The organism is Mesorhizobium sp. WSM4311, assembly GCF_002295115.1.
Classification (GTDB): Bacteria; Pseudomonadota; Alphaproteobacteria; order Rhizobiales; family Rhizobiaceae; genus Mesorhizobium.
In genome coordinates, this window is sequence record NZ_NSFV01000006.1 from 296313 (window position 1) to 352691 (window position 56379).

At 63.4% G+C, this 56379-nt stretch carries 55 protein-coding genes (1 of these 55 cut by a window edge); 28 read left to right on the plus strand and 27 right to left on the minus strand.

Annotation, left to right across the window (positions count from 1 at the left end; all coding sequences use genetic code 11):
* The first annotated feature begins 68 nt into the window (after positions 1–68).
* A complete protein-coding gene (locus CK226_RS18430; protein WP_095792732.1) occupies positions 69–1604 on the plus strand; it encodes a sigma-54 dependent transcriptional regulator in 1536 nt (511 codons plus the stop codon).
* 459 nt (positions 1605–2063) lie between these two features.
* Positions 2064–3911, plus strand: a complete 1848-nt coding sequence (locus CK226_RS18435; RefSeq protein ID WP_095772616.1) for a DUF882 domain-containing protein — start codon at positions 2064–2066, stop codon at positions 3909–3911.
* Between the two features lie 92 nt (positions 3912–4003).
* Here the strand turns inward: CK226_RS18435 and CK226_RS34940 are convergent, their stop codons facing one another.
* Positions 4004–4174, minus strand: coding sequence for a hypothetical protein (locus CK226_RS34940; RefSeq protein WP_179301076.1), 171 nt, complete (start codon positions 4172–4174; stop codon positions 4004–4006).
* 192 nt (positions 4175–4366) lie between these two features.
* The gene (locus tag CK226_RS18445; RefSeq protein ID WP_095792670.1) at positions 4367–5260 is read right to left on the minus strand and encodes an AraC family transcriptional regulator; all 894 of its coding nucleotides are present in this window, start codon (positions 5258–5260) and stop codon (positions 4367–4369) included.
* Positions 5261–5389: 129 nt separating this feature from the next.
* On the opposite strand from CK226_RS18445, the gene CK226_RS18450 reads away from it, so the two are divergent.
* Complete coding sequence (locus CK226_RS18450; protein ID WP_095772618.1) at positions 5390–6139, plus strand: SDR family NAD(P)-dependent oxidoreductase; 750 nt, start codon at positions 5390–5392, stop codon at positions 6137–6139.
* An 11-nt stretch (positions 6140–6150) separates the two neighbouring features.
* On the opposite strand, the gene CK226_RS18455 is transcribed toward CK226_RS18450, so the two are convergent.
* A complete protein-coding gene (locus CK226_RS18455; protein WP_095792734.1) occupies positions 6151–6789 on the minus strand; it encodes a 2-dehydro-3-deoxy-phosphogluconate aldolase in 639 nt (212 codons plus the stop codon).
* Positions 6790–6980: 191 nt separating this feature from the next.
* Here CK226_RS18455 and CK226_RS18460 point away from each other — a divergent pair, with 191 nt between their 5' ends.
* From CK226_RS18460 to CK226_RS18470, 3 genes are all read left to right on the plus strand, one after another.
* Positions 6981–7910 (plus strand): rhodanese-related sulfurtransferase, encoded by a 930-nt coding sequence (locus tag CK226_RS18460; protein ID WP_095786979.1) that lies wholly within the window; start codon positions 6981–6983, stop codon positions 7908–7910.
* 116 nt (positions 7911–8026) lie between these two features.
* A complete protein-coding gene (locus tag CK226_RS18465) occupies positions 8027–8767 on the plus strand; it encodes a tellurite resistance TerB family protein (RefSeq protein WP_095786978.1) in 741 nt (246 codons plus the stop codon).
* Between the two features lie 299 nt (positions 8768–9066).
* Positions 9067–9822 carry an SDR family oxidoreductase gene (locus CK226_RS18470; RefSeq protein ID WP_010911332.1) on the plus strand — a complete coding sequence of 252 codons (756 nt, stop codon included), beginning with the start codon at positions 9067–9069 and terminating at the stop codon, positions 9820–9822.
* A gap of 33 nt (positions 9823–9855) precedes the next feature.
* Here CK226_RS18470 and CK226_RS18475 read toward each other — a convergent pair whose 3' ends face one another.
* Together CK226_RS18475 and CK226_RS18480 are read right to left on the minus strand one after the other, a co-directional pair.
* Entirely contained in the window at positions 9856–10230 is a 375-nt protein-coding gene (locus CK226_RS18475) for a YciI family protein (protein ID WP_019861024.1), read from the minus strand.
* 153 nt (positions 10231–10383) lie between these two features.
* The gene (locus CK226_RS18480) at positions 10384–11568 is read right to left on the minus strand and encodes a pyridoxal phosphate-dependent aminotransferase (protein ID WP_095792671.1); all 1185 of its coding nucleotides are present in this window, start codon (positions 11566–11568) and stop codon (positions 10384–10386) included.
* Between the two features lie 83 nt (positions 11569–11651).
* Between CK226_RS18480 and CK226_RS18485 the strand changes: the two genes are divergently transcribed.
* From CK226_RS18485 to denD, 4 genes are all read left to right on the plus strand, one after another.
* Positions 11652–12338 (plus strand): GNAT family protein, encoded by a 687-nt coding sequence (locus CK226_RS18485; protein ID WP_095792735.1) that lies wholly within the window; start codon positions 11652–11654, stop codon positions 12336–12338.
* 32 nt (positions 12339–12370) lie between these two features.
* Positions 12371–13348 (plus strand): cation diffusion facilitator family transporter, encoded by a 978-nt coding sequence (locus CK226_RS18490; RefSeq protein ID WP_095792672.1) that lies wholly within the window; start codon positions 12371–12373, stop codon positions 13346–13348.
* Between the two features lie 82 nt (positions 13349–13430).
* A complete protein-coding gene (locus tag CK226_RS18495) occupies positions 13431–13643 on the plus strand; it encodes a hypothetical protein (protein WP_081295203.1) in 213 nt (70 codons plus the stop codon).
* A 12-nt stretch (positions 13644–13655) separates the two neighbouring features.
* Positions 13656–14630, plus strand: a complete 975-nt coding sequence (denD, locus tag CK226_RS18500; protein WP_095792673.1) for a D-erythronate dehydrogenase — start codon at positions 13656–13658, stop codon at positions 14628–14630.
* A gap of 41 nt (positions 14631–14671) precedes the next feature.
* Here denD and CK226_RS18505 read toward each other — a convergent pair whose 3' ends face one another.
* The 4 genes from CK226_RS18505 to CK226_RS18520 form a co-directional block, all read right to left on the minus strand.
* Complete coding sequence (locus CK226_RS18505; protein ID WP_095792674.1) at positions 14672–15871, minus strand: nickel/cobalt transporter; 1200 nt, start codon at positions 15869–15871, stop codon at positions 14672–14674.
* Positions 15868–16536, minus strand: coding sequence for a DUF1007 family protein (locus tag CK226_RS18510; protein ID WP_095792675.1), 669 nt, complete (start codon positions 16534–16536; stop codon positions 15868–15870). Before CK226_RS18510 ends, CK226_RS18505 begins: the two co-directional genes overlap by 4 nt.
* Positions 16537–16736: 200 nt before the next feature.
* Positions 16737–17636 carry a LysR family transcriptional regulator gene (locus CK226_RS18515; RefSeq protein WP_095772626.1) on the minus strand — a complete coding sequence of 300 codons (900 nt, stop codon included), beginning with the start codon at positions 17634–17636 and terminating at the stop codon, positions 16737–16739.
* Between the two features lie 3 nt (positions 17637–17639).
* On the minus strand, positions 17640–18740 hold the full coding sequence (locus tag CK226_RS18520; protein WP_095792676.1) for an amidase family protein: 1101 nt from the start codon (positions 18738–18740) through the stop codon (positions 17640–17642).
* 541 nt (positions 18741–19281) lie between these two features.
* Between CK226_RS18520 and odc2 the strand changes: the two genes are divergently transcribed.
* Both odc2 and CK226_RS18530 read left to right on the plus strand, forming a co-directional pair.
* Complete coding sequence (gene odc2, locus CK226_RS18525; RefSeq protein WP_095772628.1) at positions 19282–20415, plus strand: ornithine/lysine decarboxylase; 1134 nt, start codon at positions 19282–19284, stop codon at positions 20413–20415.
* Between the two features lie 152 nt (positions 20416–20567).
* Positions 20568–21137: an N-acetyltransferase gene (locus tag CK226_RS18530; protein ID WP_095792677.1), complete on the plus strand. Its 570-nt coding sequence runs from the start codon at positions 20568–20570 to the stop codon at positions 21135–21137.
* Between the two features lie 87 nt (positions 21138–21224).
* Here the strand turns inward: CK226_RS18530 and CK226_RS18535 are convergent, their stop codons facing one another.
* The 4 genes from CK226_RS18535 to CK226_RS18550 form a co-directional block, all read right to left on the minus strand.
* Complete coding sequence (locus CK226_RS18535; protein ID WP_019861010.1) at positions 21225–21509, minus strand: SCP2 sterol-binding domain-containing protein; 285 nt, start codon at positions 21507–21509, stop codon at positions 21225–21227.
* Positions 21510–21691: 182 nt separating this feature from the next.
* On the minus strand, positions 21692–22228 hold the full coding sequence (locus CK226_RS18540) for a hypothetical protein (protein ID WP_095772630.1): 537 nt from the start codon (positions 22226–22228) through the stop codon (positions 21692–21694).
* Positions 22229–22255: 27 nt separating this feature from the next.
* A complete protein-coding gene (locus tag CK226_RS18545) occupies positions 22256–22681 on the minus strand; it encodes a hypothetical protein (protein ID WP_095786967.1) in 426 nt (141 codons plus the stop codon).
* Between the two features lie 13 nt (positions 22682–22694).
* Positions 22695–23324 carry a rod-binding protein gene (locus CK226_RS18550; protein ID WP_179295803.1) on the minus strand — a complete coding sequence of 210 codons (630 nt, stop codon included), beginning with the start codon at positions 23322–23324 and terminating at the stop codon, positions 22695–22697.
* Between the two features lie 316 nt (positions 23325–23640).
* Between CK226_RS18550 and CK226_RS18555 the strand changes: the two genes are divergently transcribed.
* A complete protein-coding gene (locus CK226_RS18555) occupies positions 23641–24681 on the plus strand; it encodes an aminopeptidase (RefSeq protein WP_095792678.1) in 1041 nt (346 codons plus the stop codon).
* A gap of 18 nt (positions 24682–24699) precedes the next feature.
* Here CK226_RS18555 and CK226_RS18560 read toward each other — a convergent pair whose 3' ends face one another.
* Entirely contained in the window at positions 24700–25215 is a 516-nt protein-coding gene (locus tag CK226_RS18560) for a GNAT family N-acetyltransferase (protein WP_095792736.1), read from the minus strand.
* Between the two features lie 125 nt (positions 25216–25340).
* Positions 25341–25724 (minus strand): VOC family protein, encoded by a 384-nt coding sequence (locus tag CK226_RS18565; protein ID WP_095786965.1) that lies wholly within the window; start codon positions 25722–25724, stop codon positions 25341–25343.
* A gap of 258 nt (positions 25725–25982) precedes the next feature.
* On the opposite strand from CK226_RS18565, the gene CK226_RS18570 reads away from it, so the two are divergent.
* Positions 25983–27722 carry a peroxidase family protein gene (locus CK226_RS18570; RefSeq protein ID WP_095792679.1) on the plus strand — a complete coding sequence of 580 codons (1740 nt, stop codon included), beginning with the start codon at positions 25983–25985 and terminating at the stop codon, positions 27720–27722.
* A 2-nt stretch (positions 27723–27724) separates the two neighbouring features.
* On the plus strand, positions 27725–28126 hold the full coding sequence (locus CK226_RS18575) for a hypothetical protein (protein ID WP_095772636.1): 402 nt from the start codon (positions 27725–27727) through the stop codon (positions 28124–28126).
* Here CK226_RS18575 and CK226_RS18580 read toward each other — a convergent pair.
* Together CK226_RS18580 and CK226_RS18585 are read right to left on the minus strand one after the other, a co-directional pair.
* Positions 28088–30154, minus strand: a complete 2067-nt coding sequence (locus tag CK226_RS18580; RefSeq protein WP_095792680.1) for a BTAD domain-containing putative transcriptional regulator — start codon at positions 30152–30154, stop codon at positions 28088–28090. The two genes, CK226_RS18575 and CK226_RS18580, sit on opposite strands and share 39 nt — an antisense overlap.
* Before the next feature lie 23 nt (positions 30155–30177).
* A complete protein-coding gene (locus CK226_RS18585; RefSeq protein WP_245437777.1) occupies positions 30178–31536 on the minus strand; it encodes a YcaO-like family protein in 1359 nt (452 codons plus the stop codon).
* A gap of 455 nt (positions 31537–31991) precedes the next feature.
* Between CK226_RS18585 and CK226_RS18590 the strand changes: the two genes are divergently transcribed.
* The 3 genes from CK226_RS18590 (at position 31992) to CK226_RS18600 (ending at position 38241) form a co-directional block, all read left to right on the plus strand.
* The gene (locus tag CK226_RS18590; protein ID WP_179301077.1) at positions 31992–33545 is read left to right on the plus strand and encodes a heme peroxidase family protein; all 1554 of its coding nucleotides are present in this window, start codon (positions 31992–31994) and stop codon (positions 33543–33545) included.
* 205 nt (positions 33546–33750) lie between these two features.
* Positions 33751–35145 carry a peptidoglycan-binding protein gene (locus CK226_RS18595; protein ID WP_095792683.1) on the plus strand — a complete coding sequence of 465 codons (1395 nt, stop codon included), beginning with the start codon at positions 33751–33753 and terminating at the stop codon, positions 35143–35145.
* Between the two features lie 180 nt (positions 35146–35325).
* Complete coding sequence (locus CK226_RS18600) at positions 35326–38241, plus strand: patatin-like phospholipase family protein (protein WP_095772739.1); 2916 nt, start codon at positions 35326–35328, stop codon at positions 38239–38241.
* Between the two features lie 81 nt (positions 38242–38322).
* Here the strand turns inward: CK226_RS18600 and CK226_RS18605 are convergent, their stop codons facing one another.
* From CK226_RS18605 to flhA, 3 genes are read right to left on the minus strand one after another with little or no spacing between them, the layout of a single operon-like run.
* Positions 38323–38706 carry a hypothetical protein gene (locus CK226_RS18605; RefSeq protein WP_095792684.1) on the minus strand — a complete coding sequence of 128 codons (384 nt, stop codon included), beginning with the start codon at positions 38704–38706 and terminating at the stop codon, positions 38323–38325.
* A gap of 1 nt (position 38707) precedes the next feature.
* A complete protein-coding gene (gene fliR / locus CK226_RS18610) occupies positions 38708–39460 on the minus strand; it encodes a flagellar biosynthetic protein FliR (protein ID WP_095786958.1) in 753 nt (250 codons plus the stop codon).
* Entirely contained in the window at positions 39457–41544 is a 2088-nt protein-coding gene (gene flhA, locus CK226_RS18615; RefSeq protein WP_095772642.1) for a flagellar biosynthesis protein FlhA, read from the minus strand. Before flhA ends, fliR begins: the two co-directional genes overlap by 4 nt.
* 116 nt (positions 41545–41660) lie before the next feature.
* Here flhA and CK226_RS18620 point away from each other — a divergent pair, with 116 nt between their 5' ends.
* A complete protein-coding gene (locus tag CK226_RS18620; protein ID WP_095786956.1) occupies positions 41661–41960 on the plus strand; it encodes a putative quinol monooxygenase in 300 nt (99 codons plus the stop codon).
* Between the two features lie 25 nt (positions 41961–41985).
* Here CK226_RS18620 and CK226_RS18625 read toward each other — a convergent pair whose 3' ends face one another.
* A complete protein-coding gene (locus CK226_RS18625; RefSeq protein WP_095792685.1) occupies positions 41986–42465 on the minus strand; it encodes a MarR family transcriptional regulator in 480 nt (159 codons plus the stop codon).
* A gap of 62 nt (positions 42466–42527) precedes the next feature.
* Between CK226_RS18625 and CK226_RS18630 the strand changes: the two genes are divergently transcribed.
* From CK226_RS18630 to CK226_RS18670, 9 genes are all read left to right on the plus strand, one after another.
* Positions 42528–43256: an NAD(P)H-binding protein gene (locus tag CK226_RS18630; RefSeq protein WP_095792686.1), complete on the plus strand. Its 729-nt coding sequence runs from the start codon at positions 42528–42530 to the stop codon at positions 43254–43256.
* 655 nt (positions 43257–43911) lie between these two features.
* On the plus strand, positions 43912–45693 hold the full coding sequence (locus CK226_RS18635; RefSeq protein ID WP_095772646.1) for a chloride channel protein: 1782 nt from the start codon (positions 43912–43914) through the stop codon (positions 45691–45693).
* Between the two features lie 165 nt (positions 45694–45858).
* Complete coding sequence (locus tag CK226_RS18640) at positions 45859–46518, plus strand: XRE family transcriptional regulator (protein ID WP_142875558.1); 660 nt, start codon at positions 45859–45861, stop codon at positions 46516–46518.
* 39 nt (positions 46519–46557) lie between these two features.
* Positions 46558–47634 carry a PotD/PotF family extracellular solute-binding protein gene (locus CK226_RS18645; RefSeq protein WP_095792737.1) on the plus strand — a complete coding sequence of 359 codons (1077 nt, stop codon included), beginning with the start codon at positions 46558–46560 and terminating at the stop codon, positions 47632–47634.
* Positions 47635–47656: 22 nt separating this feature from the next.
* Positions 47657–48523: an ABC transporter permease gene (locus CK226_RS18650; RefSeq protein WP_095786954.1), complete on the plus strand. Its 867-nt coding sequence runs from the start codon at positions 47657–47659 to the stop codon at positions 48521–48523.
* Entirely contained in the window at positions 48523–49320 is a 798-nt protein-coding gene (locus CK226_RS18655) for an ABC transporter permease (RefSeq protein WP_095792687.1), read from the plus strand. The genes CK226_RS18650 and CK226_RS18655 overlap by 1 nt, the downstream gene beginning before the upstream one ends.
* Positions 49317–50432 (plus strand): ABC transporter ATP-binding protein, encoded by a 1116-nt coding sequence (locus CK226_RS18660; RefSeq protein WP_095792688.1) that lies wholly within the window; start codon positions 49317–49319, stop codon positions 50430–50432. Before CK226_RS18655 ends, CK226_RS18660 begins: the two co-directional genes overlap by 4 nt.
* Before the next feature lie 24 nt (positions 50433–50456).
* Positions 50457–51842 carry an FAD-binding oxidoreductase gene (locus CK226_RS18665; RefSeq protein ID WP_095772650.1) on the plus strand — a complete coding sequence of 462 codons (1386 nt, stop codon included), beginning with the start codon at positions 50457–50459 and terminating at the stop codon, positions 51840–51842.
* A gap of 3 nt (positions 51843–51845) precedes the next feature.
* Positions 51846–52214 (plus strand): cupin domain-containing protein, encoded by a 369-nt coding sequence (locus tag CK226_RS18670; RefSeq protein ID WP_095792689.1) that lies wholly within the window; start codon positions 51846–51848, stop codon positions 52212–52214.
* Between the two features lie 24 nt (positions 52215–52238).
* On the opposite strand, the gene CK226_RS18675 is transcribed toward CK226_RS18670, so the two are convergent.
* From CK226_RS18675 to CK226_RS18700, 6 genes are all read right to left on the minus strand, one after another.
* The gene (locus tag CK226_RS18675; protein ID WP_095786951.1) at positions 52239–53882 is read right to left on the minus strand and encodes an MFS transporter; all 1644 of its coding nucleotides are present in this window, start codon (positions 53880–53882) and stop codon (positions 52239–52241) included.
* A gap of 259 nt (positions 53883–54141) precedes the next feature.
* Positions 54142–54408 carry a flagellar biosynthesis protein FliQ gene (gene fliQ, locus CK226_RS18680; protein ID WP_010911298.1) on the minus strand — a complete coding sequence of 89 codons (267 nt, stop codon included), beginning with the start codon at positions 54406–54408 and terminating at the stop codon, positions 54142–54144.
* Between the two features lie 13 nt (positions 54409–54421).
* A complete protein-coding gene (gene flgD / locus CK226_RS18685) occupies positions 54422–54829 on the minus strand; it encodes a flagellar hook assembly protein FlgD (RefSeq protein WP_095772653.1) in 408 nt (135 codons plus the stop codon).
* Positions 54829–55272 carry a flagellar biosynthesis repressor FlbT gene (gene flbT / locus CK226_RS18690; RefSeq protein WP_095786950.1) on the minus strand — a complete coding sequence of 148 codons (444 nt, stop codon included), beginning with the start codon at positions 55270–55272 and terminating at the stop codon, positions 54829–54831. The genes flgD and flbT overlap by 1 nt, the downstream gene beginning before the upstream one ends.
* A complete protein-coding gene (gene flaF / locus CK226_RS18695; protein WP_019860973.1) occupies positions 55269–55616 on the minus strand; it encodes a flagellar biosynthesis regulator FlaF in 348 nt (115 codons plus the stop codon). Before flaF ends, flbT begins: the two co-directional genes overlap by 4 nt.
* 29 nt (positions 55617–55645) lie before the next feature.
* On the minus strand, positions 55646–56379 hold the 3' portion of the coding sequence (locus CK226_RS18700; protein WP_095792690.1) for a flagellar hook-associated family protein. The gene runs 310 nt beyond the window's last position; only the last 734 of its 1044 coding nucleotides appear in the window; its start codon lies beyond the right edge, outside the window; it ends in the stop codon at positions 55646–55648.

Here is a 56379-nt window from a genome sequence, read left to right on the forward strand (position 1 = left end):
AACCTTATTTAGAACCCTGTGCCAAGATGATCCATGGGGATTTCGGGCGCGGGCAGTTCAAGACAGTCATGACAGGTTCCATACTCATAGTCGATGACGATCCCGTGCAGCGCCGGCTGCTCGAGGCGGCGGTGACGCGGTTCGGCCACACGGCAATCGTCGTCGACGGCGGCGAAGCCGGCCTCGCCGTGCTCGACGGGCTTGGCGACCGCGACATCGTGGTGGTGATCCTGGACCTGGTCATGCCCGGTCTCGACGGCATCGGCGTGCTGAAAGCGATGCGCGAACGCGACATCTCCGTCCCGGTCATCGTGCAGACCGCCCAGGGCGGCATCGAAACCGTGGTGTCGGCGATGCGCCACGGCGCCTTCGATTTCGTCGTCAAGCCGGCGTCGCCCGACAGGCTTCAGGCCTCGATCGCCAATGCGCTCAAGGTCGAGGCGGTCGAGGGCGAGGTCAAGCGCACGTCGCGCAAGCGCGGCGGATTGCTGACGTTCAGGGACATGATCACCCACAGCCCGGCCATGGACAGGGTGATACGCCTCGGCCAGAAAGCGGCCGGATCCAACATCCCGATCCTGATCGAAGGCGAATCCGGCGTTGGCAAGGAACTGGTGGCGCGCGCCATTCAGGGCAGCGGCGACCGCCGCTCGAAACCCTTCGTCACCGTCAATTGCGGCGCCATTCCCGACAATCTGGTCGAATCGATCCTGTTCGGCCACGAGAAGGGCTCCTTCACCGGCGCCACCGACAAGCACACCGGCAAGTTCGTCGAAGCGCATTCGGGCACGCTGTTCCTCGACGAGATCGGCGACCTGCCGCTCGATGTGCAGGTCAAGCTGTTGCGCGCCGTGCAGGAGGGCGAGGTCGATCCGGTCGGCGGGCGTTCGACCGTCAAGGTCGACATCAGGCTGATCTCGGCGACGCATCGCAACCTCCTGCAGCAGGTCAAGGACGGCAAGTTCCGCGAGGACCTGTTCTACCGGCTCAACGTCTACCCGATCTTCGTGCCGCCGCTGCGCGACCGCCGAGACGACATTCCGCATCTGGTCGCGCATTTCATGGAGAAGGTGGCGCCCGCCGACCCGCGCCATCGCCTGCAAGGCATTTCGCCGGCAGCGCTTGCCGTGCTGGAGGCCTATGACTGGCCCGGCAACATAAGGCAGCTCGAAAACGCCGTCTTCCGCGCCTCGGTGCTGTGTGAAGGCGACGTGCTCGATGTCGATGATTTTCCGCAGATCCGCGCGCAGGTGGAAGGCACCGTCAATCTCGAAACGGACGACGTGGCACCTCGCCTGCCATCGCCTCCGGAGCTCCGCGATGAGGGGGGCCTGGTCGGCGATGCTGCTCCCGCCGCCGAGCCGGATCGGCCGGCCCTGCTTCAGCCCAGATTCGGCACGCTGCGGGCGCTCGACGAACGCGGCAATGTGCGCGCGCTGGCCGATGTCGAACTGGAGATGATCAAGCTCGCCATCGACCATTACAACGGCCAGATGAGTGAAGTCGCGCGCCGCCTCGGCATCGGACGCTCGACGCTCTACCGCAAACTCAAGGAATATGGCATCGACCCGGAGACGGGCCGTGTCGACCGCCTCGCTTCCTAGGTGCGTTGATATTCAGGTGAGGCCGGCCTGACCTGAATCTCTCCACGCCTTGGGCGCGCTCGATCCCTTCCAAAACCAGGATCACGTTCCCGATGCAAGGCCGGGACCAGCTTGCAATGGCAGGATTGCGCCTCTATCGGGGTTTCGGCTGGAATATGGCATGCCTGTGGACAGCTCTGTTCACGCATTAACGCTAACGGTAACAGATCGTGTTCGGCCAAAGCCGGATTCCTGATCTAAACCAGCGGTTTACCAAGAAACCTTGTGAACGATTTTTGACGGGATATCGCCATGGTGTTACCGCATTTCGGCTTCAATAAGCGATGATTAACCATTAGGATCGATATTCGGATGTGAAAACGACACATCCGTTTGGGCAAATCCGGGGACAAACGGCAGCCTGCAAGGCCTTTTGATTTGAACAGAATCGAACGACTCACAAACGGGCGTCATGATCATTTGAGCGTCTGGCCGAGATGGCTGGCAGCGGTGATTGTCGCTTTTGGTTTTGTTGCCGCGGCGGCCACCGGTGCCAGCGCCGAAACACGTTCGCTGAAGCTTTATCACCTGCACACGCACGAAAAGGCCGAGATCGTCTACAAGCGCAACGGCCGCTACGTTCCCGAGGGCCTGCGCAAGATCAACATCATCCTGCGCGACTGGCGCCGCAATGAGCCGACCAAGATGGATCCGCGCTTGCTGGACCTGGTCTGGGAGGCCTATCGCGAAAGCGGGGCCACCGACTATATCCAGGTGGTGTGCGGCTACCGTTCGCCGGCGACCAACTCGATGCTGCGCAGCCGCAGCCGCGGTGTCGCCGAGAAGAGCCAGCATATGCTCGGCAAGGCGATGGATTTCTACATTCCCGGCGTGCCGCTGAAGAAGCTGCGCAACATAGGCCTGAAGATGCAGGGTGGTGGCGTCGGCTTCTATCCGACCTCCGGTTCGCCGTTCGTCCATATGGATGTCGGCAATGTGCGCCACTGGCCCGGCATCAGCCGCCAGGAACTGGTCAGCCTGTTCCCCAACGGCAAGACGCTGCATGTGCCGAGCGACGGCCGGCCGCTGCCTGGCTATGAGCAGGCGATGGCCGCCTACAAGGCACGCAAGGGTGCTGGTACGCCCAATGTCGAGCTTGCGAGCGCAGGCGGCAGCGGCAAGAAATCCGGCGGCTTCCTTTCCGCTTTCTTCGGCGGCGGCGGCGACGACGAAGCCGACGACAGCGCGGATGTCGAGACCGCTTCGGCCGCTCCCGCGCCCAAGCCCAGAAGCCTGAAGCCGGCGGCGACCGCCAAGAGCGGCAACCTGCCGGGCATCGCCATCGTGGCGCCCGAGAATGCGCAGCGCGCCAACGTTCCGCAGATTGCCGACGAACAGGCACCGGCACCGGACCCGGAAAAGGATACGCCGGAGACGATCATCGCCGCCTTGCCGGCCAAGGAGATTCCGCTGCCCGATTTCGCGCCGAGGCCAAAGGCCGATGTCGGGGCGCAGCCCGAGAACGTTCCGTTCGCCATGGCGGACGCGACGACGACCACCGAACAGGCCGTGGCGACCGCGCAGGCGCCGGCGAACATGCCGTTCGGCAAGGCTGACCCCGCGGCGCTCGCTGCGGCTGCCGCCGCCGATCCGGCGCAGGTTGCCGTCAACAACATCCCCGTGCCGACATGGCGGCCCGAACGCACGCTGCCGGCGGATCTCGCGCCGCCGCCCAGCAAGGATGTGCTGATGGCGCTGGCGGATACGGCCGAACAGGAGAAGACCGCGACTGATGCGTTCTCGGTGCTGCCCTCGGCACGGCCCGAGCCGGCCAAGCCGGACGCCGTCAAGGCCGTGCTCGACGAGGCCAACGCCCAGGTCGGCAATGCCGACCAATATCAGGTTGCGTCGCTCTCCGAAGAGCCGCGCTCGGCCTTCAACGATCCGTCTTACGTCGATGTCGCATCGCCGCGCCAGGCCGTTGCCGCCCGTCCGGCCGGTTCCGATCCGGCCGCAGCGATCGGCGCCGGCGTGAAGACAACCCGCAAAGAAGCCAGGGCCACCGCCCGCGACCAGAAGCCGGGCCCCAGGGCCATGGTGGTCGCCGCGGCGCCCCAGGCCGCCCGCTGGGCGCTGACCAGCGGCGACAACGTCGCCACCGTTTCGAGCGCGACGACGGCGCCGGGCTACGCCTACAATATCGTGCATACGCCGCCGAGCGAGGTCTATACGGCCGGCTTCCAGACCGACGCCCAGGCGCCGGACCCCAGCCGCTTCACCGGCAATGCCGTCAAGTTCCTGTCGGTCGCCCGCTTCCAGACGAAGTAGCGGCTGGCCAGATACAGCAAAAGCCGCGCTGGGCAATCAGCGCGGCTTTTTGCTTTCAGGATACGGCGGATGCGATGTCGCGATGCCGGGGATCACACATCGCTGAACTTCTCGTGAAGCCGGAAATGCACCCTCATTTCCGGGTTGGCGTGGGTGCGTTCCAACCTGCGGATATTCATGAAGAAGGTTCTACTGGCGTCAGTTCTGGCATTGGTTGCAGCATCTGCCGCGATCGCTCCATCGCAAGCCGAAACCGTGATCATCAAGAATGGCAAGCATCACTGCAGGACCAGGCTGGTCACGCATTGGGTGTACCATCACAGGGTGACCGAGAAGGTCAGGGTCTGCCACTGATCCGGAACAGATAGGATCCGGGAGAATTGGCCCGGTCGGCGGGAGTCGGCCGGGCCTTTTTCGTGCCAGCTGATGCAGCGCGTACGTCCTGATTGCGAGCCTTAGTCGATTTCCAGCGTGGCTGCCTCGCCCCTGGCCAGAAGCCGTGCGGCGTCACGCGCCGGCGGCAATCCGAAATGGCGCGCATATTCCCGGCTGAACTGGGATGTGCTTTCATAGCCGACGGCAAAGGCGACACGCGCGGCGCTGCCTGGCTCCGCGATCAGCAGATGACGCGCCTCCAGCAGCCGGACCTGCTTCTGGTACTGGATCGGGCTCATGGCGGTTGCCGCCTTGAAGTGGCGGTGAAACGAAGCGTTGCTCATATGTGCGAGCGCCGCCAGCTCCGTCACATCGATAGGCTCGTTGTAGTGCGATCGTATCCAGGCGGTGGCGCGGCGGATCTGCGACAGGCGGCCGTCAGCGCGCGCGAGCTGGCGCAGTTTCGCGCCTTGCGGGCCCTGCAGCAGGCGGAACGCGATCTCGCGTTCGAGCATGGGCGCGAGCACCGGAATTTCGGCCGGACGGTCGAGCAGCCGCAGCATGCGGCGCCAGGCATCGAGCAGTTCGTCATCCACCCGGTTGGTCACGAAGTTGTCGCCGTCGACCGCCGGCTTGTGGTCGATAAGCAGGCTGGCGATCAATCCGACATCGAGGGCGAAGGCGATGGCCATGTAAGGAAAGGCGCTGCTCGCCTCGATCAGCTGGCTGGTGGCGGGAGTCTCCACCGCATAGACGAAATAGCTGCCGGCGCCGTAGCGGAGCGTGCGGTCGCCGATCAGCACTGTCTTGGCGCCTTGCAGAACGAACAGCGCCGTCGGCTGACAAAGCTCGGGCAGCGGCGCGGTTGGAACCTCGCTGCGGCCGATCGTGACCCGCGGGATGGCCGTCCTTGTGCGCCGCCCATGCGCATGGCGGCCGGCGATCGCGATCAGTTCCTGCAAGGCGTCTTTCATGTCGTCAGCATTGCCGATCCATGCAGGCTGCGCAACCAGTTGAGAGGATTAGGCAAGAGGACGCGAGTATCCGGCGCGCCAAATCGGCCGGCGCACGTCATCTCTGGGTTTCAAAGAAGGGATGTGGACATGACGACGAAAACGAATGCGCTGATCACCGGGGCCAACAAGGGCATCGGCCTCGAAACCGCTCGTCGGCTGGCAGCCATGGGGTTCAAGGTCTGGCTCGGCGCCCGCGATGCCGAGCGCGGGGAGGCCGCGGCAAGGGCGTTGCGCAATGAAGGGCTCGACGTCGAATGGCTCGCTCTCGACGTCGCCAGCGACGACAGCGTGGCGGCGGCGGCCAGGATCTTGACGGCGCAGGTCTCCAGTCTCGACGTGCTGGTCAACAACGCCGGCATTGCCCCAGGCTATGTTGACGCGCTCGGAGATGACGGCCGCTACGAACGGCCGCCAAGCCGAGAGAACGTTGAGGATATGAAGGCCGCCTTTGACGTCAACGTCTTCGGACCCGTTCGCGTCACCCAGACCTTGCTGCCGCTGCTCCTGGCAGCGCCCGCCGCCCGTATCGTCATGGTCAGCAGCTATCTCGGCTCGATCGCGCGCGCCGCCGGCAACAGCCCGTCGCCCAATGTCATGGGCTATGGCAGCTCGAAGACAGCGCTCAATGCCGTCACCGTGGCCTTCGCCCGGGAGCTGTCGCCGCGCGGCATCATGATCAACGCCGCCGCTCCCGGCTACACCGCGACGGACCTCAATGCGCACAGAGGCGGCCGTACGGTGCAGCAGGCCGCCGGGGTCATCGTGCAGCTGGCGACGCTGGAGGCCGGCGGACCGACCGGCGGCTATTTCGACGAGAACGGTCCGTTGCCCTGGTGAGCCGGGACCGACTATTTCCTGAGCTGGCTGGCAGCGCGTGCGAGCGCTTCGATCTCGTCCCACTTGCCGGCCTTGACCATGTCGTCGGGCGCGACCCAGGAGCCGCCGACACAGATGACGTTGGGCAGGCTGAGGTAGTCGGCGGCGTTCTTGCCGGTGATGCCGCCGGTCGGGCAGAATTTGACATCGGCCAGAGGCGAGGCGAAAGCCTTCAGCGAGGCGATGCCGCCGGACTGTTCGGCTGGGAAGAATTTCAGGAAGCGCAGGCCCGCCTCGCGCGCGGCCATGATCTCGCCGGGCGTGATGGCACCGGGCAGCAGCGGAACCTCGCTGTCGGCGGCGGCTGCCAGAAGCTCGCGCGTGATGCCGGGGCTGACGATGAAGCGCGAGCCGGCGCTGGCGGCCTCGTCGAACTGCCTGCTGTCCAGAATGGTGCCGGCGCCGACAATGGCTTCCTCGACTTCGGCCGCCACCCGTCGGATCGCTTCCAGCGCATCGGCGGTCCGCAGTGTGATCTCGATCGCCGGCAGGCCGCCGCGTGCCAGGGCACGGGCCAACGGCACCGCATTGGCGACATCATTGATCTTCAGCACCGGGATGACCGGCTGGCCGTCGAGGAGCGACAGGAGTTTTTCGGTCTTGCTGGGCATCTGTCTCTCCATTGCCAAGGGGTGATTTCAACCGATTAGCAGACGGGTGTTTGCCTGTCCACGAAACCGGTCGCGTCGCGATATCACGCGCCACCGGACAGCTTACCGGCTCTTTCCCGACAGGGCCATGACAGGCGCCGAAGCCGGTTTCGCCTTGAATCGGCTTTTACGAGCGTCTAGTTGCTCTGGCAATGACACTGTCCGCTCCATCCCAGCCTGTCCGCGTCGCCGCGCTCTACCGGTTTGCCCGGCTCGACGCCTTCGAGAGGCTGCGCGCGCCGCTCGCGGCCTTCTGCTGCGGACGCGGCATCAAGGGCACGCTGCTTCTGGCGCATGAGGGCATCAACGGCACCGTCGCCGGCAGCGAAGCAGCGATCGCCGAGCTCATCGACCATATCGAGGCCATCGACGGGCTTGCAGGGCTCGAGATCAAATACAGCGCGGCCACGGACATGCCTTTCCATCGCATGAAGGTGCGGCTGAAGCGCGAGATCGTCACCATGGGCGTCGAGGACATCGACCCGGCGACAAGCGCCGGAACCTATGTCGCGCCCGCCGACTGGAACGCGCTGATTTCCGAGCCCGACACGATCGTGATCGACACGCGCAATGCCTACGAGGTTTCTATCGGCACCTTCCAGGGCGCGGTCGATCCGGCCACCGCGAGCTTTCGCGAATTCCCGGCCTGGGTGGAAGCGCACCGGGCGGAACTCGAGGGCCGCAAGGTGGCGATGTTCTGCACCGGCGGCATTCGCTGCGAAAAAGCGACCGCCTACGTGAAATCGCTCGGCTTCGAGGATGTGTTCCATCTCAAGGGCGGCATCCTCAAATACCTCGAGGAGGTTCCGGCCGAGCAGAGCCTGTGGCAAGGCGAGTGCTTCGTCTTCGACGAGCGGGTTTCGGTGTCGCACGGTCTCGCCGAGGGTGACGCAGAACTCTGCCGTGCCTGCCGCCATCCGCTGACGGCAAGTGAGTTGGCATCGCCCAGATATGCCGCAGGCATTTCTTGCCCGCATTGCTTCGACGCTCGTACCGACGAGGACCGTCAGCGCTACGCCGAGCGCCAGCGGCAGGTCGAGCTTGCGCAGGCGCGGGGCAAGGGGCCGCATATCGGGTCCTGATCCGGGAGAGCGAGCCCGGCAAGCGGCGGCCTGTCATTGCAATGTCAGGTTTCGGGACCTACGTCTTCGGCGTTCGAAACCTGCCCGTTCGGCCGGGCACATGCTGGAGGCACTGAATGTTCGATCCCAAGAAGCTTCTCGACGATCTGCTCGGTTCGCAAATTCCCGGCACCAGCGGCACCGTCCGCGACAAGGCGGGCCAGGCTGTGCAGATGGCCAAGGACAACCCGCTGGCAGCGGGTGCGCTGGCCGCCGTGCTGCTTGGAACAGGGGCCGGCCGCGAGGTGACAGGTGCGGCGGTGAAGCTCGGCGGCCTGGCCGCGATCGGCGGCCTCGCCTACAAGGCCTACCAGAACTACAAGGCCGGCAACGCGCCGGAGCAGGCGCCCGCCGCCGGCGAACCGGAATTGCTGCCGCCGCCCAAGGACACCGCCTTCCATCCGTCACAGGCGCCGCAGGGCGAGGATGAATTCACGCTGACCCTGGTGCGGGCGATGATCTCGGCGGCCAAGGCCGACGGTCATGTCGACGACGAGGAGCGCAAGAAGATCGCCGGCAAGCTCAGTCTTTCGGGGATCGGCTCCGATGCCGAGAAATTCCTGATGGCGGAGCTGGAAAGCCCGCTCGACCTCGACGCGCTGGTGGCGCAGGCCAAGACCGACGCGCAGAAGCTCGAACTCTACACGGCGTCGCGTCTCACCATCGATCCCGACACGCGCGCCGAGCGCGGCTATCTCGACCTGCTCGCCGGTCGGCTCGGCCTGCCGGACGCGCTGGTCGACCATGTCGAGGCGACGGTTTCGGCAGTCAAGGTTCCCGCAACAACGGCCGGGACTTCGCCCAATCCACGCTGGTAGGGTCAGATCGGGACAGGCCGTCTTTCCGGCGTTAACCTTTCGTTAACTCAGGAAGCGCATGATTCTACACAGTCGGATCGGCTTTTCCTCCTCCCAAGCCCGGTTCAGATCAGGGCGGTCGCCAATGACCGCCCTTTTTGTCGGCCCACGCCGGGGCCTGCTCCGCAAAACGAGCGCCATTTTTCAAGGCATGTTCGTGCGGTCCGCTTGCCATCGCTGCCGTCATTTGCGATGCCTTCTGCTGAGCCAAATCCTGAAAATCAGTCGGGCACGCTCGGCGCTGCCGGAGGACATCAGCCATGACCGAAGAAAGAACCGCCATCGTCACCGGCGCCGGCACGGGCATCGGCAAGAGCGTCGCCACGGCGCTGCTCAAGGCCGGCTGGAACACGGTGTTCTGTGGCCGCCGCAAGGCGGTGCTGGATGCCGCGATCGTCGAGGCCGGCCGGACCGAGGCCAAGGCACTGGCGGTCGCCTGCGACATCAGCAAGGCCGGCGAGGTCGACGATCTGTTCGAGACGGTGGCGGAAGCCTTTGGCCGCGTCGACCTGCTCTTCAACAATGCCGGCATGGGTTACAAGTCGACGCCGATCGACGAGATCCCGGTCGAAGTGTGGAACGATATTGTCGGCGTCAATCTCACCGGTTCGTTCCTGTGCGCCCGCGCCGCCTTCGGTGCTATGCGCAAGCAGCGGCCGATGGGCGGGCGCATCATCAACAATGGTTCGGTGTCGGCCTATGCGCCGCGCCCGGGCTCGGTGCCCTATACGGCGACCAAGCATGCCATCACCGGGCTGACCAAGACGCTGGCGCTCGACGGCCGTCCCTACGACATCGCCTGCGGCCAGATCGACATCGGCAATGCGCTGACCGACATGGCGCAGCCGATGACCGTCGGCGTGCCGCAGGCCAATGGCTCGATCGCCGCTGAAGCGGTGATGGATGTCCAGCACGTCGCCGATGCCGTCGTCCACATGGCCAGCCTGCCGCTCGAGGCGAACGTGCTGTTCATGACCGTGATGGCAACCAAGATGCCGTTCGTCGGGCGTGGGTGAGCAGCGGACGCTGGCAGGGCCTCCGCCGCCGACTCATTTGCCCGCCAGCGGTGCGCCGGGCTTGAAAAGCAGAATGGGCCTGATCTCGTAAACGGCGGTCGGATTGACACGGCGAAGGTCGCGGGCGATCGCGATGGCCTCGTCCCGCGTGGCGCAGTCGACGACATAGAGGCCAAGCAATTGTTCCTTGGTCTCGGCGAAAGGGCCGTCGATGACCACGCCGTCGCCTGGGCCGCGCAGGGTGAAGGCATCCTGCGTCGCCCCCAGACGCGCGGACGGTCCAAGTGTGCCTTCCTCACGAAGCCTTGTGTTGATCTTCAGCAGCTCGGCCATCAGTGCCGCATCTTCCTGCGGCGTCAGCGCCTTGATCGCATCTTCCACGTGATAGGCAAGGATTGCATAGAACATCCGAGGAACCTCACTCCGATCCTGATCGTTGGACGGTAACCGTTCCCGACATGCACGCACAGTCTTGGCCGCGAGCCTGCCGACGGATCATGACACCGACATGCCGGCCGGCCGCAGACCATCCGGGAAAGGAGCTCCGGCCTACCTCGAAGCTCACTTGGCCAGGAACGCCCCGATCCGTTCCAGCGCGCGCAAGATGTTCTCCTCGGAGTTGGCGTAGGAGAGCCTGACATAGCCTTCGCCGAGAATGCCGAAATCAGGGCCGCCGATCAGCGCCACGCCGGCGTCGTCGAGCAGCGCGGAGGCGAGCTTCTTTGCCTTCCAACCGGTCTTCGAGACGTTGGGGAAGGCATAGAACGCGCCCTTGGGCGTGATGCAGGAAATGTTGGGCAAGGCGTTCAGCCCCTCGACCACGACCTTCCTTCGGCGGTCGAAGGCGCGCATCATCGTGTCGACGTCGTCCTGCGGGCCATCGATGGCCGCGATGCCGGCGAACTGGCTCGGCGCGTTGACGCAGGACCAGCAATTGACCGCCAGCTTGCGCACCTTGTCGTAGAGATGGGCGCCCTTGTCGCCATTCGGCCAGATCGACCAGCCCATGCGCCAGCCGGTCATCGCCCAGGTCTTGGACCAGCCATTGAGCACGATCAGCCGGTCGCGGATTTCGGGGAAGCCGAGCAGCGAGCAGTGTGTCTCGCCGTCATAGGTCATGACGTCGTAGATCTCGTCGGAGAGGATGGCGACATCGGGATGCTTCTCCAGTCCCTTGACCAGCTTCTCGATCTCGGCGCGCGGCGTGACGCCGCCGGTCGGGTTGGCCGGCGAGTTGAGGATCAAGAGCCTGGTCTTGGAGGTGATCAGTGCCAGCGTTTCCTCGGCCGAAAAGGCAAAGCCGTTTTCCTCGCGCATCGGCACGGGAACGGGTGCGGCACCGGTGAATTCGATCATCGAGCGGTAGATGGGAAAGCCGGGGTCGGGATAGAGGATCTCGACGCCGGGTTCGCCGAACATCAGGATGGCGGCGAACATGGTCGGCTTGCCGCCGGGCAGGATCATCACCGTCTCGGGCGAGACCTCGACGCCGGTGGTGGTCAGCGTGCGCCGCACCACCGCCTCGCGCGTCGCCAGAAGCCCGTTGGCGGGCGTGTAGCCGTGGTGGCCGTCGCGCAGCGCCTTGATCGCGGCCTCGACGATGTGCTGCGGCGTCTTGAAGTCGGGCTGGCCGATGCCGAGATTGACGATGTCGCGACCCTGTTGAGCCAATGCGGTCGCCCGCGCCAGCACCGCGAAGGCATTTTCCTCGCCGAGACGGTCGAAGGCCGAAATCGTGTGGAGCATTTTTCCCGTCCGTGTGGTTCTTACTGTGGGGTTGCGTTTTTGTGAGCTTCGGCCCGCAAAAGTCAAACGGATTGGAGTCTTCGGTGTCGGAAAATCTCAAAGATTGGCAACCGCGTCCGCGACCCGAGCGCAAGGCGATCGACGGCTGCTATGTCAGGCTCGAACCGCTGAGCGCCGCAAAGCACGGTGACGGGCTCTATGAGGCATCTTCCGTGTCCGATGTCGACGGCCGCTTCGCCTGGCTGCCCGACTATCCGCCGGAAACCCGCCCCGCCTTCCAACCCTGGCTGGACAAGGTCGAGGCGAGCGAAGACCCGCTGTTCTTCGCCGTCATCGACAAGGCGACCGGCAAGGTCGCGGGCCGCCAGACATTGATGCGCATCGATCCGGCTTACGGCGTCATCGAGATCGGCAACATCTATTGGGGGCCGCTGATCTCGCGCAAGCCGGGCGCGACGGAAGCGCAGTTCCTGTTCATGAAATACATCTTCGACGAACTCGGCTATCGCCGCTACGAATGGAAATGCAACAATCGCAACGAACCCTCGAAGCGGGCCGCGGAACGGTTCGGCTTCAAGTTCGAAGGCATTTTCCGCCAGCATCTCATCGTCAAGGGTGAAAACCGCGATACTGCATGGTATTCGATTATCGACAAGGAATGGCCGGCCCTGCGCAAAGCCTATTTAGCGTGGCTCGACCCGGCCAATTTCGACGGCGCCGGCCAGCAGAAGCGACGGCTTGAGGATTGTCGCGCGGAATTCGGCGCTTAAGTCCGGCTTGGGGCGCATGACAGGAGCTGCCATTGGCGAATTCCCACGACCATAGCGGCCATGATCGCGGCGTCGCCGTCCATGTGCATGGCACGACCGACAAGAAGCGTGTGCTGATCGCCGCCTGCCTGACGGCGGGCTTCATGGTGGCCGAGGCGCTTGGCGGTCTCTTCACCGGTTCGCTGGCGCTGCTGGCGGATGCCGGCCACATGCTTGCCGACGCCATCGCGCTCGGCCTTGCCTGGTATGCCTTCCATCTTGCCGGGCGGCCGGCGACCGTCCGCCTCACCTATGGCTTCGGCCGGGTCAAGACGCTGGTCGCCTACACCAACGGCATCGCCATCTTCGTCATCGCGCTGTGGATCGTCTACGAGGCCTGGCAGCGCCTGCTCACACCGGCGCCGGTGCTGGGCGGACCGATGCTGGTGGTGGCGATCCTCGGCCTGCTGGTCAATATCGGCTCCTTCCTGGTGCTGCATGGCGGCGACCACGAAAGTCTCAACATGCGCGGCGCCATCCTGCATGTGCTGGGCGACCTGCTCGGTTCGGCGGCGGCAATCGTGGCGGCGCTGGTTATCCTGGCGACCGGCTGGACGCCGATCGACCCGATCCTGTCCGTGCTGGTCTCGCTGCTGATCCTGTCGACGGCTTGGTCGCTGATGCGCGCCGCCGCCCACGTGCTGCTCGAAGGCGTGCCGCCAACCCTCGACCGCGATCTTATCGCAAGGGACCTGGAAACCACGATCCAGGGCGTGCGCGAAGTACACCATATGCATGTCTGGTCGATCGATGGATCGAGCAACATGGCGACGCTGCACGCCTGCCTCGATGAGGGCGTCGATGCGCACAAGGCGGTCAGCGCCGTCAAGAAGCGGCTTGCCAGCGAGCACGGCATCAGCCATGCCACCGTGGAACCGGAATTCGGCCAATGCGCCGACGAGGCCGACGACCACGATCATGAGCATGAGCATGAGCATGATGCGACCGCGCATCACAGCCACCATCACTAGGTCCGGTCGGTAACCGGCCCTGCCTCAGGAGTTCCACAGCTTTGAAAGCCAGTCCTACGAATGCTTGCTGTCCCGGTGCGGCATGATGGATCGCGACACCAGGAATGCCGCCATCGCCGCGCTGTGGATCATGCTCCTTTTCGGTATCGCGGCGTTCTACCTGCCGACCGTGATGCTGGCACTGGGCAGCCTTTCGACCGTGCTCGCCGGCATATTCGGCATTGTCTTCGTGCTGGCGTTTTTCCTCGTGTTCTGGCTGCGCGCGCGCAGCCAGCGCAAAAATCAGGGCAAGTAAGGGAATTTTGACATGCGCATTCTGATCACTGGCGCCGCGGGCATGGTCGGCCGCAAACTCATCGCCCGGCTGGCCAAGGACGGCACGCTGCGCGGCAAGACGATCACCGCGCTCGATCTGCACGACATCGTGCCGCCGCAGGCCCCGGCCATAGAGGGCGTCAGCATCGGCACCCACACCGGCGACCTCGCGGAGGCGGGCGCCGCCGAAAGCCTGGTTGCGTCGCGCCCCGATGTCGTCTTCCATCTCGCCGGCATCGTGTCGGGCGAGGCGGAAGCGAATTTCGAACTTGGCTACCGCGTCAATCTCGACGGCACGCGGGCGCTGTTCGACGCCATCCGGCTGGCGGGTTTTGCGCCGCGCGTGGTCTTCACCTCGTCGATCGCCGTCTTCGGCGCACCGTTCCCGGATGTCATTCCCGATGACTTCCATCCGACGCCGCTGACCTCCTACGGCACGCAGAAGCAGATGAGCGAGGCATTGCTCGCCGACTATACCAGGCGCGGCTTCTTCGACGGCATCGGCATCCGCCTGCCCACCATCTGCGTGCGGCCCGGCAAGCCGAACAAGGCGGCCTCCGGTTTCTTCTCCGGCATCATCCGCGAGCCCTTGAGTGGGCAAGAGGCGATCCTGCCGGTGCCGCGCTCGGTCGTGCACACCCATGCCAGCCCGCGCTCGGCGGTGAATTTCCTGATCCATGCGGCAGAGATCGATGGCGCTGCCGTCGGGCCGCGCCGCAACCTGACGATGCCCGGTGTCGCCGTCACCGTCGGCGAGCAGATCGAGGCGCTGGAGCGCATCGCCGGGCCGAAGACGGCAGGCCTGATCCGCGAGGTACCCGACGAGGCGATCTGGGCGATCGTCAAGGGCTGGCCGACCCGCTTCGAGGCGAAGCGGTCACGGGAGCTCGGCTTCAGCGCCGAGAAGAGTTTTGACGAGATCATCCAAGCCCATATCGAGGATGAACTGGGCGGGAAGATTGGTTAGGAATTTGCCGGCCCATCCCATTTCAATGGGATAGGACAGACCTAGACGCTGCCCGTCAGGCTCGCCGACAGCAGCAGCAATCCGAACAGGAAGACGAAGGCAGCGCCGCCGATCTCGACGATCGAATGGATGCGGTTGCCCATGCGGCCGTCGCCGGCGAAATACACCGCCCAGTTCTTGGCGGTCACGGCAAGCGTCGCCAGCGCCGAGACGGTGATGGCGGTTCCGATCGACATCGCCAGCACCGACAGCAGGCCGCCGAGCCAGAGCCCGTTGAGCAGCGCGAAGCTCAGCACGATCAGCGCGCCGGAGCAGGGGCGGATGCCGACGGCGGCCACCGCCGTCCAGGCCGTGCGCCAGTCGAAGCGGTCGCCCGACAGGAGCGCCGGATCGGGTGCATGCGAGTGGCCGCAGGTTTCGCAGACCTCGCCCGCGGCGTGATCGTGATGCGCATGGTCATGATGATGCGCATGATCGTGCGCGCCATGGTCGTGATGGTGGTCATGCGCGGCGTGGCCGTGATGGTCGTGCGAATGGTCATGGTCGTGGTCGTCATGCCCGTGCTGGGCGTGCGCCGAATGGGCATGCGCCGAATGGCTGTGCGCGGCATGCGAATGGCCGGCGTGGGAATGACCCGCGTGCGCCGCCGACAGGCTGTAGGCGGGCGCCCTGCCGAACAGGCGCAGGATGGACGGGCCGAGCTTGCGCCACAGCAGCCAGGCGCCGAACAGGGTGACGAAGACAAAGCTCATGATCTCCATGAACCAGGCCGCGTCGGTCATCGAGATCGCGGTGCCGCGCAGGACGAAATAGGCGACCGCCATCACGGCGACCGCCGTCAGGCCCTGGAGCAGCGCCGAGACGAAGGACAACAGGATGCCGCGCCGCAGCGCCACTTCATTGGCCACCATGTAGGACGAGATGACCGCCTTGCCGTGGCCGGGGCCGGCGGCATGGAAAATGCCATAGGCGAAGGACAAGCCGACGAGCAGCCAGAGCTTGCTGTTGTCCTGGCGCATCGCCTTCATGGCCGTTGCCAGCGCGCGGTAGAATTCCTGTTGCCGCAGGTTGATCCACATCAGTATGTGGGCGAACGGACCGGTGGTGGGGGCCATGCCGTCATTGACGCCGATGCCGAGCGAGGACTGGGCATGCGCGGCGTTGGCGAAATGCATCGCGGCAAAGGTGAGGGCCAACAGGCCGAATGCCAAACGCAGGGACGGTTTCGTCACTGGCTTCATCCTTCTGGCTGACAGGTCAGTTCGAGCTTGGTGGCGAAGATCTTACTCATGTCGGTGCCTGTCGGATCGTTGAAGAAGGCATCCGTCAGGGTCTTCTGGTTTTCCTTGATCGCTTCGTCCGGATCCGGCCGCACGACCTTGCTGGTGCAGTTCGGCGGCAGGCCTTCGACCGTGATGTTGGAATCCTCGGTGAAGTCGATCGCCGTGTAGAAGGTCGGGTCGTAGACGCCGATATCGATCTTGCCGTTGAGCTTGATCGGCGCCTTCGGCTCGGACTCGAACAGGATGATCAACTGGTCGTTGTCGAAATTGGCCATCAGGTGCGGCGGTGGCGTCATTGCCACGTCCTTGCCGTCCTGCGTGACGAGCTGGAAATAGTTGAATTCGGCGAGCGAGGCATGAACGGTGTCGGCGACCTCCTTCAGCTCCTTGTCGTCAAGCTTCAGGTCGGAGTTCTTGTCGAACTCCATCATCACCGTACTCGAAAACAGGTCGTCGAAGCGCCAGAGATGACGCAGCGCTTTCACACTTTGGTGATCCGGGGACAAGATGACATCCAGGCGTGCCTCGGCGAAGACGTGCGGATGCACGTAAGCCGGCTCCGTCGAGGCAAAGGTCGCCGCCAGGGCCGAACCCAGTATGATTGCGTGCCGTTTGAGCTGCATTCCCGGTCGCGATTCCCTTGGCCTTGGAGAGGAACCGAAAGTTACCAGAAAGGGGGCGAAAGTGGGACCGCCGGTGCGTGTCACCCAAAAGTGCGTGGCGGTTTTGGGATTTATGACACGCACAAACCCAAAGCGTGTCAGCCAAAAGTGCGTGGCGGCTTTGGAACTACGACACGCACGCAACAGAAGCCCTGGACAGGTCAAGCGACCTCACGCGTCTTGAACCACTGCACCAGGAAGTCGACGAAAACACGGACCTTGGCCGGCAGATAGCGGCGGTGCGGGTAGACGGCGAAGATGCCGCCGCCGGACAGGATGCGGTCGTCGAGCACCGTCACCAGCCGGCCGCTGGCAAGATCGGGTCCGGCGATGAAATCCGGCAGGACGCAAAATCCGAGTCCCGACACGGCGGCGGCGCGCGCCGCCATCGGGCTGTTGACCTCGATCGGACCTGACACGGCGACGCTCAGCTGATCGTTGTTGTCGCCCTTGAACGGCCAGTTGTTCAGCCCGCGGCCATTGGTGTCGACGATGCAGGGCATGTGGCCGAGATCCTGCGGCCGCGTCGGCATGCCATGCTTGGCGATCAGTTCGGGAGAAGCGCAGAGTTTTATCGAAAACGGCGCCAGGCGTCTCGCGATCAGCGACGAATTCTCCAGGCGTGAGATGCGCACGGCGAGATCGAAACCTTCCTCGACGAGGTCGACGAAGCGGTCGTCGAGCTGAATGTCGAGCACGATGTCGGGGTGCTGCTTGGCGAAGTCGATCAGCGATTGGCCGATCGGCGCGTCGGCAAAGGTGCGCGGTGCCGACACCTTGATCCTGCCGCGCACGTCGCCGGAAGATTCGCGCACGGCGTCCGCCAGGCTGTCGACCTCGCGCACGATCTCCGAGGCGCGCCGGTAATAGGTATGGCCGGCCTCGGTCATCGAGAACTGGCGCGTCGTGCGGTTCAGCAGCAGCGCGCCGAGTTCGTCTTCCAGCTCGCGCACATATTTCGACAGCAGCGCCTTGGAGCGGCCGATCTTGCGCGCCGCCGCCGAAAAGCCCTCGGCCTCGACGACGTCGATGAAGGCGCGCATGCGGGTCAGTGTGTCCATGGTTCAGGCCTTTTGTGCTGCGTCGAGAAGTTTTCGGCCGAGCCGTATCAGGGCAATGTCGCTGCCGGAAGGGCCAAGCAGCGAAAGGCCGAACGGTGCGCCGGCGACCGAGCCGATGGGCAAGGTGATCTGTGGAAAGCCGGAAAGCCCGGCGAGGCACAGAAGATGCAGGGCGCGCTCGCGATAGGCCTGGAACTGCTCCGGCGTCGAGTCGACATAGGGCGCCGGACCCGGCACGGTCGGCAGCACAAGGAAGCCGTCCTTGCCGAGCAGGGCGCTGAGTTCACCGCGGAAGGTCAGCCGGCGCACGTTTTCGGCCTGCGCCGTGCGGTCATCGACGGCGCGGCCGAAGCCGAAACGCTCCTCGACGCCGGGACCAAGGTCGCGTTCGCCGCTGGTGATCCATTCGCCATGCACCCCCCACGCTTCCCTGGCCTGCAGCCGACGAAAGCACCAGTAGAGTTCATCAGGGGAAGAGCTGAAGCGCGTGGTGGAGGTCGCCGGCGTACCGAAAACCGCACCCGCCAGTGCCTTCATCCTGGCATATTCGGCAAGGGCGGGGCCAGCGACCATCTCGTCGGCGAACCAGCCGAACGTGTCGAAGCTCGGCGCCAGCTTCATGGTGCCATCGAGCGCGATGCGGCCATGCGTGGTGCGCAATCCGATCAGGCCGCAAAAACTCGCCGGCGCGCGGATCGAGCCGCCGGTGTCGGAGCCGGTGGCGATGTCGGCCAGCCCGCCAGCCACAGCCGATGCCGATCCGGACGACGAGCCGCCGGTGACGCGGTCGGGCGCCGCCGGGTTCACCGGAAACGGAAAATGCGCGTTCTGGCCGAACAGCGCAAAGGCCAGTTCGTCGGTCTGCGTCTTGCCGACGAAGCGCGCGCCAGCATCCAGAATCGTCTGCACGGCCGGTGCCGTGCTTGTGGCGGCAATGCCTTCGGCGAATTTCCTGGAATTGCCGCAGCCGGTACGGTAGCCGGCGACGTCGTAGATGTCCTTGACAGCCAGCCGCAGGCCGGCGAGCGGGCCGAGGTTGGCATGGGCCACCGGTATCTGGCGAAGATCGAGGAAGGCGTTGTAGGGGCCGTGCGTGCCTGTCATCGTTCGATATCCGGATACGGTTGCACCTACATTGTTCGATGCCGGAAATTTTACAACCTGCGATACGATTTTTATTGATTGTGAAATCCTTCGCCCCTATATCGCGCTTGCCCAAAGTCGCACGTGCCTGTGGGTGTCCGCCGATCCTCGAATGGTGAGGGAAATCGGTAAGGTAACTGGAGCCAACCCCTCCAGTCGGTTTAGCGGCCAACCGCCTGACCGAGGACACCTTGAAGCAACGACGGTGCGGGCCTTTCTGGTTCTCTGCCGGTTGTCCAAAGACCGGGGTTACTGAAGAGGCACACCTTCATTGCCTGCAGTGCGGAACGGGGTTCTCCCAATCCAAGCCAAGGCAGACAAAGCGGACCGAAGCCGGGCAAGGCCGAGGTTCATCGCCGCGAGACGGCGTTTCATGGTTCCGGGGTCTCCACCGGCTGGTTCCATGGATTTTCCGTCCCGCCTTTGTCCACCGCGTGTTCGCGAGGCCGACAGCCCGCGTCCGCACCCTTGTGCGCGCCGAAAGGCGTGTTTGGAGAACCCGATGGCTACCCAGCGCATCCTCGATTTCCTCGCCACCCGACGTCCGTCCGGCCCTTGCCTCGTCGTCGACCTCGATGTCGTGCGTGACAATTTCCGCGCCTTCGAGAAGGCGCTGCCCGATTCCAAGATCTACTATGCGGTGAAAGCAAACCCGGCGCCGGAAATCCTGCGCCTCCTTGCTGCGATGGGCTCGTCCTTCGACACCGCTTCCGTTGCCGAAGTCGAGATGGCGATGGACGCGGGTGCGCCCGCGGACCGCATCTCCTTCGGCAACACCATCAAGAAGGAGCGTGACATCGCACGCGCCTACCAGCTCGGCATCAGGCTGTTCGCGGTCGACTGCGTCGAGGAGGTCGAGAAGATCGCTCGTGTCGCTTCCGGCGCGCGCGTGTTCTGCCGCGTGCTGACCGACGGCGAAGGCGCCGAATGGCCGCTGTCGCGCAAGTTCGGCTGCGTGCCCGCCATGGCCGTCGACGTGCTGCGCCATGCCAAGGCGCTCGGCCTCGACGCCTATGGCGTGTCGTTCCACGTCGGCTCGCAGCAGACCGACCTGACCGCCTGGGACCGTGCGCTGGCCGACGCCAAGAAGGTGTTCGCGACGCTGGCCGAGGAAGGCATAGTCTTGAAGATGGTCAACATGGGCGGCGGTTTCCCGACGCGCTATTTGCGTGACGTGCCGGCGGCCCAAGCCTATGGCCAGGCGATCTTCTCGGCGCTGCGCAAGCATTTCGGCAATGCCATTCCCGAAACCATCATCGAGCCGGGCCGTGGCATGGTCGGCAATGCCGGCGTCATCAAGTCGGAAGTCGTTCTGATCTCGAAGAAGGCCGACAATGACAATGTGCGCTGGGTGTTCCTCGACATCGGTAAGTTCGGCGGTCTGGCCGAGACGATGGACGAGGCGATCCGCTATCCCCTCGTCACCCGCCATGACGGCTCGGAGACCGCGCCTTGCGTGCTCGCCGGCCCGACCTGCGATTCGGCCGACGTGATGTACGAGAAGACGCCGTATCCACTGCCCCTGTCGCTGACGATCGGCGACGAGGTGCTGATCGAAGGCACCGGTGCCTACACGACCACCTACTCGGCGGTCGCCTTCAACGGCTTCGAGCCTCTCCGATCCTACGTGATCTGACGGTTCTTTATTTGGCGCATTTTCGGACGGCGAACCGGATACCACTTCGCCTGAAAATGCGCTGAGAGCCGATCAGATCATCCCAGGTGGGCGCTTGCCGCCCGCCCGGGCTCGCTTGTGGAACAGATCTCCGCTTGCCAGGGATTGCGGAAATGGAAATGTCAGTTGAAATCGTAGCTCATGCGCCGGCCTTCTCCACGGTCGCCGAAACCGTCGCCGACGTAGCGGCACGCGAAGCCTTGCTCGATCGTGCCATGGGGCCGATGCGGCGGAAAAAATCGTCGGAGAAGCTGCGGCGTGGCCGCCGGCCCTCGGAAGGCCTGGCTTTCGTCGCGCGCGACGCGTCGGGCGGCGTCGCCGGCACGGTGCGGCTGTGGGATGTCAGGTTGGGCGAGGGCGGCCCGCCGGCATTGCTGCTTGGCCCGCTCGCCGTCGATCCGTCACTCAAGAATGCCGGCATCGGCTCGGCGCTGATGCGCCACGCCGTGGCCGAGGCGGCGCGTCTCGGTCACGCGGCGATCCTGCTGGTCGGCGATGCGCCCTATTACGGACGCTTCGGTTTCTCGGCCGACAAGACGGGCCGGCTGGCGATGCCAGGCCCCTATGAGCGGCATCGCCTGCTGGCGCTGGAACTGGTGGACGGTGCGCTCGACGGCGTGCACGGCACGCTGAAGGCCTGCGGCCGCAAGCTGAAGGCCCAGGCGCCGACACTGGCCGCCTGAGGAATCGACCACGCTATTCCTCAAACAAAACGCCGCCTGAAGCGGCGGCGTTTTGCGATCCATTGACGATCGGGTAATCGTGTGTGTTCAGCCAATCAACTGGCTGAGCGCCATGGCCACCGTCATATCGCCTTCGACTTTGATCTTGCCGGTCATGAACGCCATGGTCGGGTTCAGGTCGCCGGCGATCAGTGAATCGAGATCGTCGAGCGAGAGCTTGATGGTGCAGTCGGTGGGGGCATCGGTGTTCGAGACGGTTGCGCCGTCGATGACGATGACGCCGTCGCCGCCGGTGTCGAACTTCACGGAACGATCAAACCCGCTGCTGGCCACGCGCGACTTGATCTTCTCGGCAATCTCCTGAACGCTCACGCTGTTCTCCCTGTCTGGTTGCACCTGTCGCGCAGGGCATTTCGGTCTGGCCGAAGTCCATGCGGCATCTCTGGCGATCACGGTCGCTGCCGCATATAGCTTCTGGTTGACGTTTACGTCAACGCAAATCCTGGAGGCTGGTTCCTATCGCCGCACCAGGTAGCCTGTCGGGGCACCGGTGGTCAGTGGGCTGGCGGCGCGTCCGCTTCGGCCGGCTTGACGGTCCCGGCAGCCGCGGTGTCGGAATCCTGCCGACGGCGTAGCCAGTTGTCGCGGATCTCGTCCTTGCTCAGGAAATTGACCTGATCGATCAGAACCTCATGCACCAGGTTCGCGCCGACGCGGGCATTGACGGTGTCGCGAATGGCGGCGCGAAAGGCATCGAGGTCGATCGTCGCCTTCTTGGTGAAGTCGATCTGGGGATTGGCGTAGAGGTAGCTGTAGACCTGGTCGGTAATGAGCGCTTCGGCCGGAATCGACAGTTTCTTTATCTGCTCCGGTTCGACGGTATAGACGAGCTTGGCCAGGAAATAGCCGCCGATCTTGGAATCGCGGATCAGCGGCACGGAAATGACGTCGGTCTTGACGTAGTCCAGCCCGCCCAGCATCGGCTTGGGTTTCTCGCCGACACCGCGTTCACCGGCTGCCTGGAACGAATAGAAGACGGCGCCGAGCGTGGCGGCGCAGACCCAGACCGCGATGGCGATGATCTTGATCATTCAGAGCCCGAGCCCGAGATCATCGCGCTAACCTTTCATCCGGCCGAACTCGCCGGCGGAGTAGGTGCCGTCGGTTTCGGCGCGCTGGATGGCGCTGCGCAGCAGGCCGGCGACCTCATTGACGGCGCTCAGATGCGCCAGGATCGCCGCCTCGTTCTTCGCCAGTTTCTGGCGCAGCCGGGTCAGGCCCTCGCGGTGCTGTTCGAGGAACTCGGCTTCGCTGCCGCCCTTCATGGCGCGGGTCAGCTCGTAGAGATAGCGGCTCTTGCGGGCGTTCGACGCCTTGAGATCATAGCCGGTATCGCTGCGGATGCCGGCGGTCTCTTCCTCGACCACCTCCTCGATGCGGCCGATGATGGCGGCAAGGTTTCCGGGCCGCGCGAACGGGATCGGAGCCTCCGACGCGGTCGTGCGCGCCGGCAGGTTGGCAGTGAATTCGGAAGAATCGGCCATGGTGTTTCCCAGTCTAGATCTTGATGTCTGTTTTTATGGTTGTCTCGTCGCCGGTCATCGACCTGGCGGCCTTGCGCTGCAATTCCTGGACGAGCGAGCTGGACAGACGGGTCTGCTGATCGATCTCGGTCTTTTCCGGTCCGTTTGAAACCGGGCCGATCGGCACCTTGCGCTTGCCGTCCATATAGTGGTCGGCAAGCAGCGACTTGGCGATGCCGATGCCGCCGCGCTCGGCCATCACGTCGGCAACGCGCTCGGCGAGCTGCGACTTCCACATGTCGCCGGCCAGACCCGTGCCATAGACGCCCTCCGTGTCCTTGGGCAGCATGTTCTGAATGAAGGTCTGCAAGACCATCGCCTCGAACTTCTTGAATTTCTTGGCCGGATCGGCTGTCGCCGCCGCCTTGTCAGCCGTGGCGCGCGACAGAATCGAGCCGGCGTCGACCGACGCCGCGGTATCCAGCGAACCGGAGGTGTCGACCGAAAAGGCACCGGCCGCGCCACCCGCGCGCCTGGTCAGCGCGGCACGGGCAGCCTCGATATCCATCGGATCGGCAGCTCGGGCGACATCCATAACGATGTCGCTGGGTGGAGAAATCGCCAAGAAAGTCCGCCTTTTACCGGTTTTCCTTGGCCAGACCATGCCTCAACAAGCTTGTGGCAGGCTTGCGCGAGGGGAGGGGGCGGAATGTGGGGTGGAGACGAGGTGTCGGCTTCGGGCCGGAAGCGGGCATCCGCCGCCGTTCTCGAATGACCGCGGCAGCCCGCAAGCTGACGACAGCCAGGGGGACACGGCACGCCGTAGGCGAATGGCCGCATCGCCAATCCTGCCAACGTCGAAAGTCCGGCCCGCTGCCCCTGTACATCTTGACGGGAATTGGTGCGCCTGTTTGAGAACGAGACATTTGCTGCATGGGAGATGGGCAAGCGGTGGGCAAACAGTGAAGCGCGTTCTTCGAATGCTTGCCGCTGTGATTGTGGCGTCCGGCCTGGCCGGGTGCACCAGCATTTCCTACTACGCGCAGTCGGTGGAGGGCCACGTGCAGATCATGGCCGCGCGGAAAAATGTCGGAAGGCTCATCCGTGATCCCTCGACGCCCGAGGTATTGCGCGCCAAATTGACGTCGGCCAGCGCCATACGCCGCTTTGCCACGGAAGAACTGGCGCTGCCCGACAACAGCAGCTATCGCAGCTATGTCGACATCGGCCGGGCCGATGTGACCCTTGCCGTTTTTGCCGCGCCGCGATTCTCGCTTACGCCGATAACATGGTGCTTTCCGGTCTTCGGCTGCGTTCCGTACCGGGGTTACTTTTCCCGCAAATCAGCGGTTGAAAGCGCCGCCGAACTGCAGCGGCAAGGACTGGACGTTTATGTGTCAGGCGTCACCGCCTACTCCACGCTGGGCTGGTTCAGCGACCCGCTGCTCAGCACCATGCTGCGTCAGGACGACACCTATATCGCCAGCCTTGTCTTTCATGAGCTGGCGCATCAGAAAATCTATGTGAACAACGACTCCGCGTTCAACGAGGCTTTCGCGGTAGCCGTCGAAACCAGCGGTGTGAGGAAATGGCTCCGCGCCATGGGAAATCGCGCCGGATTGCGCCGCTACGAAACGAACCGCAAGCGCCAGGCGGATTTTCTCGGACTGATCGCGAAAACGCGGGATGAGTTGCGGCAGGTCTATGGAAGTCCCCGCGCCCCTGAGCAGATGGCGGCTGCCAAGGCAGCCACGATCGACAGGCTGCGGATGCGCTACCGACAGATGCGCGACAAAAGCTGGGCCGGATACCGGGGATACGATGCCTGGTTCGATGCCCCGATCAACAATGCAAAGCTCGCCGCGACTGCCGTCTACGGTGAACAGGTTCCGGCGTTCCTTCATCTGTTCGATTTGTGTTCCGGCGACTATCCAAGGTTCTACGCTGCTGTCCGCCGGATCGCGGATTTGCACGAACCCTCCCGTGCCGAAGCGCTTAAGGCTGCGAATACCTGCAATTGAATCGAGCAAGCACGGGACCTAGCGGTCGCTCGTCGACAGTGGCGATCCGATATCCGCGTCGAGTGCGAAACGCTCGCAGCGCTCGCCATCGGACTCATCGATGAAGCTCTCGATATGCCTGAAGCCGAGCTTCGCCAATATCCGCAGCGACGCGAAATTGCGCGCCGCCGCCTCGGCCGTCACCTGTTCAAGCGCCAGGGTTTCAAAGGCGTAGCGCAGGACTTCGCGCACCGCCTCGCTACCCAGCCCGTGCCCCCAATGCGCGCGTGCCAGCACAAATCCCAATGCGGCTGCCTTGGCATCGGTTGCGCCGAAGGTCAGGGTTATCGTCCCGATCGCGTCCGATACTCCCGTCTGGTCCATCGACCACTGGATCGCCTTGCCGTCGGCGAACCGCTGACGCGAGCGGGCCAACCATCGCTCGCCCGCGCTTATGTCGCCGGGAATGGGATCACCGGCGAGGGAGGCGGATTCGACATCCGTCGCGCGCGCAAACCATGCCGGGACATCCCTTTCGCTGGGCGCCCGAAGCACGAGCCTTGGTGTCATGAGTTTGGGAAATCGGACTGCTTCCATGGGGGCATTTTCGACCCGAGGCGGCGCCAATGCAACGGCGCGGGCAGGCCGCGACCGGCATGGTGGCGAAAGCGTACCGTTGCTTATGGGACTTCGCAGAGTTCCAGCGGCAATCCATCCGGGTCGCTGAAGAAGGTAAACCGTTGATCTGTATATGGGTCGATGCGGATTGGCTCAACGGCGACGCCGGCGGCTTCCAGGCGCATGATTACGGGATCGAGATTGGCCACGGCAAATGCCAGATGCCTCAGGCCCGTCGCCTCTGGATAGGACGGCCTCGTCACTGGGGCGGGGAAGGAGAACAATTCCAGCTGGACGGACCCGATCCGCAGATCGGCCTTCCATGACTGTCGCTCCTCCCGATAGACCTCCCGGATCAGATCGAGGCCGAGGAGTTCGACGTAGAACCGTCGCGACCGGTCGTAGTCGGTGCAGATGAGCGCGACGTGGTGAATGGCGTTCAGCATGTCGTGAACTCTAGCGAAGCTTGGATTCGAGGCCAAGGTCACCAGCGGGCACGAAGCACTTTGTTTATGTCGCCGTTCAAAGATACAGTACGGCAGCTTCCAGGCTTGGCGGGGATCGGCGGACGGCGACCATGCGGCGCATTGCCGACCGGCAGATCTTGGGCCGTCAACTTTCCTCGCGCGCCGCGAAATTAGTAGCATTTCACGCTGGTTTCACGACACGTATGGAATACGGTCCAAGGGACGGGGAGAACCGGAATGAACGCTCATCGCGGCACGACTACCGCCGGGCTGGCCGTGTCGGGCGGTGTTCAAGGCATCGCCGGCGCTGTCGATCCGCGTCAGGTGCAGTTTCGCAACTTCGGCAATGCTGCCGGCGCGGACGAAGCCAAGCTCTATCATGGCCTGGAGACGCCTTGGGCCACTCAGTGCCTGTTTGCCAAGCTGCTGCGCAGGATGAGTATGGCATCCGCCGGAGGTGGCAACAAAACCAACGAGCGGATTCCGGCAGGATACACCTATCTTGCCCAGTTCGCCGCACACGACATTATCCGCAATTCCTCGCTCAGTCCCTTGTTGGCGGCCCACGAGGCAGAGCGTCGCAACGAACGCGAGGAGGCACTCCTGCTCGACGTGCTTTACGGCGGAGGACCGTTCTCGAACCCTGGTTTGTATGTCGTGGCCAAGCCTGGTGAAGTGGTCAGGTCGCTCATGCGTACCGGGCCGATGGCACCGCCGTCACCGAACGCCATGGCGATTCCCGCGGGCGCCTGTCCCTTTGCCATACGCGACTTGCCACGCTTTCAACAGGCCGATCTGAGCGATGGAGTCGAAAGGGGTCGGACGGATGTCCTGGTCGCAGACCAGCGTAGCGACGACAACGCCAACATTGCGCAAATGACGGCGCTTTTCCTGCACCTGCACAATGCCGTGGCCGGTGCACTGAGCAGCAGCGGAATACCCAAAAAGGACGTCGAACTGCCGGCAGGCGCGTATCTTTTCGACCGGACACGCCGCGTCACGACGGCGATTTACCGGAATGTGCTGCAAAATGATTTGCTGCCGCGCCTCATCGCCAAGCCGATATGGGACCTCTACAACGCGAACGGGTTCAGACCACTGGTCGACATGCCGCAAGGCATCCCGATTGAGTTTTCCCACGCGGCATACCGCTTGGGCCATTCCATGGTCAGGCTTTCCTATGTCTTCAATGACCAGCATCCGGAAGGCGAAGGGCTGGAGAACGTGTTGCTCAACCGCTCCTCGTCACGCCCGCATAGATTCCCGGTCTCCGAACACTGGATCGCCGATTGGTCGCATTTCTTCCAGATCGCCGGCTCGACGCCGCAGTTCAGTCGGCGGATCGGACCAACGGTCAACGACGTGCTGCTGAGTGCCTACAGCATGCCGATCCTGTGCGTCGGCCCCGATTCAAAGCCACTTGACCCCGCCACAGCGGGGCTGTTGAGCGAAGCAGACAGCGCTGCACTACCCGATCCGAATGCGTCGGGACTTTTGTTCAGCGATTTGGTCCGAGGAACCATTGGTGGCCTGCTAAGGCTCGATGCCTTGATCGAACAATTGCCTCAGGCCGCTCTCGCGACCGCGCCGTTACTCGGCGATGCCGGGAAACGGCACCAGGCTATTCGATCCTGGCTTCAAGGATCGACCGTTGCCTTCACCGCGGCCGAGGCGACTGAGCTGGCAGAAAATCCGCCTTTGCTGTTCTGGCTGTTGTTGGAGGCCGCGATCGAACAGGACGGGCTGTGTTTCGGTACCATCGGATCGGTGATTGTAGGGGATGTCTTCATGGCAAGGCTCGCGGCCTCGCGCGCCATGATCGAAGACGACCCAATTACGCAGGACCTCGTCGCCAGACTGTTCCCCACCGGCATCCCGCGAACAATGGCCGACCTGATCCTTTTCGTCGCCAGCGCGCTCAATCTGGGCGACGCCTGGCCCCGGTTTATCACCCCGCCTACAACTCCTGGAGCTTGAACATGGCTGACCCCGTCGACAATTTGGACGCCTTTCCCGAACCGATCCGAACCCTTAACTTCGAGGCGACCGGCCGCAAGGTGGTGCAATGGGCACAGGACCCCAGCACGCGTCCGCGCGACTTGGCCGAGTTCAAGGCCCAACTCGATGGGCTCGTCGTCGTGCCGGACCGCTATAAGGAAATCCAGATCGTTCAGGGATACGACCACGTCTTCTTCCTGCGGTTACCGCCCAACAATCAAGTGACGCAATCGCAAAAGAAGCTCCAGACCGAACAAGGCGGCATGGCCGACTATGGCATTCCGGAATTCTATTTCGATGCGATTCTCGAAACGGTGCCGTTCAACCGCGACAGTTTCTTCTACTCACGCATCGCGGACTACACCATTCGGGGCTGCCGATAGAACGGGCTCTGGCAAAGGTATCTGGCTGACGACAATGCCGGCCCCGGCTAGCCCTCGGCGCAGCGCCTCGAGGGCGTCTGGACTGTAGATCGGAAAGCTGTCCATGAGCCATGTGCCGACATTGCCCGGCTCCGGTGACTCATTTCCAAACCACGTCGTCTTCAGTTGCGCTAAAAATCGGTCGGCCTCTTGATGCGCGGCTTGCTCATTTCCGAGCAAGGCGAGCGCCGCAGCCTTCCAGCCGCCGATGTACGACACACTATCGGCGGCGCGCTCGGCCGCTTCGACGCAACCGGCATAGTCGCCAAGCAGGAACCGCACGCCCGCCTGATAGCTCCATTGCAGGCGTGAAACGCCGAGTCCGGTCTGCAACGCCAGAGTGGCGATACGCCGCGCGTTCTCGCGATCGTCGCAATAGGCAAGCCCGAGAGAAGCGGAGACCAAGGTCCAGGGATCGTTGCCATTGAGTTCGCAGGCCAGAAGGAAGCTGATGGCCGCCTGCTGCGGGATGCCGTTCATGGCGTAGGACCACGCCAGATGCAGTTGGCTTCGCGAATCGATCGGATCGATCTGGGTCGCCTGCTTGGCAAACGTCAGCGCTTCTGCGTGGCGTTCGCGTCGCCGGCCGATGCCGGGAAAGATCAGATGCCGTGAATTGATGATGCCGGCCAACCCGGCGTAGGCGGCAGCGAACCGCGGTGACTCCGCGATGATTGATCTGAACAGAGCCTCGGCCCTCTCCTCTGACTCCGGGCGCCACTGAAAGATCAGTTCCTGCGCCCTCAGCCAGCGGTCGAACTGCTCCAGCGACAGGTCCGGGATGCTGGCGATCTGAACCAGCCGTTCGGACGACATGCTGACACCCAGCGCGACAGCGATGCGGCGGATGAGCCTCTGCTGGGTCTGGTACCACTGGCTGTTTTCGATGACAAACTGCTCGCTCCAGATGTAGCGCCCCGATGCAAGCTGCTTAAGCGTCATGCTGAGACGCAATGCCGGCCCGTCGACAAATCCGGTCGCCTCGATGCAGTAGGCATTCTCGGTGAAGCGGGGGGGATGCCCTTCCCATTCCATTACCGCCCAGTCGCGGAACCGCACCAGCGACGCGACCAGTTCACTGCGGAAGATTTGCACCGCGTTCCGCGCGCGGACGGAACCGCTCACCAATTCGAACTCCCGCACGAACAGCAGCACGCCGGCGGCGGGCTCTTGCAGCCGTTGCGCCTGGGACCCGAATGCCTCGGCGGCAACCGCGGTTACCGCCCCCCTGTCCGTGGCCCCGATCGTACCGAGCTTGATGTCACTGACCAGAGCCTGCGTGGCGGCTGAAGGTTCGCTGTCGAACTCTGTTTCAAGCAGGTCCCAAAGCCCCTTATAGGCCCTCAAGGCCGTTGCTTGGTCGCCCATCCGAGCCGACGCTTCCATGACTGCTCGGCACCCGATCTCGTTGGTCGGATCGAGATTGAGCAGGGCTTGTCCGGCTCGCTTTAGCGCTGGCCAGTCTGCCGCGGCCTTGGCCATCGCTTCCAGACATGAGATAAATTCGTCCTGAAGGCATTGCCGCTGGACGAGGACCCAGTTGCGAAACGAGGGGTCGATGTCGTCCAGGCCATTGAGAAAGCTTTCTGCGACACGTTGCCTCTCCAGAAGGACGGGCGGAATCCTTCCAGCTTTCAGCTCGTGCCTGATCTCGCTCACATCCACTGTGACGAGCGACTGCTTCAGCGTCACGTTGAGCCGGTCTCCGAGGAAGACCCCTTCGACTTCAGCCAGGCAGGTCTTGAGATCGACTACGGTTTGCCTAAGCGAGGCCCTCGCTCGTGCCTCGTCCGATTCACTCCAGAGCAAGCCGCAGATGCGCTCGCGGGTTTCAAAACCATGAGGGCTCAGTGCAAGATAGGCAAGGACGGCACGCGATTTGCGGTTTCTCACGGCGACGTCTCGCCCAAATTGGCTCAGCGCTACCTTGTCAAGCGTCGTGACACTGATCAGCGGCGCAGTCCTCGTTGGGGAGTTGTGCCCGATCATCGTTGTCCCGCAACTGCCTCCGTCTACATAAGATCGGCGCGGCCGCTCGGGCCGGCCTGGTCAATGAGGGAATGAAGCCGACGCGACTGGAACGGCGACGGAAATGGCTGCAGCCCTGGGACGAAGACTTTGGCGACGGGAATGTCAAACATCGGCGTGGTCAGATCCGCTGCGTATATGCGGTATTGCTTCTTAAGCATTTCGCCAACCAAGGATACGAAATTCAAGTCCCTTTCATCATTTTTGTGCATCAGCACGCCACTGGACAGGTGTGAGACGAGGCCCGTGTCGATTGCGCCAGGGGTCTCGGCGCGCTCCGCCTGCAGGCGGTCGACCTCGTCGAGCCTCTCAACCCCCTGTTCTGCGCGTTTCATTGCCGCCAGATCGAGAGCCAGTTCCATCTGGCACATTTCCAGCAGCGCCGCCCTCAGGGCGTTGCCCGCGTCCAGCCTGCAAGCCAGCCCGACTGCCAGGCCGCGACCATCCGCGTCGAAGGATAGCGCCGCGATTACAGGCGCGGGAAACTCACCCGATATGTCGAGAAACTGGGTGCATCTGCCGAGCTTCTCCTGCCTTATCCGCGCAAGCAGATCGAGCACGCCCGCGCCAGCAAGCGCTTCCAGTCCGATCAACCGGCCGCCGCGCCTGCTGCGCCACCAGGCGGCAACCGCATCGCGCTCGATTGCTTCCAGCAGCGCCGAGGTCAGGGCAGCCTCGTGGGTTATCCCTGCGGCGCATCCGCAACTGGTTACCCAGGCGCTTCGGTTTGCGCCGCGAATGAAAAGTGTCTCGGGCAGATAGCCCTGCCGACCGTCGTCCAGCCGGCGCACGGGCACCCATCGGTCACTTTCACCGAAACCGGATTGCATCTGGAAATCGTCGAGGTGTTCAGCCAGCCGAATGTCCTGCCAATGACTTACACCATCTACTGGCGTGCCGTGCGTCGTCCCGTGCGGCACTTGCCATTCGCTATGATATTCGATGCCCTCGCCGATGCAGGCCTCGAATGCGCGCCCCGGGGTGAGGCCGACACCGCTGAAGCTCGCCGAAGTGGGTGAGGCCGAATCTCTCCAACTGCGATGTACCTGCGCACCAAAAAAGTGCAGCCCCGGTGCGTAGCGGGCGTGCAAGCGGAACAGATTGCCAAAATTCGCTGCGGCCAACAGTAGTCCTTGGCGGTTGTTGACCACCACCGGGTCGGGATCTGTGTCGCGGGAGCCAAAGTACCCAAGTGAGGTGAGCAACCCGCGTGCCATTGCAGCCTGGTCAGGTGCCAAATCTTGCGGCTTTGAACAAAATCGCGCTGCCAGTTCAAACGCATTCGCGGCGGTCAATTCACCATCCTCGCTGTTGAAGAAAGCCTTCTCACTCCTGGCTGCCACTTTCGCCTTACGATTTTGATCGGGTCAACAAGCGTCGCAGGCAAGGCAAAGCGAACTCTGAAAAACGCGAGAGCCGAAGATGGCCGTCATCTCACGCTGATTTCACGCTAGCTGGTCTAATGGTTGTTTCCGAGACGTCATCTCGACTGCCCCGGAGCTGAACGACCCGCACCGGACGAGACGATGGAAAATCGGCGCCAATTCATTTCCTCCCGGGAGCGGCGCCGCGGGGCCATGACCGGATGGGGCCGGTCTGTGCCTCGCGGCCCACTGGGAAGGGCGAAGCGGCTTCTTCGACACAAGGCCCATTTCGGGTTTCCTCCCGGGAGCGGCGCCGCGGGGCCATGACCGGATGGGGCCGGCCTGTGCCTCGCGGCCCACTCGGAAGGGCGAAGCGGCTTCGTCGACACAAGGCCATCCTCGGATCAGAAATTCGACAAGACAGGAGATCAAAAATGGCAGCGCATGGCACCCCGCCCCGTGGCATTGATGCGACACGATCGCCGTTGTTCGAAGGCCGCTTCGGCCGCATGTTCCGAAATCTGGCACCCGCAACGTTCGGGGCAAACGACGATGACAACCGTCGCAACCTCAAGGCGCTCGGCGCCGCCATGTCTGCTGATATTGACGAGCCGAAAGATGGGCTCGACGCCGAGGAAAGCGGGATTCCTGCCCTCTATACCTATTTTGGCCAGTTCGTTGATCACGACATCACCTTCGATCCCGTCAGCACCTTGCGTAAATCGCTGGATCCCGATGGGCTGGTGGATTTCCGCACGCCGAGCTTTAATCTGGATAATGTCTATGGCCGGGGTCCCGCCGACCAGCCTTACATGTATACGAAAGAAGGCCGCTTCCGCCACGGCGATGCAATGACAGGAGCCGGTGGCCAGCCCGGACACGATCTGCCGCGCTTCGCCGGACGCGCAATCATCGGCGACCCCCGCAACGATGAAAACAGTCTGGTTTCGCAACTGCAAGGGCTGATGCTCAACGTGCACAACCGGATGGTCGATGACAATCCGGGCCTGGATTTTGAAGCGGTCCAGCAGCTCGTCCGCTTCCACTACCAGTATGTTGTCGTCAATGACTTCCTCGCCAGGGTCGTTTCGCAACCGATCCTTGACGCACTCAAGACGGACGGCCGCTTCGATCAAAAGCGATTGCGGTACTATCACTGGCGCAACCTGCCGTTCATGCCAGTCGAGTTTTCGGTCGCCGCCTACAGGCTTGGCCATTCGATGGTAAGGCCCGGTTATCGGCTGAACGACGACAAGCTGCTGCCGATCTTCCCACGCGCCGGCAAGCCGCATGAGGAGGCGCTTACCGGCTTCCAGACGATGAAGCCGGGTCGCGCCCTGGACTGGGGTCGATTTATCGACATTGACAAGCGCGCAGGCGGATCGGATCCCGAGACTGGAGATCCTGCCAACGTGCGTCGGCTGCAATTTGCCTACAGGATCGACACATCCCTCGTCGGTTTCCTGCACGATCTGCCGAAAGCTGTGGCGGGTGACCCGCCGGCCTCCCTCGGCGAGCGCAATCTCTTGCGGGGCTGGCTCCTCGGCCTGCCGTCCGGCCAGAGCGTCGCACGTGCCATGGCCATCGAGCCCCTGGCCGATGCGGACATCATAATCGGCAAGGCTGTGGACGCTCCCGAGGATGGTGATGTCGTAGGCCCGATCATCGATGCCGTCACAGCCAAGGGTGGCGACGGCAAGGCCTTCGCCGACAACTGCCCACTTTGGACCTATGTCCTTGCCGAAGCGGCAACACACAAGACCAACATGGCTATCCCGATTACAGGCGGCGGCACACGTTCCACGCCGCAGCTTGGACCGGTGGGCGGCCGGATTGTGGCGGAGGTCTTCCTCGGATTGCTGTTTGGCGACGGCAGGTCTTACCTGTCGCTCGATCCTTTGTGGAAGCCTGTGAGCGGGGCAGGCTTCAGACTGAAGGACCTGGTCTCCTACGGGCTCGGCATGGGGCCGCCGCTTCACTACCGGTGACAACCAGTCCTTGGCAGCGGGTGAAGTCAGGGGACGACCGGATATGTCGTGACAATCTTCGACAATTCGGCGGGACGAAACAGGGCGGAGATTCTTGAGATGTCCGCCCCTGCCGGCGCCTGACAAAGGTGTCCGGCTTTCCAGTTTGGCGGAGGTTTAGCGCAGTCGAATTTGGTCAATCACAACTCGAAGGGGGATATGGGCAATGGGACTCTTTGATGAATATAAAGAGGGATATGAGCGCAACTGGGAGAGGCTGGAAATCCGATCCAACCGAGCCAGCCTCGTCAAAAAGGAAGCCAAGCGCATTCTGGATGGCAAGACGATCTATACTCAGATCGAAAGCCGGACGGGTGTTCCATGGTGGTTTGTCGGCGTCTGTCACTACCGTGAGTCTTCGCTGAATTTCGGCACTTATCTCGGCAATGGCCAGCCACTTGGCCAACGTACCACCATTGTTCCGAAGGGCCGTGGGCCATTCACCGGGCCGAACGCTTTTGTCGACGGAGCGTTGGACGCTTTGCGGCTGGAGGGCTTTGTCGGCGCCAGCGATTGGGGGATTGCGCGAACTCTGTTCAGGCTCGAGGGGTTCAATGGTTTTGGCTACCACGGAAAAGGTGTGAATTCTCCGTACCTTTACGGTGGTTCCACCTTGTACGGGCCGCCCGAGGCGCGAGCCGGCAAGTATGTCAAAGACCATGTTTTCGACCCCAATTTTGCGGATACGCAGCTCGGGACGGCAGTGATCTTGAAGGCTCTCCTCAGCCTTGACCCAACGATCAGCATCGGTTCAGACGGCGGTTTGCCGGGCTTGGAACCAGACGATGAGATGGCAAAGAATGTTGTCTGGCTTCAGCATTCGTTGAACGCTCTGGGAGCAGACCCGCAATTGGTCGAAGATGGGCGGAGCGGACCTTTGACCAGGACAGCTCTGTCGCGCTTTCAACAACAAAACGGACTGGACGATACGGGGTTAGCAGATCCCCTTACGATTGCGGCGATTGACCGGCAGCTGCAGCCCAGCTCGGATGGCGCCGCAAGTGATATTCGCGAGAAGCTCGAATCTTTGCAGGCCGCTATTCGCGCCTTGACCGATAGATCGGACAAGGTGCCTTCACCTGTCCATGTAAATACGGTTGGCGTGAACAGCGACCTCGCGGGCATTGTCAGTGCGTTGGGAGGTGCAGTTCAGCGCGTGGCGAACACCGTCCCGCCAGTCAATCAGGGCGGTAGTCAGCAAGATCGCTTGCGAAGGGCGATCGACCTGGTCTCGGCCATCTTGCTCCCTGGCCAAGCCAAGGATGCGCCGTTAGGCCCAGTGAACGGTGCGCTCGGTCAGACGATCGGGAATCTGCTCGACGGAAAGAAATCGGCGATTGGTATTGGCGGGGCGATAATTACGCAGCTGCTTTCCAAATTGGCGACTTCGCCTGGCGTGTCGGGTGATCTGACCGCGGTAGGCACTGCACTGTCCAATATCACGCCAGCCATGGGGTTAAGCCCTTTCGCAATGCCGTTATTTCTTGGCCTTGCGGCGTGGGGCTTCTTGGGAAAGCTTGAAAAGTGGAACCAGGGAATGCCTACAATCCCACTAGATTGACCTGCATGAACGGGTCGCCCTACTCAAGTGGCCCGGCTGAGTGTTCCCCATGGCAGTTGCGTGTCGGCTGGCCCGGCCGCGCTAGGGCCAGAAGCCGCATTGAGCCATGGGCTTCCAAGAACACCCAGCTTTCGTACTCGCGTCCTCACGGTGGATGGCACAGCAATGGGCAATCCAGACATGACGAAAGCCAAGAGGTTTGCTGTGGATCAAGCTGCTACCGCGAATGACCAACCAGGCCTTTACAATTGGTTGGGTGCCAAGACGAGGAGTTTCGTTCGTTGGTGGCGAAGGTTTGATGGTTTTGTGAACCAGCCGTTGCCAACGGGCAGAGCGTGGTATTGGAGCTGGATTGCGCCCGATGGCTACGCCTGGTTCGTCCCGGTCCTGTCTCTCATGTTAATCGTCGTTATCGCGCTCGGCTGCCCGACATTCCACTTTACGTTGGCCACGATCGGACTGTTGATATTCGGGCTTTCACTGTTGCTGGCGCTACATATCGGAGCGTGGTTGCAACCATGGGTCCAGCGATACCTTCTCGCTGGGCAGCTTGCGATCCTGGGTGTCTTGATCGCCCCAATGCTTCTCTTCACCCAACCTGAGACCTACGACGATCATTCAGGATCACTACGCCTGCACATTGGTGTCGCGATTGTCATCATCTTGGCGATCGCACTCGGCATGGCCTGGTGTGTAGCCGTGCGATTGTTCAATCCCCAAGGACGAAGTGAACTTGCGCAGGCGCTTCCCGCAGTCGACCTGTTTCCACCGACGAATCGCTACGACTTCATGGGGACCAGCCCTTTCGCAGCGCTGGTTTCCGCCTTGCTCATTGTGCCCGTCCGCTACCCGGTCGAGCTGCTTTTGCCTGGATCGCTATTGGTGCTCTTTGTACCGGATCGATTTCTTTGGTGGGTGTTTGCAATTGTCGGCGTTCTCTGCTGGGCAGTGCTCTTCCTCGGCGTGCTTTTCGAAAGATTGATGGAAGTTCTTAAAACTATCGGTCGTCTCTTCTTCATAGGCCCGCAACTTGCCATAAGCTTGCTGGTGATTGTCGTTGCCCTGGCGCGCTTGGGTGACGTGCACTACATCACTTATCTGTTCAACGCAGGCAGCACCGGATACGGCAATACCAAGATCATGGGCTACCTCGCTTTTTTCTATTTGGCGGCGTGGTACTACGCGTTCTGGTGCGATCAATTCGCGGCGCGGAGAATTCTCCATCTACTTGGTGGCAGTGTTGCCGCTGGGCCTCCCTTTGAGCTGCGATACGACTACATCGGTAACCAGCCTACCAGCCCCATCAAGCCGAACGGTCGCCTGGTAGCGCTGCATGGGGCGGGACGATTGAAAATTCAGGGCGAGTATAAGAAGGGATACGAAGCCCAGGGGGCAGCCTTACAGTTCCAGACTCCATCGGAACTGCTGTCCACTTTTCGCCGGCAGATCGAACAGATGCCGGCATCAAAGAGCGTATTCCCCGACCCACTGCCGAGCTTGCGCGACTTTCAACGTTCCGCACTGGTCTTTCCGGTAATCACAAGCACCTTGGCCTTCATTTTGATAGCCGGGCCGTCTTGGGTCTCGTTCTTCCACGCGGCTCAGCCTGCCGAACTGGAAATCCATTCGATGGCGCCCAAGAACCTCGACCCCGCCAGCTTTTTGCGGTCTGAGACCGGGCAAACAGGCGCTTGCCCGCCCTTAGGCCCGAGCGATGCCAGAATTGCCATTGCCGCTTCTGGCGGTGGCACTCGCGCCGCCATCTACACGGCATCAGTCCTTCACGGGCTCGCACAACAAGGCAAGATCTGTAACGTCGTCCTCGTCAGTGGTGTATCCGGTGGCAGTGCCGCTCTAGCCTACTTTGCCTTGCATGAGCGCGAACTGCGGCGACCCGGTGATCCAGACAATGACGCTTGGGGGAATTTTTCGAAGGTCATGGCGGATCCCTTCATCGAGGACGTTCTCGAAAGAGCCGGTGATCTGCGGACAACCTTTGGACGGCGAAGCTGGCAGCCGGCTGTGTGCGGTGAAAATCCCCTGAAAGATGAGCACGTGGACGGATGGATCCCGGCGCGAACCCGTTTGGGCAATATCCTTGCAGAGTCGTTCGTCTGCAACATGGGTGCGGGAGTGATGGGATCGCCGCCTTTCGGCTTGATGTTCAACACGTCGTTGCTGGGTTCGTTTGAAGCCAAGCCAACAACCTGTACTGATGACAATCTTTCATTTCCAGAACTCGCCGCGAAATGTCCAAAACTGCTTGACGGCAGCGTTGCGGGCGGGCGGCTGGTGCTGACGAACCTCAAGGCGCCCAACCAGGGGGCGGCGGCGAATGAACCGGCCGTGATGAAAGTCGTCCCTATCGATGACGTAAACCTTTCAATCGCCCGCGCCGCCGCCCTCAGTTCGAATTTTCCGCCCGTTTTCTCCGACGCAGCCATCGATGTATTACCGGATGGAACAGACTCTGTCCGACAGCGCTATTGGGTGACGGACGGCGGCGCGGTTGAAAACCGCGGTACAATGACGCTTTACCTTTTTGTTCGAGACGCCCTGAAATCGTTGGACAAGTCCGTGCCTCTGGCGCCGCTTCACATCGTCATTGCCGACGTATCTGCTTCGGCTGGAGGCTATACTGAGAGCTTTGGCTTCAATTCGGTGCTGCAGGCGGGTGGGCAACTCGGCTTGGGAATGGAAGGTGAAGTGTTCTCCGACATACACGACATCTATTGCGAGCACCGATCGATCGCTACCCGGCATGAGCTCGATATGCCTCGGGTGTTGCGCGACGGCATCGGCACGCACTGGCTGCTGCCGGGATCACTCACCTTCACGGAGCCGACGCAGGGATCGGTGACGCTATATTCGGCTGACCTCAAAAAGCTTGTCGTTGCTTTGTTCAGCAGGGACATTCCAAAGTTCGATGACCAGAAGGACGCGAGTAGGGTTTTTGACTGGGCGAAAGATCCCGCGTTAGAGCACCCTACTTTGGAGTCGAGATGGAACGAGCTTCTTGCCGTGATCTCAAACACCAAGGCGACTTCCAATGACTGTGTCGATCGGAGCAAAGGCGGTGCCGCCTTCGTCCAGTGATGTCAGCTGGGGTGCCGTTGGAGGCACGAACGCGCACATTTGTCGTTGAACGAATCGTAGCGAGGGAAGCGATTCCCGCAGCTATTCCTCGTTCCGCTTCTGCGCGATCAGATCCAGCCGTTCGCGGTCGGAGCGTTCGCGCTCGTCGCGGTTGCGCACCTCCTTGTAGGCGCGCTCGACCATGTTGGTGCGGGCATTTGCCGTGGCGATGAGGCCGGCCTCCTGCCTGGCGCTTTCCAGGCTCTTCTCCTGGCGCACCACCGCCTGGGCGATGCGGCGGTGATAGAGATCGGGGAACAGGCCGGAGAGCGAATTGTCCTGGTCGAAATGGCCGATCAATTCCTTGGCCTCGGTCTCCGCCGCGTTTGCCGCGGCGAGGAAAGTGGCGTGGCGGGTCTCGTGCAGCGCCTTCAGTTGCTCCTGCACCTTGACCAGTTTCCGCAGACGGTCCTTGCGCGTGCTCATCTCACCTCGCCAAAGTCAGGTCGACGAAGCCGTCGACGAACAGCGACAGCATGGTGCCGATGGCGAAATAGAAGATGATCATGCCGCCGGCGATGACGAAGGGCTGGGAAATGAAATAGATCGGGATCTGCGGGGTCAGCTTGTTGACGAAGCCGATCGTCAGATTGACCAGAATGGCATAGGCGACGAACGGGCTGCCGAGGCGGATGACCAGGAAGAAGGTGTCCGACACGGTGTCGGTGATGTCGACCAGCGCCGCTTGCGGGTTGAAGAAGACGTTGACCGGTGCGACCGTGTAGGACGCCACCAAAGCGCGGACGATTTCGTGGTCGAAGTCGAAGACGAACAGCATCAACAGCGCCGAGAACGAGATGATGGCGGCAAGGGCTGCCTGCGGTTCCGGTTCCTCGATCGCCGGCCCGCCCGAGCCGCCATAGCCGATCAGCATGGCGATGGCCGAGCCCATGAAGCGCAGCGCTTCCATGTAGAGCCTGGTCATGGCGCCGATAAGCCCGCCGACCAGGAGTTCCGAGATGATCATCGGCACCAGGATCTGCGGGCGCGGATCGACGAAAGGAATGATGCGGTCCCACAGGAACGCAAGCAGGCCACCGGTGGCGGCGACCGCCACGAACAGCCTGACCTGCACCGGCACGCGGGCGCTGGACAGGCCCGGCATCAGCATGAAGCAGGCGCCGATGCGGCAGAAGGCGAGGAACGCCGCGATGACGACGCTCTGCGAGAGAAGGCTCACGATATGGTCCCGAGCACCCTGATCTCGACGCCCTTGGCGATTTCGACATGGGAGAGCACCGGCAGCGTGGTGAACAACCGCTCGATGATCATGCGCACATAGGGGCGGGCGTCCGGCGCTGTGACGAGAACGAAGCGCTCGCCGGCCTCGAGGAATTTCTTGATCGCCTTGGTGGCGTCCTGGCCGAATTCCTCGAGCTGACGCGGATCGATGTCGAACTCGCGCACCTCGCCCTTGGCGTCGCGCTTGAGGCTCTGGTGGAAGGCGAGATCCCAGCGGTTGCCGAGCCGCAGCACCTTGAGCACGCCGCCTTCCGAGAGGTCGCCGCAGATCTGCTGGGCCATGCGGATGCGGACATGCTCGACGATCTGCTCGGTGCGGCGCACATGCGGCGCGATCTCGGCGATGGCCTCGATGATCAGATGCAGATTGCGGATCGAGACGCGTTCGGCGAGCAGCAGCTTCAGCACCGCCTGCAGGCCGGGATAGGAGATGTGCGTGGTGCAGATCTCGTCGGCCAGCTTGCGGTATTCCTGGTCCTGGCGCTCGAGCAGCGCCTTCATGTCCTTGTAGGACAGGAGCTGCGGAAGGTTGTTGCGGATGACTTCCGAGAGATGGGTGAGCAGCACCGACATGTTGTCGGCGAAGGTGTAGTTCTCGCGTTTCAAATCCTCGGCGAAGGTTTCCATGACGGAATAGGCACGCATTCCGAAGGCCGGCTCGCGGATCTCTTCACCGGGGATTTCGGGAACTTCGCGGCTGCCGAGCAGAACCATGATCTCACCGACGCGCATCGAATATTCGGCGACCACCGTGCCATGCACCTTGATCTGATAGCTCTTCGGCGGGATGGCGAAATCGTCGGCAACGCGCACTTCCGGCACGACGAAGCCGTATTGCTGGGCGAACTTCTTGCGCATCTTGGCCATGCGGAAGACCAGCTCCTGATGTGACACGAGCAGCCGGGTCGACAGCTGCTTGCCGATCAGCAGTTCTATCTCGGCGGTGGCGAGCGAGGCCTTGACCGAGTTCTTCTCTTCCTCGGCCTTGGTCGCCTTTTCCTGGGTCTTCAGCGCCTCGGCCTCGGCGAGGACGCGGTTGGCGCGCATCGGGATGATGTAGCCGAGGCCAGCCATGCCGCCGGCCAGTGCGAAGAAGGGGAACAGCGGCAGGCCGGGCATCAGGCCGAGCAGCACCAGCAGCGCTGCCGCCACGTAAAGCGCGCGCGGATGGGCGCCGAGCTGGCCGAACACGGCCTGGTTGGTCGAGCCGCGGGTGCCGCCCTTGGAAACCAGCAGGCCGGCGGCGAGCGAAACGATCAGCGCCGGGATCTGGGTGACGAGACCATCGCCGACCGACAGCTTGATGAACACGTCGGCGGCCTCGCCCATGCCCATGCCGTGCCTGATGTAGCCGATGGCGATACCGCCGACGATGTTGATGGCGGTGATGATGAGGCCGGCGATGGCGTCGCCCCGTACGAATTTCGAGGCGCCGTCCATCGAGCCGAAGAAAGAGCTTTCTTCTTCCAGTTCGCGGCGGCGCAACTGCGCGGTCTTGTCGTCGATCATGCCGGCGGAAAGGTCGGCGTCGATCGACATCTGCTTGCCGGGGATGGCGTCGAGGGTGAAGCGGGCGCCGACTTCGGCGATACGCGTGGCGCCCTTGGTGATGACGATGAAGTTCACCACAATCAGGATCATGAAGACGATGAGGCCGATGACGAAGTCGCTGGCCATCACCAGCTTGGAGAAGCCGGCAATGACATAGCCTGCGGCGTGCGTGCCCTCATTGCCATGCGACAGGATCATGCGCGTGGTGGCGATGTTGAGGGACAGCCGCAGCATCGTGGCGATGAGCAGCACGGTCGGGAACGAGGAGAAGTCGAGCGGCCGCTGGATCCACAGCGCCACCATCAGGATCAGCACCGAAAGCGCGATCGAGAAGGCGAGGCCGATGTCGATAAGGAAGGCCGGGATCGGCAGGAACAGCACGGCCAGGATGATGACGATGCCGAGCGCGAAGAAGATGTCGCGGCCGTTCTTGGCCACCGCGCCGGGCTGGATGCTTTCGCTGATCGCCATATAAGTCCTCGAACCATAGACTGCCGCGCATGGGACAGCCCGGCGAGGGTAGCTGGCCAAGCTTGCGCGAGGGTGGGAGAGTGGCCAGCTCGACGATCCCGCAAGGAGGAAGACCCATGCTTCTCATCATCGGCACGATCCGCTTGCCTGCAGGAAAGCTGGAGGAGGCAAGGCCGGCGATGGAGCGCATGATCTCGGGCAGCCGCGCCGAGGATGGTTGCCTCGAATATTCTTACGCGCGGGATGTGCTGGATGCGGGGCTGATCCGGGTTACCGAGGTGTGGCGCGACAGGGCGGCGTTCGATGCGCATTTCCGCTCGCCGCACATCGCCGAATGGCGCGCGAGCTGGCCGGCGCTTGGCATCGGCGAGCGCAACCTTGTGCTCTACGAGGCCGGTGAGCCCATGCCCACCTGATCGGCTGGTCAGCAACCGGCAATAATCAGGACTCGGCTGTTGCGGCCATGGCGACGCCGACCAGCCAGCGCCTGACGGCGCGTTCTTCCGCTTCCGACAACCCCTGCGTCAGCTCGCTCTCGATCGCCCGCACGCGCTGGCGGCAGGCGTGCAGCAGTGCGCGACCGCTGTCGCTGAGATCGATGTGCTGGATGCGGCCGTGAACGGCATGCGGCTTGCGCACCAGCGAGCCGGCCCGCTCGAGATTGGCGACGATGACGCTGAGCGTTTGCGGGGTGAGCAGCGCCAGCCGGGCCAGATCGGCATTGGAGAGACCGGGATAGGCCGCAAGCATGGTCAGCGTGGCAAATTGCGGCTGCGTCACGCCGAGATCGCCCAGCGCACGGTCCATTCTGAGCCGATGCGCGCCGGCGGCCTGGCGCAGGAGATAGCCGAGATAGCCTTCCTCGCCGCGTTTGCCTTCGCCGGGGGCGGGTATCGATGCGTGCGGATTCGGCTTGCGCATAATGTAAGAGCTCTTATATCTTGTTCGTGCACTGATATTAAGACAATGCGGAGTCCCTGACGATGGGTCATAGAATCTTTCTTGCCGGCGCCTCCGGCGCCATCGGCCAGCGACTGATCCCGCAACTTCTGGCCGCCGGTCATCAGGTAACGGGCACCACGCGCAATGCGGACAAGGCCGCGACATTGCGCGCCCTCGGAGTCGGGCCGGCGGTCGTGGACGTCTTCGATGCCGAGGCGCTGTCGCGCGCGATGCTCGCCGCCCAGCCGGACATCGTCGTCCATCAGCTGACCGACCTGCCGCCAGGGCTGGATCCGAGCCGGATGGGCGAGGCGGTCGTGCGCAATGCCCGCATCCGCGACGAAGGCACGCGCAATCTGGTCGCGGTCGCCCTCGCGTCCGGTGTCCGGCGCATGGTGGCGCAAAGCATCGCCTGGGCCTATGCGCCGGGCTCGGAGCCGCATGGCGAGGCCGACCCTCTGGATGGTGGCGCGAGTGGCAATCGCGGCATCAGCGTCAGTGGCGTCATCGCCTTGGAAAAGGCCGTTCTCAACGCGCCATTCGCCGGCGTCGTGCTGCGATATGGCCAGCTCTATGGGCCGGGAACAGGAACCGACACGGCCGCCGGCGCATCGCCGCTGCATGTCGATGCGGCCGCCTATGCCGCGCTGCTCGCGCTCGACAAGGGGGCGCCTGGCGCCTTCAACGTGGCGGAACCCAACCCGGCAGTCTCGACGCAAAAGGCGGTCGAGGAGCTGGGTTGGCGCGCGGACTTCCGTTTGCCTGCCTGAATTCGGAGACGTCGATATGATCGGCAATCAAGCTCGCTTGCGCACCGGCCAATCTCTTATCGCCTAGCAGGCGTTGACCTGCCTGCAGGACCAACCTCCGCCATCGGTATCGTGGCAATCTTCATAGCTGCCGTAACACGTGTTCGTTGAATTACGGTACCAAGGATAACCGCCAGGACAGCAGACATCCTGCTGTGCGGTCCGAAGAAGTTCTTCTGCGGGCCGGCTCCGTTTTTCCGTATTGCCTCCCGCAAAAGGAGACATGGGGTATGAAATACTCAACTTAACTGGCATGTCTATGTCTGAATGGCTCATTGCAGACGAGCTCAAAAAAATCGTGCAAGCAGCCAATGAAAACAATCCCCGCGCAATCATGTTCTCCTCCTGGAGGGAAATAGAGACGGGCCAAAATACCACTTTTAAGGCCTTGCGTCGATTTCGCAGGCGAGGGGGAGGAGGGCCTTTGCCGCGAATCCGGTGTCCGATTTCAGATGCCCAATTCACTTATGCCTTTTTGGCTCCGGGTTGATCAAAGGAAGCCTCCAGACTGTTCGAAAGCGATCCTGGCATTCGGGGAGCCGGCATCGCGGTTGCCATGCGGTATCCCTAGGCGTATCAGCCTTCCACGTCCCTTTTGATATCGGCGAGCCGCCCGGTGCTTTCCAGAAACCAGCCACAAGTCTACGCCCGCCGGCTGCGTGCGGTGCTTCTGAGGTCAATTCCGCTGCTCGAGGCGCGCGGCATCGCAGTGGTCATGCTGGCGGGCGCCGTCGGCGTCATGGCGGGTATACTGGTCACCGCGATGAGCCAGATCGTGCAGGATCTGCACGGGTTGTTGTTCGGCGTTCAGCCCGGTGGCCGGCTTTCGGGCATGTTCTCGCTCGCCAATCCCATGCAGGCGCTGATCCCGCCGGTCGGCGGCGCCCTGCTCGGCCTGACGGTGATATGGCTGCGGCTGCGGAAATTCCGCACACCCGTCGATCCGATCGAGGCCAACGCGCTCTATGGCGGTCGCATGTCGCTGACCGACACCTTCATCATCGCCGGCCAGACGATGATCTCCAGCGGCTTCGGCGCTTCGGTCGGCCTGGAAGCCGGCTACACGCAGGTCGGCTCCGGTCTGGCGTCGCGGCTGGCGCGCATCTTCAGGCTGCGCCGCAATGATGTCCGCATCCTCGTCGGCTGCGGTGCGGCCGGGGCCATCGCCGCCGCCTTCGACGCGCCGCTGACCGGGGCCTTCTATGGCTTCGAACTGGTCATCGGCATCTACTCGGTCGCCAATGTCGCGCCTGTCATGACGGCCGCGATCTCGGCCTCGCTGACCGCGGAAATGTTCGGCGGCGTGCCGTTTCCGCTGGAGCTTTCTGGGCTGCCGCAACTGACCCCCAGCCAGTATGTGCCGTTCCTGCTGCTCGGGCTGCTGGGCGGCGCGGCCTCGATCGCCATCATGCAGCTGGTGACGCTGATCGAGCGCGGTTTCAACAGGCTGTCGGTCGATGCCTCGCTGCGTCCCGTCGTCGGCGGTGTCATCGTCGGCCTGCTGGGGCTGATCACGCCGCAGGTCCTGTCCAGCGGCCATGGCGCGCTGCACCGCGAATTCGCGATGAACTATGGGCTGACCGTGGTGGCCAGCGTCTTCGTGCTGAAATTGGCGGCGTCAGCCATCTCGCTGGGCTCGGGCTTTCGCGGCGGCCTGTTCTTCGCCTCGCTGTTCCTCGGTGCGCTGCTTGGCAAGGCATTCGCCGGTGTGATGGCGCTGGTCTCGCCGGCGACCGGCATCGACCCTTCGGTTGCCGCCGTCGTCGGCATGACCTCGCTTGCCGTCGGTGTCGTCGGCGGTCCGCTGACGATGACCTTCCTGGCGCTGGAATCGACCCGCGACCTGACGCTCACCGGCGTCGTGCTGGCCGCCTCGATCATGGCGGCGATCCTGGTGCGCGAAACCTTCGGCTATTCGTTCTCGACATGGCGCTTCCATCTGCGCGGCGAGACGATCCGCAGCGCCCACGATGTCGGCTGGATGCGCAGCCTGACCGTCGGCTCGATGATGCGCAAGGACATCAAGACCATCGATGCCGCGACGACGCTGGCCGACTTCCGCAAGCAGATCCCGCTGGGTTCGGCGCAGCGCGTCATCGCCGTCGACCCGGGCGACCAGTATGTCGGCGTGCTGATCGTGGCCGAACTGCACAGCGATCCCGCCGGCGGCGAGGCGCCGGTGCGCGATCTCGCGCAGTACAAGGATGCCGTCCTGGTGCCCAGCATGAACGTGCAGGCCGCCGCCGAGACGTTTCAGCGCGCCGGCGCCGAGGAACTGGCCGTCGTCGAGGATTTCACCGACCACATCGTGCTCGGTCTGCTGACCGAGGGCCATCTGATGCGGCGCTATGCCGAGGAACTCGAAAAGGCGCGCCGGGACCTGTCGGGCGAAGGATAAGGCTTCTCCCTACGCGCCCCCTTGTCAATCGGCGGCGCGGCTTGCTCACGTGACCCTTCCGACTTGCAGCCTGGCCCAGCGACTGGCCCTGTTCTGGCGCCCATACATGGCTTGTCAGTTGTACAGTGGTACTGTACATGTTGTTAAGTGCGGTGAGGAGACGGCATGAGCAAGGGGTCGGACAAGGCTTCGTCGAAAACGGGCGAGACACCGGTCGCGACGCACGCCCACCAAGTGCTGGGCATGCGCCTCAAAAGCCTTCGCCTCGCCCGCAGGCTGTCCCTGCGCGAGCTTGCGGAAGCAACCGGGACGAGCGCAAGTTTCATCAGCCAGCTCGAACGCGGCCTGACAGGGGCCAGCACCGCCTCGCTCAACCAGATGGCTTCGGCGCTCGGCGTCAGCGTCGCCATGCTGTTCGAGGAAAGCACGGCGCAAAACCATGGCGTTCTGAGGCGAAGCGAGCGGCCGAGCCTGCCGCCCAGCGACGGCTGCCGCAAGATGCTGCTGTCGCGCCCGCCGCTGAGCGACATGGAGGTCTATGTCGGGGAATTCGACATTGGTGGCTCGACCGGGCCCGATCGCTACACCCATGGCGACGCGCACGAGATGCTCGTCGTGCTGCGCGGGGTCGTCGAGGTCTCGCTCGGCGACGCCCGTCACGTGCTCGAGGAGGGCGACAGCATCGAATACACGACTTCGACACCGCATCGCTCGGAGAACATCGGCAGCGGCCGAGCCGAAGTGATGTGGATCATCGCGCCGCCGACCTCGGTGCGCGCCGAGCTCGATCAATATACGGCCTGGAAACCGCTCGCGGCCAGGTAGCTCCAATCCAATGCGGGCATCAATGGGAGAATGACAATCATGCAGAAGACGAAAGCTTTGTATCTCAGCGCCGTGATGGCGCTTGGCGTGCTGGCAACCGCAGCGTTCGCGCAGGAGAAGCCGGTGGCGGGCGAAGTCAAGGAGGGGTCGCTGAAGGGCAAGACCCTGACGTTCGTCTCCTATGGCGGCATCTACCAGGACGGCCAGGCCGCGGCGCTGAAGGAGTTCGTCGACAAGTCCGGCGTCAAGTTGCTCAATGACGGTCCGACCGAGATCGCCAAGCTGCAGGCGCAGGTCGAGTCCGGCAATGTCACCTGGGACGTTGTCGATACCGACGACCTGCCGCCTTATGTCTATTGCGGCAAGCTGTTCCAGAAGCTGGATCTGACGAAGCTCGACGTCTCGAAAATCCCGGAAGGCCAGGTTGGCGAATGTTCGGTGCCGGCGATGAATTACGGCGTCGTGCTGATGTACAACAAGGAGAAGTACAAGGATAATCCGCCCAAGAGCTGGGCCGACTTCTTCGATACGGCAAAGTTCCCGGGCGTGCGCGGAATCGACGGCTCCGGCAGCCCGACGGGCGGCTTGCTGGAACAGGCGTTCAAGGTTGCCGGCGGCGATCCGAAGGCGATGACGGTGGCCGATATCGACAAGGCCATCGATGTGGTCCGCAAGCTCGGCCCCGATACCATCTTCTGGAAAACGGGCGCTGAATCGCAGCAACTCGCCGAATCCGGCGAGGCCGACATGCTGATGATGTGGACGGGCCGCGCCATGACCGCGGTCAAGAACGGCGCCAAATACGCGCCGGCCTGGCAGGATTGGCTGGTGGTGATGGACCAGATGACGATCCCGGTCGGCGTCAAGGATACGGATGCATCCTACGCGCTGCTCAATGCCTATCTCGGCAAGCACGCACAGGAGGTCCTGGCGGAGCAGACCTCCTACACGCCGATCAACAGCGATGCCCAGCCCAAGGTCGACGCTTCCGTCTCCGCCTTCCTGACCAACACGCCGGAACGCCAGAAGCAGGGCTACAAGCAGAACTTCAAGTTCTGGGTTCCGAACTTCGCGGTGGCGCAGGAAAAGTGGTCGGCGCTGATGGCCGGCAACTGACCGGCTGACGGAGGCAAAGCCCGTGAGCGCGCTCGAACCGACAACGCCTTCCGTCGCGAAACGGGGTTGGGTATCGCGGCCTTTCGCGCTCACGCTGCCGGCGCTGATCCTGCTGGCAGCCGTCATCGGCTATCCGCTGCTCACCATCATGGTGCGCAGCCTCTCGGAACCGCAATGGGGCGTGCAGAATTACCTCTGGTTCTTCGGCGCGCCCGTCAATCTCACGGTGCTCCAGCGCACCTTTGTCATCTCGGCGTGGGTTACGGTCGTCTGTGTGGTCTGCGCATATCCCTATGCCTATCTGATGACCGCCGTCGGGCCGCGCGTGCGGCTTGTCCTGGTGCTTTGCGTACTGATCCCGTTCTGGGTGAGCGGGGTCGTACGCACGCTCTCATGGGTGATTCTGCTGCAGGATTCAGGTGTCATCAATTCGCTGCTGCGCGCGGCCGGGTTCGATGGCATCCGTCTGATCCGCACCCAGACCGGCGTGGTCATCGGCATGGCGCAGGTGCTGCTGCCCTTCATGATCCTGCCGCTCTACTCGGTGATGAAAGGTATCGACCTCAGGCTGATGCGGGCGGCGCAAAGCCTGGGCGCCCGGCCTTCGCGCGCGTTCTTCACGGTGTACCTGCCGCTGTCGCTGCCGGGCGTCTATGCCGGCGCGATCATCGTCTTCATCCTGGCGCTGGGCTTCTACATCACGCCGGCACTGCTCGGCGGCCCGCGCTCGACCATGCTGTCGACCCTGGTGCAGACCCAGGTGCTGAGCCTTTTGCAATGGGGCCGCGGCGGTGCCATGGGCGTGGTGCTTTTGGTCACCACCTTCGTGCTCCTGGCGCTGGCGGCCCCGGTGATGCGCTCTCGCTATCGGGAAGCGGGGCGGCGCTGATGGAAATGAAGCCGCTCACACGCGTCATCCTCGGCCTCGTCTGCCTGCTGGTGGCGATATGGCTTGTCGCGCCGACGCTGGTCGTGGTGCCGATGTCGTTCAATGAGAACAAGTCGCTCGCCTTCCCGCCGCAGGGCTTCTCCTGGCAATGGTACCTGAACTTCGTCACCAATCCGGACTGGATGTCGAGCTTCCTGAACTCGGTGAAGGTCGCCTCGATCGTGGCGGTGCTGGCGACAGTGCTCGGCACGCTTGCCGCCTTCGGCCTCGACCGCATGAAAGCGCGGCCGGCCAACCTCCTGCGCATGCTCATGCTGACGCCCATGGTGGTCCCCGGCGTTGTGCTGGCCATCGGAATCTACGCGGTCTATCTCGACGCCCATCTCGTCGGCACGCTGACCGGCTTTGTGCTGGCCCACACCATCCTTGCGCTTCCCTTCGTGCTGATCGCGGTCTCGGCCAGCCTCGAAGTGTTCGACAGGCGCCTCGAGACGGCGGCGGCGAGTCTCGGCGCGGGAGCGCTGACCGCGTTCCGCACGGTGACCTTGCCGCTGATCCTGCCCGGCATCCTGTCCGGCCTGCTCTTCGCCTTCGCCACCTCCTTCGACGAGATCGTCGTGTCGCTGTTCATCACCAACCCCTATCTCAAGACCTTGCCCGTGCAGATATTCTCTTCCATCACCCGCGACGCCGACCCGACCGTTGCCGCCGTCGGCACCATCTTGCTTTTCGCCACCACGATCCTGATCGGCGGCGGCATGCTTCTTCTTGGCCGCGAGCGGAAAGGATCCCAATGAAGCCGGGACAGGAGAGCAAGGGCGCGGCGATCGATCTCGAATCGATCAGCAAGGCCTATGGCGGCTTCAAGGCGCTGGACGGCGTGTCGCTACGCATCGAGCCCGGCGAGTTCATGACGCTGCTCGGCCCGAGCGGTTCCGGCAAGACCACGACGCTGAATGTCGTGGCCGGCTTCACCGACCTGACGAGCGGCAAGCTGCTGGTCGGCGGCAGGAACGTCGTCGGCGTGCCGGCGCACAAGCGCAATATCGGCGTCGTCTTCCAGCACTACGCGCTGTTCCCGCATATGAGCGTCGGCCGCAACGTCGCCTATCCGCTGACGCTGCGTGGCGTCGATCAGGCAGAGCGAAAGGCGCGCGTGGCCAGGGCGCTCGATATGGTCAAGATGGGCGACTTCGCGCATCGCTATCCCAGTGAGCTGTCAGGCGGTCAGCAGCAGCGCGTGGCGCTGGCCCGCGCCATCGTCTTCGATCCGCCACTGTTGCTGATGGACGAGCCGCTCGGCGCGCTCGACAAGAAGCTGCGCGAATGGCTTCAGCTCGAGATCAAGCGCATCCATCGCGAGCTCGGCACGACCTTCGTCTATGTGACGCACGACCAGGAAGAGGCGCTGGTCCTGTCGGACCGCATCGCCGTGTTCAATCGCGGGCGCATCGAGCAGGTCGGCACCGGCCGCGAGCTCTACGATGAGCCGACGACGCTGTTCGTCGGCCGCTTCATCGGCGACTCCACGGTGCTGCGCGGAGAGGCGCGCAGCGACGGCGTGAGCACGGCGCTGCGTATTGCCGGCGAGACGGTGACTGCGCCGCGCCGGATCGCGGGCGAAGCCAGCCCGGTCATGCTGCTGCGCCCCGAAAAGCTCGCCATCCGCCGGCCCGGTCAGGACGCGGCGGGCACCTCCAACCGGCTGCCGGGGACGATCGCGGAAGCCATCTATCTCGGCTCGGGATCGAAATACGAAGTCAGGCTCGCCGACGGCTCCATGGCGATCGTGCGCACACCGCTGACCGGCGACAGTTTCGGCCTTGGCGACAAGGTGGAGCTCTGCTTCGACGGTGCCGACGCCAAGCTTCTGGCCGATGACAGCTCGGCCGATGCGACGCTGACCTGATCCAATCAATTCGAAAGTCATCCCATGCAAGCCAAGCGCAACGGCGACATATCGTTCTGGTATGCGGATCTGGGAGGGGTTCCCGCGCCCCGGCCGCCCTTGCCTGGCGATATCGAGGCCGATATCGCCATCGTCGGCGCCGGCTATACCGGCCTGTGGACCGCCTATTATCTGAAGAAGGCGAGGCCCTCGCTGCGCATCGCGCTGATCGAACGCGAATTTGCCGGTTTCGGCGCTTCGGGCCGCAATGGCGGCTGGCTGTCGGGCGGCTTCTCCTGGTCGCGCGAAAAATATCTCAAGACCTCGACCCGGCAAGGTGTCAGCGCCATGCAGGCGGCCATGGCTGGCTGCGTCGACGAGGTGATCCGGGTGGCGAGCGCGGAAGGCATCGATGCCGATATCCGCCGGGTCGATAATCTGACGGTGGCCACCAACCTGGCGCAGCTCGAACGCGCGCGCGAGGAGTGCGAAACGATCCGCGCCTGGGATGTCGATCCGACCCGCGTCGAAATGCTGGATCAAGCGGCGACGCGGGCGCGCATCAACATCCGCAATGTCATGGGCGGCTTCGTCGTCCACGGCCAGGCGCGGGTGCAGCCGGCCAAGCTGGTGCGCGGGCTTGCCGCCGCCGTCGAGCGCCTGGGCGTGCCGATCTACGAACAGACGACGGTGACGGCCATCGCCGAGGGCCGCGTGACGACGAACCGCGGCACGGTGCGGGCGGAAACCATCATCCGCGCGACGGAGGGGTTTACATCAGGCATTCCCGGCGAGGAACGGACCTGGCTGGCGCTCAACAGCGCGCAGATCGTCACCGAGCCGCTGTCCGAGGAGCTTTGGCGCCAGATCGGCTGGGAGGGTCACGAGCTTCTCGGCAACGCCGCCCACGCCTATTGCTATGCCCAGCGCACGCGCGAGGGGCGCATCACCATGGGCGGGCGCGGCGTGCCCTATCGCTACGGCTCGCGGACCGACGTCAATGGGCAGACGCAGCAGGCCACGATCGACCAGTTGCATCAGATCCTGACGACGCTGCTGCCGCAGACGGCGAACTGCCGCATCGAGCACGCCTGGTGCGGCGTGCTCGGCGTGCCGCGCGACTGGTGCACGACCGTCGGGCTCGATCCCGCGACCCGCATCGGCTGGGCCGGCGGCTATGTCGGGCTTGGCGTGTCGAGCTCCAATCTTTCGGGGCGTACGCTGGCCGACCTGATCCTCGGCCAGGATACCGAGCTTACGAAGCTGCCCTGGGTCAACCGCAAGGTCAGGCCATGGGAGCCGGAGCCGTTCCGCTGGCTTGGCGTGCATTCGATGTACCAGCTTTATCGCATCGCCGATGGGCGCGAGGCCGCTGGGCTTGCGCATACGTCGAAACTGGCCGCGCTCGCCGACGGCATTACCGGCCACTGACTGATGGAGACCAGTTTGATCGACCTTTCGACCTTCCACGATCTCGCCAAGGCCGACATCGGCGCGTTCTCACCCAAGCCCACCTCCATCGAGGGGGACCAGGTCGAGGCCGTGCGCTCGCTTTTCCAATCGCCGGACGGGAGCGTCGACATCGGCATCTGGGAATGCACGCCCGGCCGCTTCACCGCCGACCGCTCGGCTTCGTCGGAGATATGCCATATCATTTCGGGGCGGGTCGAGGTGAGCCGCGCCGACGGCGAGGCGCGCGAACTGGGACCAGGCGACCTGCTCGTGCTGCCGCAGGGATGGAAGGGCGAATGGAGCATCCGCGAGACCACGCGCAAGCTCTACATGATCCAGTCGGCCGGCTGATCGACTGATACCAGCTACCCGGGATCAGTGCTCGATCGGCCCCCTGGCCATCACCAATGCTGTGCCGGCGGTGGTCGGACGCTCGATGACGCGACGCACGCGCGGCGGCTCGTCGCCGCTGTGCAGCGCCCGCAGGCGCTCGCCGACCATGGCGTCGGCATGGGTGATGCGGCCGTTGTGGCGCACATATTCGAGCCAGGTCGGCGTGTGGTAGTGCTCGATCCATATCGAGGGGTTTTCGAGATCGCGCGCCAGTGTCCAGTTGCGGGCGCCGTCGCGGCGGCGGATGCGGCCGCGTTCGGCCATGGTGGCAAGGAACTCCGCCTCGTCCTCGTGCCGGATGATGTATTCGATCATGATGGCAATGGGACCGCTGCGCGGCTTCAGGTCGAGCGCCAGATGCGGCTCCTTGAAGCGGTTGAGCGGGTCGAGGTTCAGCACCTGCTGCTGCGGCAGCGGCAGCACGAGGCCGATGGCGCCGCCGGCCAGCATGGCGATGGCGGCGGCGATCAGCGCCGTCTCGGCGCCATGCGCATCGGCGACGACGCCCCAGATCCAGCTGCCCAGCGCGATGCCGCCGAAGGTCGCGGTCTGGTAGACCGACAGCACCCGGCCAACCACCCAGCGCGGCGTCGCCATCTGCACGGTGACGTTGAAGTGCGAGAGCGCGATCACCCAGCAGGCGCCGCCAACCAGCAGGCCGAGCGAGGTCTGCCAGGCATGATGGCTGAGCGCGGCATTGAAGGCGCAGACGGCGAAGCCGGCAAAGGCACAGCGCACCATCGTCTCGCTGGAAAGCAACTGCCGCAGCCGCACGCTGATCAGCGCGCCGCCGACGGCGCCGATGCCGAAGGAGCCCAGCATGATGCCGTAGGTCAAGGCATCGCCCTTGACGACGTCGCGCGCGACGAGCGGCAAGAGCGCCAGGACGGCGCCGGCTGAGAAGCCGAAGGCCGCGCCCCTGACCAGCACCTTGCCGATATTGGGGGACATGGCGACATAGCGCAGGCCGGCCCCCATGGCCGCACCCAGCGACTCGCGCGGCAAGGTCGACACCGGCACATCCGGCTTCCAGCGGGCCATCACGATGATGAGGCCGATATAGCTCACCGCGTTCGCCGCGAAGGCGGCCGCGGCGCCCGTGGCCGCGACGATGATGCCGCCGATTGCCGGACCGACGCTACGTGTCAGGTTGAAGCCCATGGAGTTCAGCGCGACGGCCGCGGGCACCTTGTTGCGGGGGACCATGTCGCCGACGGACGCCTGCCAGGACGGGCTGTTGAGCGCCGTGCCGCTGTCGATCAGGAAGGTGAAGGCAAGCAGCGTCCAGGGCGTGATCAGGCCATACCAGGTGAACACGGTCAGAAGCACCGAAACGACCAGCATGAAGGTCTGCGCCACCAGCATCACCTTGCGCCGGTCGAAGCTGTCGGCGATGGCGCCGGCGACAAGCGCGAACAGCATGATCGGCAAGGTCGTCGAGGCCTGGACCAGGGCGACCTGATAGGGCGAGGTGGCGATCGTGGTCATCATCCAGGCGGCGCCGACGCCCTGGATCAGGCCACCGAAATTTGAAACGAGACTTGCCGACCAGACGGCGCGGAAAATGCCATGCCGGAACGGCGCCAGCGCCGAAACGCCTTCGCTATCCGGTTTCTCGTCAATCATGGATGGGTTCCTGCCAGAACGTGCTGATCCTTGCGGTTTCTCCGCATCGTTTGCCGAAACTATGGCATCGCGCCGCAAAGGGCGAACGTCATGCGCGCAAGATCATGGTCCAACAAGAGGATAGAGGAAGGCCAGCTTTGCTGCGAGGGCCGGGCTCGCCTTCGCGCAACACGCCTTGCATGCCCGCGGTGAAATCGGCCGATAGCCGGCGCCGGCTTTTCGAGCCATTACGTTCTGAAGCGGTTTTCCGCGACTTTCTTCAGAACCCGTTCTGGATGCGCTGGAAGATGACGTTGGTGAAGGCCGATATCTGGCCGCCAATGAACGGGCCGGTGAGCGCCACCACCAGCATGATGGCGACGATCTTCGGCACGAAGGTCAGGGTGATTTCCTGGATCTGCGTCAGCGCCTGGATGAGGGCGATGCCGATGCCGACCGCCATGGCGACCAGCACCACCGGAGCGGACGCGGTCAGCACCGTCCACACCGCGTACTGGACGATGTCGAGGGCGTCGGCTTCGTTCATGCGGGCGGCTGGCCTAGCTTGCCGGCTTGACCGACACGCCTGGGCCGACGGGGACCTTGGTGCCATCTTGCAGCACCGCGATCAGTCCGCTGCTGGCGAGCGTCACCGAAGCCACTATTCCGGTGGTCTTGCCGTCGGCCGAGGTGATCGAGCGGCCGATGATCGCATCGGCCTGCGACAGTGCGGAGGACTGCATGATCTGGTCGAGCTTGGTGTTGGACTGCACGGATTGCTCGACCTGCGAGAAGGTGGCGAGCTGGGCGACGTACTGCGTCGAATCCATCGGCTTGGTCGGATCCTGGTTCTTCATCTCGGCGATCAGAAGCTTCAGGAAGGACTGGTAGTCTACCGCCGTCTTGGAGGTCGACTTGGTGGTCGAATTGGCGCCAACCGGTATCGTCGTCGTCATGTCCACGGTCATCAGTAGCTTGCTCCCACGGCCAGCGGGCGCGGTGCGCCCGGAACATCGTCATTGCCGCCAAGCGCGCGGCGTTCGAGAGGATAGAGCGAACGGATCGCCTTCAATGCCTCGTAAATATGATCCTCGCCGACCATACGGTCGATCTGCTTCAGTGCGCCGCAGATCTCGGCATCCTCGAAACTTGCGATGAGCAACGGCAGCGAGCGGCGGAACATCTCGCGGGCGTCATCGGCGCCGGCCGGGTTGATCAGCATGACCTGCACGATGAAATAAAGCTGCCTGAGCGGCGTCGATGCCTGGTCGGCCTGGATCACATGACCTTCGAGCAGGAACTGCACGTCGTTCATCAGTTCGATGGTGACCTTGCGGTCGACGCGGATGACCGCCCCGTTGATGTAGATCTTCTCGTTGGGCTTCAGCGATATCTTCAGTGTGTTGGTCATTGAATGCCGTCGCGGATGATCTGGGACACTTCGATCAGCCCTTCGAAATTGTTGGTGCGGCCCTGGCGGATGTCCTCCGCCTCGCGCAGCAACCAAAGGCCGATGGAAATCAGGTTGGCACGCAATTCCTTGGGAAGCGCATTGTCGCTGGAGCCAAGATCCTCGACGAAGATTGTCCACACGCGGTTGGTGAAATTCAGCGCCTCGATCGCCTCCATCGAATCCTGGCCGGCCGTGGCGGCCGCCGACAGCATGTCGATCGAGCGGGTCAGGAGTTCGCGCTCACGGTCCTTTGCGTCCGAGACGGAGGTGCTTTGGACGTCGGCGTAGGAGAATTGGTACATCGTCGGCTCTACCGTTCCGCTGGAAGTTGTCAGGTCAGGTAATTCAACAGGCTGAGCTGCTGCAGGCGCGCTGTCAGGGCGAAGGACGTCTCGATATGCTGTGTCAGATCCGCGACTCTGGTGGCGGCCGTGGCCGGGTCGACGGCTTCGAGATCGAGGATATGGCGCTCGAACAGATCGATCTGTGTCTTCATGCGGTCGCTGGCATCGGAGACGCGTTTCTGCACGATGCCGGTCTCCGACTGGACCTGGGCGATGCCGCTCAGCGCCTCGCCGACCAGTGTCTGCGAGTGGGTGACGATGCTGTCCTTCGCCGCCCGGCTGATGTTGCTGGACATCAGGCTGGAGACCATTGCCGCGGCCATGGCGAGCTTCCTGATGCCGTCGCTGTTGGCGCTGGTCGAGGTCTCGGTGGTTTCGTTGAGCGCGATGCGGCTGACGATCTGCTGGTCGGTGGCGTTAGACATGTTGGTCTGCCAGCCGGCGCCGAGGAACTGCGGCGCAACGTCGTTGGTGATGAAATCGTCCATCTGGGCGGCGGTGATGTTGGCCGCGGCCGGATCGTTGGGCGTGAAGCCGAATTTGGCGACGAAGGAGGCGTCGAAGGCGGCCTTGGCCGGTGAGCCGGCGGCCGTGAAATCGTTGATCGGCTTGACGTCGGTGTTTGTGCCGGCAAACAAATATTCGCCGTTGACGCTGGTGTTGAGGATCGAGGTCAGCTGCTGGAGGGTCGTCTGGCCGGTCGACTGGGTCAGGCTGTTGG

What these genes read in the sequence shown, in the direction of transcription:
- CK226_RS18430 (WP_095792732.1), top strand. Translation starts at nt 69, where the DNA reads ATGACAGGTTCCATACTCATAGTCGATGACGATCCCGTGCAGCGCCGG.
- CK226_RS34940 (WP_179301076.1), bottom strand. Translation starts at nt 4,174, where the DNA reads ATGATCACGGTTTCGGCTTGCGATGGAGCGATCGCGGCAGATGCTGCA.
- CK226_RS18445 (WP_095792670.1), bottom strand. Translation starts at nt 5,260, where the DNA reads ATGAAAGACGCCTTGCAGGAACTGATCGCGATCGCCGGCCGCCATGCG.
- CK226_RS18450 (WP_095772618.1), top strand. Translation starts at nt 5,390, where the DNA reads ATGACGACGAAAACGAATGCGCTGATCACCGGGGCCAACAAGGGCATC.
- CK226_RS18455 (WP_095792734.1), bottom strand. Translation starts at nt 6,789, where the DNA reads ATGCCCAGCAAGACCGAAAAACTCCTGTCGCTCCTCGACGGCCAGCCG.
- CK226_RS18460 (WP_095786979.1), top strand. Translation starts at nt 6,981, where the DNA reads ATGACACTGTCCGCTCCATCCCAGCCTGTCCGCGTCGCCGCGCTCTAC.
- CK226_RS18465 (WP_095786978.1), top strand. Translation starts at nt 8,027, where the DNA reads ATGTTCGATCCCAAGAAGCTTCTCGACGATCTGCTCGGTTCGCAAATT.
- CK226_RS18470 (WP_010911332.1), top strand. Translation starts at nt 9,067, where the DNA reads ATGACCGAAGAAAGAACCGCCATCGTCACCGGCGCCGGCACGGGCATC.
- CK226_RS18475 (WP_019861024.1), bottom strand. Translation starts at nt 10,230, where the DNA reads ATGTTCTATGCAATCCTTGCCTATCACGTGGAAGATGCGATCAAGGCG.
- CK226_RS18480 (WP_095792671.1), bottom strand. Translation starts at nt 11,568, where the DNA reads ATGCTCCACACGATTTCGGCCTTCGACCGTCTCGGCGAGGAAAATGCC.
- CK226_RS18495 (WP_081295203.1), top strand. Translation starts at nt 13,431, where the DNA reads ATGATGGATCGCGACACCAGGAATGCCGCCATCGCCGCGCTGTGGATC.
- denD (WP_095792673.1), top strand. Translation starts at nt 13,656, where the DNA reads ATGCGCATTCTGATCACTGGCGCCGCGGGCATGGTCGGCCGCAAACTC.
- CK226_RS18505 (WP_095792674.1), bottom strand. Translation starts at nt 15,871, where the DNA reads ATGAAGCCAGTGACGAAACCGTCCCTGCGTTTGGCATTCGGCCTGTTG.
- CK226_RS18510 (WP_095792675.1), bottom strand. Translation starts at nt 16,536, where the DNA reads ATGCAGCTCAAACGGCACGCAATCATACTGGGTTCGGCCCTGGCGGCG.
- CK226_RS18515 (WP_095772626.1), bottom strand. Translation starts at nt 17,636, where the DNA reads ATGGACACACTGACCCGCATGCGCGCCTTCATCGACGTCGTCGAGGCC.
- CK226_RS18520 (WP_095792676.1), bottom strand. Translation starts at nt 18,740, where the DNA reads ATGACAGGCACGCACGGCCCCTACAACGCCTTCCTCGATCTTCGCCAG.
- odc2 (WP_095772628.1), top strand. Translation starts at nt 19,282, where the DNA reads ATGGCTACCCAGCGCATCCTCGATTTCCTCGCCACCCGACGTCCGTCC.
- CK226_RS18530 (WP_095792677.1), top strand. Translation starts at nt 20,568, where the DNA reads ATGGAAATGTCAGTTGAAATCGTAGCTCATGCGCCGGCCTTCTCCACG.
- CK226_RS18540 (WP_095772630.1), bottom strand. Translation starts at nt 22,228, where the DNA reads ATGATCAAGATCATCGCCATCGCGGTCTGGGTCTGCGCCGCCACGCTC.
- CK226_RS18545 (WP_095786967.1), bottom strand. Translation starts at nt 22,681, where the DNA reads ATGGCCGATTCTTCCGAATTCACTGCCAACCTGCCGGCGCGCACGACC.
- CK226_RS18550 (WP_179295803.1), bottom strand. Translation starts at nt 23,324, where the DNA reads ATGGTCTGGCCAAGGAAAACCGGTAAAAGGCGGACTTTCTTGGCGATT.
- CK226_RS18555 (WP_095792678.1), top strand. Translation starts at nt 23,641, where the DNA reads ATGCTTGCCGCTGTGATTGTGGCGTCCGGCCTGGCCGGGTGCACCAGC.
- CK226_RS18565 (WP_095786965.1), bottom strand. Translation starts at nt 25,724, where the DNA reads ATGCTGAACGCCATTCACCACGTCGCGCTCATCTGCACCGACTACGAC.
- CK226_RS18570 (WP_095792679.1), top strand. Translation starts at nt 25,983, where the DNA reads ATGAACGCTCATCGCGGCACGACTACCGCCGGGCTGGCCGTGTCGGGC.
- CK226_RS18575 (WP_095772636.1), top strand. Translation starts at nt 27,725, where the DNA reads ATGGCTGACCCCGTCGACAATTTGGACGCCTTTCCCGAACCGATCCGA.
- CK226_RS18580 (WP_095792680.1), bottom strand. Translation starts at nt 30,154, where the DNA reads ATGATCGGGCACAACTCCCCAACGAGGACTGCGCCGCTGATCAGTGTC.
- CK226_RS18590 (WP_179301077.1), top strand. Translation starts at nt 31,992, where the DNA reads ATGGCAGCGCATGGCACCCCGCCCCGTGGCATTGATGCGACACGATCG.
- CK226_RS18595 (WP_095792683.1), top strand. Translation starts at nt 33,751, where the DNA reads ATGGGACTCTTTGATGAATATAAAGAGGGATATGAGCGCAACTGGGAG.
- CK226_RS18600 (WP_095772739.1), top strand. Translation starts at nt 35,326, where the DNA reads ATGACGAAAGCCAAGAGGTTTGCTGTGGATCAAGCTGCTACCGCGAAT.
- CK226_RS18605 (WP_095792684.1), bottom strand. Translation starts at nt 38,706, where the DNA reads ATGAGCACGCGCAAGGACCGTCTGCGGAAACTGGTCAAGGTGCAGGAG.
- flhA (WP_095772642.1), bottom strand. Translation starts at nt 41,544, where the DNA reads ATGGCGATCAGCGAAAGCATCCAGCCCGGCGCGGTGGCCAAGAACGGC.
- CK226_RS18620 (WP_095786956.1), top strand. Translation starts at nt 41,661, where the DNA reads ATGCTTCTCATCATCGGCACGATCCGCTTGCCTGCAGGAAAGCTGGAG.
- CK226_RS18625 (WP_095792685.1), bottom strand. Translation starts at nt 42,465, where the DNA reads ATGCGCAAGCCGAATCCGCACGCATCGATACCCGCCCCCGGCGAAGGC.
- CK226_RS18630 (WP_095792686.1), top strand. Translation starts at nt 42,528, where the DNA reads ATGGGTCATAGAATCTTTCTTGCCGGCGCCTCCGGCGCCATCGGCCAG.
- CK226_RS18640 (WP_142875558.1), top strand. Translation starts at nt 45,859, where the DNA reads ATGAGCAAGGGGTCGGACAAGGCTTCGTCGAAAACGGGCGAGACACCG.
- CK226_RS18645 (WP_095792737.1), top strand. Translation starts at nt 46,558, where the DNA reads ATGCAGAAGACGAAAGCTTTGTATCTCAGCGCCGTGATGGCGCTTGGC.
- CK226_RS18655 (WP_095792687.1), top strand. Translation starts at nt 48,523, where the DNA reads ATGGAAATGAAGCCGCTCACACGCGTCATCCTCGGCCTCGTCTGCCTG.
- CK226_RS18660 (WP_095792688.1), top strand. Translation starts at nt 49,317, where the DNA reads ATGAAGCCGGGACAGGAGAGCAAGGGCGCGGCGATCGATCTCGAATCG.
- CK226_RS18665 (WP_095772650.1), top strand. Translation starts at nt 50,457, where the DNA reads ATGCAAGCCAAGCGCAACGGCGACATATCGTTCTGGTATGCGGATCTG.
- CK226_RS18670 (WP_095792689.1), top strand. Translation starts at nt 51,846, where the DNA reads ATGGAGACCAGTTTGATCGACCTTTCGACCTTCCACGATCTCGCCAAG.
- CK226_RS18675 (WP_095786951.1), bottom strand. Translation starts at nt 53,882, where the DNA reads ATGATTGACGAGAAACCGGATAGCGAAGGCGTTTCGGCGCTGGCGCCG.
- fliQ (WP_010911298.1), bottom strand. Translation starts at nt 54,408, where the DNA reads ATGAACGAAGCCGACGCCCTCGACATCGTCCAGTACGCGGTGTGGACG.
- flgD (WP_095772653.1), bottom strand. Translation starts at nt 54,829, where the DNA reads ATGACCGTGGACATGACGACGACGATACCGGTTGGCGCCAATTCGACC.
- flbT (WP_095786950.1), bottom strand. Translation starts at nt 55,272, where the DNA reads ATGACCAACACACTGAAGATATCGCTGAAGCCCAACGAGAAGATCTAC.
- flaF (WP_019860973.1), bottom strand. Translation starts at nt 55,616, where the DNA reads ATGTACCAATTCTCCTACGCCGACGTCCAAAGCACCTCCGTCTCGGAC.